This is a genomic window from Chitinibacter sp. GC72 (genome assembly GCF_009760905.1).
GTDB lineage: Bacteria > Pseudomonadota > Gammaproteobacteria > Burkholderiales > Chitinibacteraceae > Chitinibacter.
Genome location: NZ_VIRW01000020.1, coordinates 1 through 50,112, shown reverse-complemented (window position 1 = coordinate 50,112; position 50,112 = coordinate 1). Strand labels below are relative to the sequence as shown.

The following is a 50,112-nucleotide window of genomic DNA, read 5'->3' as shown; positions in this document are numbered from 1 at the left end:
ATCCGGCCGATTGCGATTGGCAAAAAGAATTGGCTATTCGCGGGCAGCGAACGCGCCGGCAAACGCGCAGCCGCCATCCAAAGTTTATTGGCGACGGCTAAACTGAATGGCATTGAGCCATCAGAATGGCTGAAGGACACGCTGGAAAAACTCCCTACCTGGCCGAATAGCAGGATTGATGAGTTGTTGCCGCTGCGCGGCTAGTTCATTTCGATGCAACTGGCGAGGTGGTCACGCCGTACGCATACACCATCACGGCTTTTTATGCCGACACAACGCTTTCGCTCTGAGCTTGACTGACTTTGCCACCCTCTCTGCTGCGATTGATCCGCAGTGGATTGCGCAGGCGCTAGCAGCAACAGGAACTGCCGGTATCCGAAAGCGTAAAATGCCAGCCGAGCAAGTCATCTGGCTGGTCATCGCTCTGGCCTTGTTTCGCCGCCAATCCATTGCAGAAGTCGTTGTTCATCTCGATTTGTTATTTCCCAATGAGCACGATCCCGACATTGCCAATAGCGCACTGACGCAAGCTCGGCAACGGTTGGGCGGCATTACTGGCCTACAATTTGGTGCGTCTGGAAATGGCTGAGGTGGTCAAAGAAGTGGGGGTAGCTGCGACCGATCTGAGTTTCCAAATGGGATTGGGCTATTTGCAATATGAATGGCGCTGGCTGGCCACCAATAGCCCCGGCAAGATTCCGAAACAATTGCATCATCTTCGTGAGCGTCTGGAGGAATTATTACTCCCCATACAACACGGGGGCGTGAATGCCCCCGTGTTGTCAAATCCCTAGCGAAGCGCTATCCAGCACGAAAAATCATGAAAACAGACCTTAAGTGAACGGGATTAGCGCAATAAGCGCCGTTTTTTTATTCATACTTATGCAGCACTCAGGCCAGATTTTTCTGGATAAATTGTCCAATCAATTGAATTTCAGGCAGGCAAACTGAATGCTGTATGGGGTAAGTCTGCCAGCTCACATCAACGCCAAGCTGGCTCACATAGTCTTTTGCTTTTTCACCTAATGTAATTCCAACAACAGGATCATGGCTGCCATGTGCGGCCAGCAGTGGCGTATTGATATTGCTGCGGATGCTGTCACGGCTAATGAGCTCTTCGGCTGGTAAATAAGTCGACAAACAAACAATACCCGCCAATCTTTCTGAATGAGTTAAACCGGCAGTATAGGCGATTGCGCCGCCTTGGGAAAAGCCCGCCAGGATGATACGGTGGGTAGGTATACCTTTTTTATTCTGGTCGGCGATTAAATCGTGCACATATTGGACACTGGTTTTTACACCTTCAATATCGGCCTGACGGCTGATCTGATCAAAATGTACGATGTCGTACCAGGCGCGCATGACATAGCCGTTATTGCAGGTAATTGGCATCTGCGGCGCGTGCGGGAAGATGAAGCGCACTGCCAGATCTGCGGGTAAGCCCAGTTCGGGTACGATGGGGGCAAAATCGTGGCCATCGGCACCCAGACCATGCAGCCAGATTACTGCTGCACTTGGATTGGTGCCGGTTTCAATTTCAACGTAAGGCAGTAGACTGCTCATCTTTGCTCTCTTTGGTTACGGATTACTGAGGGGCGCGAATAGCTGTTTTAGGGCGAAATGCCGACACGACTGCACTATGCGTTTCAACGTATGGGCCTTCCAGTAGCTGAATGCAATATGGTACCGAGGCGAAAATACCGTGGACTAATACGCTACCATCGGCGTCTTTGACGCCTTCCAGAGTTTCTTTGATCGATTTAGGTTGCCCGGGCAGGTTTAAAATCAGGCTACTGCCACGAATGACACCAATTTGGCGCGATAAAATTGCCGTCGGTACATAGTGCAGGCTAATCTGGCGCATTTGCTCGCCAAAGCCCGGCATTTCGCGCTCGGCAATGGCCAGCGTTGCGTCGGGCGTGACATCGCGTTTAGCGGGGCCAGTACCGCCGGTGGTCAGCACCAGATGGCAGTGCTGATTGTCGACCAAATCAATCAGCGTCGCTTCAATGGTGGGTTGCTCGTCCGCAATCAGGCGGCTGACGATTTCAATGGGGCTCGCTATCGCTTGGCCAAGCCATTCTTGTAGCGCAGGAATGCCTTTGTCTTCGTACACGCCGCTGCTGGCGCGATCAGAAATCGACACCAGACCAATTTTCAAAACATCATTCATGGGATTTAAAGCTCACATTGATCGAGTCAAGGCTGGCTTCAACATTGAGCTGTGCATAGTGCTCAATTTGCCACTGTGCCAAACCGCTTGCATCGTGCCCGCCTGCGCTGGTTACCAGGCAAACCGCCGCACCCGCAGCATGGGCCGAGCGTATGCCTGCGCTGGCGTCTTCAAAGGCCAAGCATTGATCTGCGGTGAGGCCCAGTTTGGCGGCGCCCATTTGAAATGGCGCAGGGTGCGGTTTGCCATCTTTTACGTCGTCCGCGCCAACGATGTGCGTTGGCAGTGGCAGGCCCGCAAAGGCCAATTTAGCCAAGGCCAAATCGCGGGGGGCTGATGTCACCACCGCCCATTGGTGAGGCGCGAGGCTGCTTAGCAATTCATGCGCGCCGGCAATTGCGACAATGCCTTCCAGCATCAGCGCTTCTTCGGCCAGCAGTAATTCAACTTCGCTTTGCGCATCCAGATGGGGTGCCACAATCTGGATGGTTTCAATGCCTCGGCGGCCGTGCATTACGGCCTGAATGTCGGTGAAGTCCAGTTTGTGCCGTAGAGCCCAGTTGCGCCATAGCAGCTCGATACATGATCGGGAATCAACCAAAGTACCATCCATGTCAAACAACAGGCCCTTTACGGCAATGCTCATTCTTCGTCTTCCTCGGTGCTGTCGCTTAAGCTGGGTAGTGCCGGCTCTTTAATGTGCGACTTGATTAGCTGGAATAATTCGCGGAACGCTTTGGGTGGCATATGTTTGCCACTTTCCTGCGCTTGACGCTCTTTGATCGCGTTGCGAATCAGCTGGCGCAAATGCTGAATATCCACGTCGGGGAAATCAGCTATAAATTGCTCAACCGCTTTGCTGTCGACCAGTAGCTTCTCGCGCAGGCGTTCCACCTGATGCAGCCATGCGGTGTGTTTATCCGAATCACCATTGAGCGCATCTAAAAATGCATAAATCGGCGCAGCATCAACGTCACGCATCAATTTACCGATGTATTGTTTATGACGAGCGGTCGCGCCATTGGCGGTAATCCGTCGGCCTTCGTTCAGGGCATCGACGAGTTTCTCGGGTAAATTGAGCGGTGCCAGTTGTTTGGCGCTGTAAGTCATCAGTGTGGCACCCAGTTCCTGCAGTGCGGTTGCTTCGCGCTTTAATTGGGATTTACTGACGCCTTCAATTTCATCGTCGTGTTGTGGTTTGGCCATATAGGGTATCTAACGCCGGTGCAAAAGCAGTATGATAACAAACTTGGGCTTAAGCTTGCTGCCCGCCGCTGCAATTAGCGTGTCAATACAAGCAATTACTTTTTCCAATTTATCCAACGGAACATAAATACGTGTCTGAATTCAGTTTTAGCGAAAGCACTTTGCGTCAATTGGCAAGTCAGGTGTTAGATATCGCCAAGCAGCAAGGCGCCACCGCCTGCGATGTGGAGGTTTCCGAAGGTTCAGGACAAAACATTTCGGTACGACTGGATGAAGTCGAAACCATTGAATACAACCGCGATAAAGGCGTCAGCGTCACCGTTTATCTCGGGAAACAAAAAGGCCACGCCAGCAGCAGCGATTTTTCGCCGCAGGCGCTCTCAGACACGGTGAAAGCTGCGCTGGCGATTGCCAAATACACGGCAGCGGATGAATTTGCCGGCCAGGCCGATCCAAAGCGCCTGTGTACCGTGTTCCCCGATCTGGATCTTTATCATCCGTGGGATTTGTCGGTGGAAAACGCGATTGAATTGGCGCGCGAATGCGAGCAGGCCGCGCTGGCTGTGGACGAGCGGATTGATAATTCGGATGGTGCAACGGTGTCAACGTCGGCCTCGCGCTGGGTGTACGGCAATTCGCAAGGTTTCATCGGTGCGGGCACCAGCACGCGCTATAGCGTATCGGCGGCAGTGATTGCCGAAGACGACAGCGGTATGCAGCGCGATTACTGGTATACCGCAGCGCGCGCAGCGTCTGACTTGGAAGCCGCCGCCGCCGTAGGGCGCAAGGCCGGTGAGCGCACCGTACGTCGCCTGGGTGCACGCCGCCTGAAAACGGGTGAATATCCGGTATTGTTTGAGGCCAGCGTCGCTAGCTCGTTGATTGGGCATTGGGTGAGCGCGGTGTCGGGCAGCAGCTTGTATCGCAAATCAAGCTTCCTCGTTGATAGTTTGGGTCAGCCGGTGTTTGCGCCGTGTGTGACGATTACCGAAGATCCATTCACGCCACGCGGTTTTGCTAGCGGTGCATTTGATGCCGAAGGCGTGGCCACTACCGCACGTACCGTGGTTGATCGAGGGGTTCAGCAGGGGTATTTCCTTGGCAGCTATTCTGCACGCAAGCTAGGGATGGATACCACCGGTAATGCGGGTGGCCCGCATAATCTGTTTGTCGCGCCAACTGATGTCGCATCGAGCTTGCTGGGCAAAATGGGCACCGGTTTGCTGGTCACCGAATTACTCGGCCACGGCATCAATATGGTGACGGGTGACTACTCGCGCGGCGCGGCTGGTTTCTGGGTGGAAAATGGCATCATTCAATATCCGGTCGAAGAAATCACCATCGCGGGTAATTTGCGCGAGATGTACCAGCGCATTGTCGCGGTGGGCGATGACGCGCTGGCGTCGAGCAGTCGCAAAGTCGGCGCGATTTTAATCGAACGCATGACCGTCGCTGGCGATTAACAGGCGCTTAATCCATGACTCCTCCACTGGATAAACCTGATTACTGGTCGCAGGCCACGCAGGAATTGGCGGCGGCCGATGCGGTGATGGCGCAACTGATCGCGCTATATCCGGATGTGAGCTTGCGCACGCGCGGCGATGCGTTTCATACGCTGGCGCGCTCGATTGTTGGTCAACAGATTTCGGTGAAAGCGGCCGATTCAATTTGGTCTCGGCTGGCTACTTGTTTGGGCGAAGTGAGCAGTGCAGCCGTTTTAGCCACCGATGTTGATGCACTGCGCGCGTGCGGCCTGACGCAACGTAAAGTCGAATACCTCAGTGATTTAGCGCGCCATCATGTTGAAGGCCGGCTTGACCCGACTGCTTGGCTTGCTTGGGACGATGAAGCGGTGATCAAAGAGCTGGTGTCGATCCGCGGCATCGGCCGTTGGACGGCCGAAATGTTCCTGATTTTTTACCTCGCCCGCCCCAATGTGCTGCCGCTCGACGATATCGGCCTGATTCGCGGCATCGCCGAGCATTATCACAATGGAGAGCGCAAACCGCGCGCCGAGCTCAAACAGCTCGCCCAGCTGTGGCAGCCATGGTGCTCGGTGGCCACGTGGTATTTGTGGCGCAGCCTCGACCCGGTGCCGGTGGAGTATTGATGGCCGGTTTAATAAAAAAAGCCGTCGCAAGCTACTGCGACGGCTTTTTTTATGTGTAGTGGGGCACCTTAAGCAATGGTTTTTAATTTGCCACGGAAGTCGGCAATTGTCTGATAGCCTTTGTCGTCCATAATCGCCGCCAATTCATCGAGGACGCGCGGGAAAATGCCGGGGCCTTCTTCATACAGACTGGTGCCAATTTGCACTAGGGTTGCACCGGCGAGCAAATGCAAAAAGGCTTCGGTGCCTGATTTAACGCCGCCGCAGCCGATGATGGTTTTCTCGGGGCAGCGACGGTAAAACGCATTCACATTGGCCAGCGCGGTAGGCAAGACATAATCGCCACCGAGACCACCAAAACCATCTTTGGGCTTGATGAGTGTGGTTTCACTGTCCAGATCAATCACCAGCGCATTGCCGATCGAGTTAATGCAGGTGACAAAGGCCACCAAGGGGTAGCGGTTGAGAATTGCGGCCGCTTCGTCAAAATGCGCCATATCAAAATACGGTGGCAGTTTGACGCCGAATGGGCGCTGATAACCGGATGACACTTCGGCCAGCAAAGTATCCATGGCGTCAAAATCGTAGCCAATTTGCGATTTACCCGGCACATTCGGGCAGGACAAATTCACTTCCAGAATTGCGGGTGTAACGGCATCTTTCAAACTGTCGACCATGGTGAGATTGTCGTCCAGCGTCAGGCCGGAAATCGATACAAACAGGGGCTTGTTTTCGTGATCGTGCCGCTGGGCATAACGCAGATAATAGGCAAACCCTTCGTTGGGCAGGCCCATTGAATTGATGCTGCAGACCTTATTTTCCTGGGGGCTGCCATTGCCAAAGACGCGATAGCGCGGTTCCGGGTTGCCATCACGCGGCTGCAGGGTGCAGCTTTTGCTCACCATTGCGCCTGCGGCGGATTCGGCAAGCGCTTCAAGTTGCGATGCAACGCTGCACCAGACCCCGGATGCATTCATCAAGGGGTTTTTGACTGGCAACTCCAGAAATTGTGTGGTCAAGTCCGCCATGACCTTCTCCTTAAACTCACGATTAGTGTCGATTGTAGGCAATCGTGTCGCACTGCAATGTGAGTCAGGTCAAACAATTGGGCAAAAGACTTCAATCAGACAGGAGGCAGATCAATCCCGATCTGGTGCGAGCAGTTACAATAGCGCCATTCACTATGAGTTGGTCGCAAATCGGTGGCGAATTGTTGGTAATTTTGTCACTCAGCGGATCAACTGTGCTACTGCCGAGGATGGATTGATGACAAGCCCGATTTCAGAATTTCCGTTTAACCTGTTAGCCGATGAGCTACAGCGCGTACGGGCAAATACCCCACTGGTGCATGTGCTCACCAACGAGGTAGTACAATGCTTCACAGCCAATACCCTGTTGGCGCTTGGCGCATCCCCCGCAATGGTGGTGGCCAAGGAAGAAGTGGCCGGTTTTGCCGCGCTGGCCGATGCGTTGCTGATAAATGTGGGTACGCTGTATGCCGAGCGCTTGGAGGCGATGAAGCTGGCGATTGCCGCTGCCAATGCCGCAGGCACGCCGTGGGTGCTCGATCCGGTGGCGGTGGGCGTGTTGAGCTATCGCACTGAGGCTGCCAAGGCGATGTCGGCATTAAAACCGGCGGCGATTCGCGGCAATGGCTCGGAAATTATGGCGATGGCCGCTGGTGTGGGCTTGGCGCAAAGCAGTCATATCGGTAAAGGTGTCGATAGCACTGCCAGCTCCAATGCGGCCCTTGGCGCAGCACAAGTGCTGGCTCAAGCTACTGGCGCGATTGTGGCGGTGACGGGCGCGATTGATTACATCACCGATGGCGAAAAAACTTGGTCGGTCGATTTAGGCCACCCGCTGATGACCAAAGTGGTGGGCACTGGTTGTGCATTGTCGGCGGTGGTGGCGGCCTTTGTGGCGGATGCGCCCAATCGGCTGGACGCGGTGGCAGCGGCTTGCGCAATTATGGCGCTGGCGGGCGAGCGTGCCGTTGAATGTGCCGACGGGCCGGGGACTTTTGTGGCGCCATTTTTGGATGCGCTGCATATTATTCACCCGAATCAATTACGGCAGGTGGGTGTATGAGAGCTGAGGTGAGCAAAGCCAACATTGATGTCAGCCTGTATCTGGTGCTCGATCCCGACTTGTGCGGCGGCATGGCGGCTATGGTGGAAACGGCCAAAATCGCCGCACAAAATGGCGCCACGGTGGTGCAGCTGCGCGCGCCCAATTGGAAAAAAGGCCAGTGGCTGCAATGTGCACAGCAGCTAAAAGCGGTACTTGCGCCATTGAATGTACCGCTGATTATCAACGACCACGTCGATATTGCGCTGGCGGTCGATGCCGATGGCGTGCACGTCGGGCAAAGTGATATTCCGGTACAAGTGGTGCGCCAATTGATTGGCCCCAATAAAATATTAGGCTTGTCGACCAATAATCTGGCCAATGTGGAGCAATTGCTCACGCCAGAAATTGCCGATTGCATCGATTACATTGGCGTTGGTCCGGTTTATCCAACCAGCACCAAAAAAGACGCCTCGCCGGTGATTAGCTCCGCTGAAATGGCCGCGATGTTTGCCAGCACCGGTACGCTACCAGCGGTGGCGATTGGTGGTATTGGTCGTGGCAAAATCGCGCCGCTGATTGCGGCTGGGGCCGATGGCGTGGCGGTGGTGTCGGCGATTTGCGGGCAGGCGGATGTGGCGCTGGCGACGCGCAATCTGGGCGCTGAACTGCAAGCTGCACGTGATCAATCAACTGCGAATTGAACTTCAGGGAATCAATAATGAGCTCAAGTAAAACCGAAACCATTCGCCACGCCTTAACGATTGCCGGCTCTGATTCGGGCGGTGGCGCCGGGGTACAGGCCGACTTGAAAACTTTCTCGGCCTTGGGGGTGTATGGCATGAGCGTGCTCACTGCGCTCACCGCGCAAAATACCCAAGGTGTTAGCGCGGTGCATCCGGTACCGCCCGATTTTATCGCCGCCCAGTGCGATGCGGTATTTAGTGATATTCGCGTTGACGCAGTCAAAATGGGCATGTTGGCCAATGCAGACATCATCTCTGCAGTGGCCGCCAGCCTGCGCAAATACCAGCCAAGGTATATCGTGCTAGATACCGTCATGATTGCCAAAGGTGGGCATACCCTGCTAGATCCAGCGGCGATCAATGCGCTGCGTGACGAATTACTGCCGCTGGCGAGTATTATTACGCCCAATTTGCCTGAAGCAGCTGCGCTGCTCAATTGCACTGAGGCCAAAACCGAGGACGAAATGCGTGTACAGGGCAGGGCGCTGCTGGCCGCGGGGGCGCAGGCGGTGTTGATGAAAGGCGGACATTTACACGCCAATGGCGGTGGCGATCAATGTCCGGATTGGCTAATGACGCCGGATGCCGAAATTCTGTTCCCCGCGACGCGGATCGCGACGCGCCACACGCATGGCACTGGCTGCACACTATCAGCCGCGCTGGCGGCTTTGCGCCCACAACGCGAGGATTGGGAATCAACAGTTGGCGACGCAAAGGCGTGGCTGCTCAAAGCCATCGCCAACGCCGAGCGGCTAGAAGTCGGCCACGGTATCGGCCCGGTGCATCATTTTCATCAATGGTGGTGATTTTTGGCAGATCTAAGCTGAGAAGAGGCGTGTCGAGAAATCAGGTCGATTCATTTTGTTTTTTTACCCGCTTCTTCATCCCACTGCTTGAGCAGGCTCATCTTCTCGGCAATCTTGATTTCTAAGCCCCTGGGTACTGGCTGGTACCAACCAGGTTCTTCTATCCCATCTGGCAAGTAAGTTTCACCTGCTGCATAGGCATTGGGTTCATTGTGAGCATATCTATAGTCATGCCCATAACCCAGCTCCTTCATTAATTTTGTTGGCGCATTCCGAAGATGAACAGGAACTTCTCGACTCTTGTCCTGTTTAACAAACGCTCTGGCCTGCTTGTAGGCCATGTAGCCTGCATTGCTTTTGGCTGCAATCGCCAAATAAATCACCGCTTGCCCGAGTGCCAATTCACCCTCTGGGCTTCCCAGTCGCTCAAAAGTTGTGGCAGCATCATTGGCTATCTGCATGGCTCTCGGGTCGGCTAAGCCTATATCCTCCCAAGCCATTCTAACGATTCTTCTGGATAGATATCTTGGATCGGCACCACCATCTAACATCCTGGTTAGCCAATACAAAGCAGCATCAGGATTGGAGCCTCTGACAGATTTATGAAGGGCTGAAATCTGGTCATAGAAATTGTCCCCACCCTTATCAAATCGTCTTGAATTCAGACTCAGTGCATTTCCAATGAATGCAGCATCAATGACTTCCACACCAGTAGCATCTGCAGCCGTTGCGGATTGTTCCAGCAGGTTCAGAAATCTTCTGGCATCACCATCGGCATACCCAATAATGGTGTCTACAGCCCGGTCTTCAAATTTCAAGTGCCCAAGAGCCTGTTCTTGAGCTCTTTTTAACAGCAACCTTAACTCATCTTCTGTCAAAGACTTCAGAACATAAACCTGAGCCCTAGACAGCAAAGCAGAATTGACTTCAAAAGATGGGTTCTCAGTCGTAGCACCTATGAACGTGACCAAACCACTTTCTGCGTAGGGAAGAAGAGCATCCTGCTGAGACTTATTGAATCTGTGAATTTCATCAACAAATAGAATCGTCTTGCGGTCTCTATCCAGATTTTGCTGAGCTTGTTCCATCGCGGCTCTGATGTCTTTTACGCCAGAGAAGACCGCAGACAGCGCAATGAACTCACAGTCAAAGTAGTTGGCAGTTAGTCGTGCCAAAGTGGTTTTCCCAACTCCTGGCGGGCCCCAGAAAATCATGGAATGGGGTTTGCCTGACTGAAAAGCCAGCCTCAGCGGTTTACCTTCATTTAGAAGGTGCGATTGGCCGATAACCTCATCTAGGGTTTTTGGCCTGAGTGCTTCAGGCAGGGGTGCAACTGGCTGCTGTGCGAATAAATCAACCATATTTCACCCTAATGGAACAGCCGGAAAGAGCAAGAAATTGCATGAAGTCTTGTAGATAAATAAGTGCGTTTTTTGTTGCGAAGACCGATTAGGTTCGGGGGAAATATCATTCACGGATAACATCAACTCCCTGCGGTGGGATAAAGTTGAAAGTCTGGGCTGAGATGGACTGATTTTGCTGCATTTTACTGAATTGAATACTTGTCGTCTGGTTAAATTGATCGTCCAGCTCCATCCGGTCCAGTTGTCCTTTAAGTAGCCCTATCCGGATTTGCGCAAAGCTGGTGTCTTTGTTTTTCGGGGTGAGAGCGACCCAGCTAATTCCGTTTTTGCTCGGCAAGGTTTGCAGATTAAAGCTCTGGCTCAGGTTGTTATTGCCAATCAGGATGGCCGCCGGGCTGGCGTCGAGTGCCTTGCTGGCCGGTTTAATGGTCACTTGTGCAAGATCGAGATCATAAAGCCAGACTTGCTGGCCATTGCTGATGATTTCTTGGTTATAGGGTTGGGCATAAGTCCATTTGAACTTGCCAGGGCGCAGCAGAAAAAACTGGCCATGGGAGTTTTCAACTTTGCCTGATTTTTGACGAACGGACTGGTTGAAATTGGCGCTGAGACTTTTAGTGTTGCCCAAGAAAAGCTGCAGCTCGTTGATGGCGGCATTGTTGGCAAAAGCAAGCTGCATCAATCCTGTGCTGGCAAGAGCGAAAATAATCTTGTGGGTGTTTAGTTTAAGCATCGGCTGTATTGCTGATCGTCATGAATGTCTTGGAGGCTAGCATGAAAAAAGCCCCGCAAGCGGGGCTTTGATAGCGGTATGCTAAAAATTACTTGGCTGGAACTGTTTCAACAACAACGCCAGTTACTTCGACTTCTACGCGACGATCCGGAGCCAGACACTCAACCAGTTTCGCACGAGTTTTCTTGCTGTCTTTGATGTTGTTGCAAGTGTCGCCAGTCACTGGATTTGCTTCTCCACGACCTTCAGCTGTAATCAATGCAGCAGCGTCAGGTGCTTGAGCAATCAGGTATTCGCGAACTGTGTTGGCGCGACGCTCTGATAGGGCTTGATTGTAAGCTTCAGAACCAATCCGGTCGGTGTAACCGATAACAACTGCCGAACCTTCAGAAGGTTTCAGTGTTTTCAACTCTACAACCAGTGCATCCAAAGCATCTTTGCCTGCAGGTTTCAGTGTTGCTTTATTGAAATCAAACAAAGCATCCGATTTCAGTGTGAATTGTTTTTTGTTAACGACAGCAGGTTTTGGCGCAACCACTACAGGTTTTGGCGCTACAACAGGTGCTACCACCGGTTCAACATAGCCTGGGCAGCCTTTTACAGCCTTATCAGCACTCCAAGAGCCAGATTGCCAGCATTCGCCGCGACCATTCTTTACGACGCCTTCTGGATTTGCTTCAGATACATTAGTGCCATTAGTCCAGTATGCAACAGTTGCCGCTTGAGCACTGAATGAGGCCATTGCTGCAACAACTACGAGGGAGGCGATAGATTGCTTGATCATTGGAGTTCTCCGTTAAATTAACTTCAAATATAAAATCAGTGGTGACGTCCCGAAACATATATATCACATCGACATCATACTTAGATTGCTCGCCCTAATTTAGCAGTACTTGCTTTCATATTCAAATTGAATAATCAATGTAAGTAGTATCAAGTATTGCCATTTACATTGCTGCAAATACATGACAGAAGCAGTTTCTAATTTACGTATATTCTAGGTGCATTGTGCTTGGGAGGGCAACCTTATTTCTGTAAACAAATGCACATTCTGCTTACACTTTGAGCTGGGATTGGTGCAAAAGCGCGGCTGTGCTAGAATCGCGAGCTGCTCTAAGTGGTATTTTTCCATCCTTGTTGGATTGTATGCGATCGCAGACTTGCCCTTTTGGGCAATGTGACTCGACAGTCTGATACAAACTTAAAGAAAACGCCAAACGCATGTCCGAACAATTTAGCTTTGCCAAAGAAACCATCCCCGTAAGTCTAGAAGAGGAAATGCGCCACTCCTATCTCGATTATGCCATGAGCGTAATTGTGGGCCGTGCGCTTCCCGATGTCCGTGACGGTCTGAAACCTGTACATCGCCGTATCCTCTTTGCGATGCACGAGAGCAGCAATGTCTGGAATCGCCCTTATGTGAAATGCGCGCGCGTGATAGGTGATGTGCTGGGTAAATACCACCCACATGGTGACTCGGCGGCTTATGAAGCTTTGGTACGGATGGCACAAGATTTTTCCTTGCGTTACACGTTGATCGACGGTCAAGGCAATTTCGGCTCGATCGACGGTGACCGCGCAGCGGCTTATCGGTATACCGAGTGTCGTTTGGAAAAAGTATCGAGCGAGCTGTTGGCTGATATCGACAAGGAAACTGTTGATTTTACGCCGAACTACGACGAGAAAGAGCTTGAGCCAACGGTTCTACCGACACGGATTCCAAACTTATTAATTAATGGTTCGTCAGGTATTGCAGTCGGTATGGCGACCAATATCCCTCCGCACAATATCACCGAGGTTATTGACGCCAGTCTGGCGCTGTTGGCCAATCCGGAACTGAGTATTGATGAACTGATTGACATTATCCCTGCTCCCGATTTTCCTACCGCCGGTATTATTTACGGTGTGCATGGTGTGCGTGAAGGCTACCGCACCGGCCGTGGCCGCGTGGTGATGCGCTCGCGCACGCACATCGAAGACTGCGGTAAAAATGGCGATCGTCAGGCGATTATCGTCGATGAGCTGCCATACCAAGTGAATAAAGCGCGCTTGCTTGAGCGTATTGCCGAGCTGGTGCGTGAGAAAACCTTGGAAGGTATTTCGGATCTGCGCGATGAATCGGATAAATCCGGCATGCGCGTGGTGATTGAGCTCAAACGCGGCGAAATGACCGACGTGGTGCTCAACAACCTGTTTAAACACACGCAATTACAGGATAGCTTTGGTATCAATATGGTGGCCTTGGTCGACGGCCAGCCACGCCTGTTGAATCTGAAACAAGTGCTTGAATGCTTCTTAAAACATCGCCGCGAAGTCGTAACGCGCCGCACGGTGTTCGAATTGCGCAAGGCGCGCGAACGCGGCCATGTACTGGAAGGCTTGGCAGTTGCCTTGTCGAACGTCGACGAGATGATTGCGCTGATTAAAGCTGCAGCAACGCCGCCAGAAGCCAAAATCGCGCTGATGAGCCGCGAATGGCGCTCTGCGCTGGTTGAAGACATGCTGTCACGCACCGATATCAACGCGTCGCGCCCTGATGGCCTTGGTGAAGAGTTTGGTCTATCGGGTACCGGCTATCGCTTGTCGGATGTGCAGGCACAAGAAATCTTGCAGATGCGTCTGCAGCGCCTCACTGGGCTGGAGCAAGACAAGATCGTCGGTGAATACAAAGAAGTCATGGATAAAATCCTCGACTTGCTCGATATCCTGGCGCGCGCCGAGCGTGTGACTGAAATCATTCAAAATGAGTTGACTGAAGTAAAAGCCAATTACGGCGACGTACGTCGCTCTGAAATCGTTGCGCATGGCGAAGATATTTGCCTGGAAGATCTGATTACACCGCAAGACATGGTCGTGACGCTGACGCATGGCGGCTATATGAAAACCACGCCGGTGGAAGAGTATCGCGCGCAAAAACGTGGCGGTCGCGGCAAGCAAGCTGCGGCAACGAAAGATGACGACTTTATCGATAGCCTGTTTATTGCCAATACCCACGACTACATTCTGTGCTTTAGCTCGCGTGGCCGCGTGTACTGGCTCAAAGTCTACGAGTTGCCACAAGGCGGCCGTACTAGCCGTGGTAAGCCGATTATTAATCTGTTGCCGCTCGAAGAAGGCGAGAAGATCAACGCCATCTTGCCGATCAAAGACTTCAGCGAAGACAAATACGTCTTTATGGCCACCGCCGATGGTACGGTGAAGAAAACCCCGCTCACTGATTTCTCTCGCCCGATGAAACGCGGCATTATCGCGATCAATCTGGACGAAGGTAATTATCTGGTTGGCGTGGCCTTAACTCGCGGTGCGGGTGGTGTGGTGCTCGAAGATGACGCAGCAGATGAAGATGTCGTTATCGATGATGAGAGCGCGGAAGAAGCTGGCGATGCCGTAGTTGGCATCGACGACGATCAGGTGATGTTGTTCTCCGATGCGGGTAAATCAGTGCGCTTTAGCCAAAGTAAAGTACGCCCAATGGGGCGGAACTCGAAAGGCGTGCGTGGCATGAAACTGGGTGAAGATCAGAAGGTGATCTCACTGCTGGTGGCTAATTCAGATGCCCAAATGGTGCTGACGGCCAGCAATGGCGGCTATGGCAAACGTACACCAGTGGGCGATTTCCGTCTGTCTGGTCGCGGCACGCAAGGTGTGATCGCCATGGACTTGACCGACAAGACTGGCTTGAAATTGGTTGCTGCGAGCTTGGTGGAAGAAACCGACGACGTCATGCTGATTACCACTGGTGGCGTACTGATCCGCACCAAAGTCTCGCAAATTCGCGAAACGGGTCGCTCGGCCCAAGGCGTACGCTTGATTAATCTGGATGACGGCGAGCAATTGTCTGGTCTGGAAAAAGTCTGCGAGCCGGAAGATGACGAAGAGAGCATTGAGGGTGAAGTGGTTGTGGATGTTACAGAAAATGACGCAGCTCCAACCGCAGATGCAGCACCTACTGGTGATGGTGCCGAGTAATTAATTAGTAGTAAATAAGATCACGAAAGAGGGATTTGCGATGAATAGCTTATGGTTACCCGTGGCAAATCCCGATTTTTTTGCCCAAGTCGGGCCGTGGTTTATGGCTTTACCGCATTGCAAAAAGCTAGGGCTGGAATTGGTTGCGGCGGAAAAGGGCAAAGTCACCATTAAATTGCCGTTCAAACCCGAACTCATCGGCAACCCCGAAACCCGCGTGCTACACGGCGGCGTGGTGACCTCTCTGATTGATACCTCCTCGGGCGTTGCGCTGTACACCTTGCTGCACGTGCCTGAAGCTGCAGCCACACTCGATTTACGCATCGATTACCTCCGCCCCGCCAAGCCTGATTTGCCGCTGTATTGCACGGCCGAATGCTATCGCTTAACCGACTCAATTGCCTTTACCCGTGCGACGGCGTATCAGGACGATCCCGCCAAGCCTGTTGCGCATTCCGTTGCGACATTTGCCCGCACGTCTCCAACCGACAAAAGTGAAGCCTAATGGAACAATCTACTTCTGAATTGTGCTCGGGTATATCGTCGTATGCCATGCTGGAAAAGGTTTTGGAGCAAATACCCTATGCCAAGCTGCTAGGCGTTCAGGTGCGCGAGCAAGATGAGCAACCGCTGTTTTACCTGCCGTACGCTGAAAAAAACATCGGCAATATCCTGTTGCCTGCCATCCATGGCGGTGTGATCGGTGGCTTTCTGGAAAATGCTGCGGTGTTGCACCTGATGTGGGCGCGCGAATCGGCTGGCATTCCGCGCATTGTCGATTTTTCGATTGATTATCTGCGTTCTGCCCGTGCGCTTGATCTGTATGGTCGCTGCGACATCGTGCGCCAAGGCAAGCGCGTTGCCAATGTGTTGATGACCGCTTGGCAAGATGATCCGGCCAAACCCGTGGCGATGGCACGCGCGCACTTTCTACTCGCATAAATGCATTGATCACCGCTAGATACTGGCGGTTGATTGGTAAGTACTCACTGTTCAAGAGATTGGCTTTATGACTCAAGTATTTAATTTTTCCTCTGGCCCAGCCGTGTTGCCCCCTGAAGTTTTGCGCCAAGTGCAGGCTGAATTGCTCGATTGGCATGGCTCGGGTATGAGCGTGATGGAAATGAGCCACCGCGGCCCTGAGTTTGGTCAGATTTTGGCCGAGGCTGAAGCTGACCTGCGCACCTTGCTGGGTATTCCTAGCAATTACAAAGTGCTGTTTTTACAAGGTGGCGCACATCTGCAATTTGCGATGCTGCCATTTAACTTTGCTGCCGCTGATAGCTCGGTGGATTTTGTGAATACCGGTCATTGGTCGAAAGTGGCGATCAAGGAAGTGAGCCGCTACGCCAAGGTCAATATCGCTGCGAGCAGTGAAGATAAAAACTTCAGCTATGTGCCGGACGAATCAAGTTGGACGCGCAGCCCAAACGCAGCGTTTTTGCACTATTGCAGCAATGAAACCATCGGCGGCGTTGAATTTAACTTCATCCCGAAATCGAATGGCGTGCCGCTGATTTGCGATATGTCGTCCAATATTTTGTCGCGCCCAGTCGACGTGAGCCAGTTCGGTATGATTTATGCTGGCGCGCAGAAAAACATGGGGCCATCGGGTGTGGCGGTGAGTATCGTGCGCGAGGACTTGCTGGGCAAGGCGCGCAGCGATACACCCACGATGCTGAACTACAAAACTTTTGCTGATAATGGCTCGATGTACAACACGCCACCGTCGTTCGGGATTTATGTCGCCGGTCTGGTGTACAAGCATGTGTTGGCGCAAGGCGGTTTGGCGGCGATGGAAGCGAAGAATATCGAGAAAGCCAATGTGCTGTATGCAGCCATTGATGCATCGAACGGTTTTTATAACTGCCCAACGGCGCTGGCTGATCGCTCGCGGATGAATATTCCATTTACTTTGGCCGACAGCCAACTGGATAGCAAATTCCTCGCAGGAGCCGAAGAGCGTCATTTATTGCAACTGAAAGGCCACCGCTCAGTAGGCGGCATGCGCGCGTCGATTTATAACGCGATGCCGCTGGCAGGCTGCCAAGCGTTGGCGGCGTATATGGCTGAGTTTGCGCAACAACACGGCTAATTAAAAGGAATCGACCATGGCTGGACAAGGTTCTGGCGGCAATGTGATCGCCGCGCTGTGCAGTTTCTTTATTCCCGGCTTGGGCCAATTGCTACAAGGTCGCTTGCTGAAAGCGGCGCTGATGTTTGTGCTGGCGGGCGTGTTGTGGGTGATCTTTATGGGTTGGATTATCCACCTGTGGTCGATTCTGGATGCAGCTAAATTTGATCCGAGTAAGAGTTAATGTCTGACGAACAATTGCAATTAATCCAACAGCATCGTGCAGCCATCGATGCGCTCGATGCGCAAATTTTGCAGCTGATCAATGAGCGTGCTCAGCACGCGCACCAGATTGGCGTGATTAAGGGTAGTGGGGTGGTGTATCGCCCCGAACGCGAAGCGCAAGTGCTGACGCGGATTAAAGAAATCAACCAAGGCCCGCTGTCGGGTGAGGCGGTGGCGCGCTTGTTCCGCGAAATCATGTCGGCCTGTCTGGCGCTGGAAAAACCGCTGACCATCGCGTATCTCGGGCCAGAGGGCACGTTCACGCAAGCAGCAGCGATCAAGCATTTTGGCCATGCCGCCAATACTTTGCCGTGCGCGTCGATTGATGAAGTGTTTCGCATCGTAGAAGCGGGTAGTGCCGATTACGCGGTGGCGCCGGTTGAAAACTCGACCGAAGGCGCGGTAGGGCGCACTTTGGATTTGATGGTCGGCAGTTCGCTAAAAATTTGCGGCGAAGTGGTGTTGCGGATTCACCATCATTTACTTCGTGCTACTGAAAGCATCGATGGGATTGGGCGCGTTTATGCCCATGCCCAGGCCTTGGCACAATGCCATGAGTGGCTCAATCAGAACTTGCCTGCGCATGTCGAGCGCATTTCGGTGTCGAGCAATGCCGAGGCGGCAAGGATGGCTAGCCTTGATCCAAGCTGCGCGGCGATTGCGGGTGACGCGGCAGCTGAAAAATATGTGCTCAATAAGCTCGCGCAAAATATCGAGGACGAGCCCAATAACACCACGCGTTTTCTGGTGCTTGGCGCGCAATCGTCGGCGCGTTCGGGCAAGGACAAAACCTCCTTGGTGATTTCTGCGCCTAACCGTGCCGGAGCGCTGCATGCTGTGGCCGAGCCTTTGGCGCGTAATGGTGTGTCGATGACTAAATTCGAGTCGCGCCCAAGTCGGACTGGGTTGTGGGAATATGTATTTTTTGCCGATGTGGAAGCCTATATCGACGATGAAAACATGCAAACGGCGTTGGCGGAATTGCAAAAAGTGGCGGCGTTTGTGAAGGTTTTAGGCTCCTATCCTCAAGCTGTCATCTGACGGTGGAAAACTACTGCGAAGCACGATGTCTGCGTTGTAAAAACACTCAAAATCCTCATGTACTTGAGTACATTCCGGTTTTTCGTCGTTTTTACGCCTTGCCCTCGCGCTTCTCGCTACGTTTTCCACTCTCCGCTTTGGTGCGGATATTGTTTGAATAAGGAAGCCTATGAAAGCCGTAACCGTATTTTGTGGTGCCCGCATGGGTGCGCGGGAGATTTATCGTGAAGCCGCGCAAACCTTGGGCAAAGAAATCGCCGAGCGCGGGATGACTTTGGTGTATGGCGGGGGTCATGTTGGTTTGATGGGCGCGGTGGCCGAAGCGGCGCTGCAGGCTGGCGGTCAAGTGATTGGCGTGATTCCGGAGTTTATGGTTGAGCGCGAATTGGGTTATGGCGCGTGTACGAGCTTGGAAGTGGTGGATTCAATGCACACGCGTAAAGCGCGGATGGCCGAGCTGACCGATGGTTTTATCGCGATGCCGGGTGGTTTTGGCACATTTGATGAGCTATTTGAAATATTGACGTGGGCGCAAATTGGCTTGCATGCCAAGCCGATTGGGCTATTGAATACCAATGATTATTTTGTGCCGCTGCGCGCCATGGTGGCGCATGCAGTGAATGAAGGTTTTGTCGGCGAGCGGGATGCGGCACGGCTGTTAATGGCCAATGACAGCACTGAATTGCTGCAAATTTTGCAGGGCGAGCCCAGCCAAAGCGCAGGTGAATGGTGGAAAACTTAGGTTTAGCAGTACCTGGCGATGCCAAACGGGCGGCGGAGTTGATTTATCAATCCGACGCCCCTTTTTACGACTACTGGTTTGCGCTGCCGCGCGAGCTAACGCTGATCAATCTGGCGCGACTGTGGCACGAGCCGAATGGCAGTTACAGTTATCGCAATGCGCAGGTGTTACGCAATGCCCAGGAAGAAATTATCGCGCTGGTTTTTCATTACCCTGCCGGGTATGGTGCACAACTTCAGATAGACGATAGCATAGAGCTACATACCCTGGCACTTGATCTGGATATCCTGCGCGCGCGCCAGCGTGACCTCGACTTTCTGTTTCCGCACGTACCCAATGATACGTGGTATTTGCGTACGATTGCGGTGCACGAAGATCACCGCAGCCAAGGTCTGGGCGCACGCATGCTCAGCCAAGTGATTTACACCGCCCGCCAAGCCGGCTTTGATCAGCTGCACGTCGACGTCGATAGTGGCAACCCCGGCGCGGTGCAGTTTTATCGCCGCCATGGCTTTGAAGTGCTGGTTGAGTCCAAAGTGCGCACTTTGACGCAATTTTCACTGCCCGCTAGTCTGCGGATGGTGAAGTCGCTGTAATAGCGAAAATTTGATTGTTTTGAACGTTTGAAAAGGAAAGTCGATGTCACTTGCTTCACTGGCCCCTGAATACATTCGCGCCATTGCGCCTTATCAACCGGGCAAACCGGTTTCCGAGTTGGCGCGTGAAATGAATCTTGATCCAGCCAAAATCGTCAAACTGGCATCGAATGAAAATCCGCTGGGCGTGGGGCCCAAAGCGCGCGCAGCCGTCGAGCGTGAACTCGCAGAATTGGCGCGCTACCCCGATGGGAACGGTTTCGATTTAAAAGCCAAAATCGCCGAGCGTTTCGCCGTAAATCTGGATCAAATCGTGCTCGGCAATGGCTCCAACGATATTTTGGAGCTGATCGCCCATGCATTTTTAAAGCAGGGCGATTCGGCGGTGTTTTCTGAATACGCTTTCGCTGTTTACCCGCTGGCAACGCAAGCGGTTGGTGCGAGCAATATCTGCGTCAAAGCTGTTGATTACGGCCACGATCTGGATGCAATGCGTGCGGCGATTCGCCCTGATACCAAAATCGTCTGGATTGCCAACCCGAATAATCCAACTGGCACGCTGGCACGCCCGGGCGATCTGATCGAGTTTCTGGAGCTATGCCCGAAAAATGTGCTGGTGGTGCTCGATGAAGCCTACACCGAGTTTTTGCCGCGCGAGAAACGCAGCGATTCAATCGGCTGGTTGAAACAGTTTGCCAATCTGATCGTCGTGCGTACCTTCAGCAAGGCTTATGGTCTGGCTGGCCTGCGCGTTGGCTTTGCACTCGCTAATCCGGAAGTCGCCGATATCTTAAATCGCATTCGCCAGCCGTTTAATGTGAACAGCCTTGCGCAAGCGGCGGCGGTAGCGGCGCTCGATGATCTGGAATTTTTAAAGCAATCGGTAGAAGTGAACGCTGCAGGCATGAAGCAGATTACCGAGGCGCTGCAAGAGCTGGGTTTGAGCTTTATTGAAAGCTATGGCAATTTTGTGACCTTCCACTGCGGTGATGCGGCGATGCTCAATCAATATATGCTTGAACGCGGCGTGATTGTGCGCCCGCTGGCTGGCTACAAAATGCCGAACAGCCTACGGGTGTCGATTGGTTTGCCTGAGGAAAATGCACGTTTTATCGAAGTGCTGCGCGAGGCGATGGAGGGCTGATGTGGTCGCTGGCGAGTGTCTCTGAGGCCGATTTTGAGGAATTACTCGCCATTCGCATTGCTGCGATGCGTGAAAGTCTGGAGCGTATCGGCCGGTATGATCCCGAGCGCGCGCGTCAGCGTCTGCGCGCCAACTTTGAGCCTACCGCGAGTCAGAAAATCGTCGTAGCCAATCAAGTGGTCGGCTTTTACGCGCTGCGTGAAGAGGAGCAGGCCTATGCTCTGGATCATTTGTATCTGCTGCCGCAGTGGCAAGGGCAGGGCATCGGTAGTGCCGTGCTAACGCACATCCGGCAGCAATGCAGTAGTAGCAGTAAGCCCATCCGGCTGGCAGCGCTGCGCGACAGCGACTCGAATCGTTTTTATCAGCGACATGGTTTTATTGCAGTTGCGGAGTCGGAGTGGGATATTGATTACGCCTGTAGGGGTATGTTGCTGTAGGCATTGACTGGCTTTGCCTTCAGGCTAATACATGGCGGTGTATTTTGCTAACCCAGATCAGCACACGATCGCTTATAATAGCGGCAATTCACCGCACTAGATGAAAAGGATATTGAGATGGTAGATCGTAATTACGTATCGGATTACACCAAATTCATGGAAAAATTCCTGCAGGAAAACCCTGAAGTGGCCAAAGGCCAGGTTGAAGGTCGTGCCCTGCTGTGGGATAAAGAGCCCATCGATCTGGATGAGCGTGCTCGCAACGAGCAGTCTGCTTTGAAAAAATAAGTTGCAACGCACCTCCAAGAAAAAACGCCATCACGATGATGGCGTTTTTTTATGGCACAACATAATCCCAGCGGCGCGTTTCAAAGTGGTAGTAGTGAAATGCATACATTTGTTTCGAATCGAGGTACCACAGCGTAGCTTGGCCGTTTTGTAGCTTATATCCGATGTGCGGCTCAGATCTGACCGCGTGTAGGCCGATTTCTTTAAGTGAGTCAGGATAGCGCTTCTGCTGCATGTTAAAGGCCGTAATTTTTGCAGCGATGGCGTTAAGTTGCTTTCGATCTTGCTGCCAGCGATATTCATGAATTGCAAAAATAAGCGCAAAGCTGACCACCCAGCAGAGTAATCGGAGGCGAACTTCATGCCAGTTACTCTGACCTGTGGCACATTTGACTAGCTCGATGAAATAAGCAATCGCCAAAAATGGCAGAATAAACCAGGCGAGCATCAAGGTTTGTCGCTGGTGGGTAAGTAAGATTAAGCTGATGCACCCAATAAAAGGGGCATATTTTCGAATCAAAGAGTCAAAACTCATTCTGCGCTCAACAGTAAAAAAAGAGGCCGAAGCCTCCTTTTTGGATCAGTCATGAATCTTATTACCTAGGTGGGTTATTTAGGTGCTACGCCGCCCACCACTTCCAGTGTTTCCCACTTGCCACCCTTAACTGTGTACAAAGCGATCGCGCCGTTTTTGATATCGCCTTTCTCATCGAAAGTGATCGCGCCAGTTGCGCCTTGGTAGTCGGTTTTAGCCAGCTCAGGAATGTATTTGGCTGGATCAGACGAGCCCGCTTTTTGCATTGCTGCCACCATCACTTTCACTGCGTCGTAGCAATAGGGTGCATAAAGCTGAACTTCAGTACCGAATTTGGCTTTGAATTTATCCAGGAAAGCCTGACCGCCGGCCATTTTGTCTTTTGGCATACCTGGAGATGAAGAAATCATACCTTCAGCGTCGCTACCTGCCAGTTTGATAAATTCTGGCGTTTGCGTACCGTCGCCGCCCATGACTTTGGCGTTGATGCCCAGTTTTTTAGCTTGTTTTTTCAGTGGCGCTGCTTGTGCATCCATGCCGCCGTAGAAAATCAGATCTGGCTTGCTGCCTTTGATGGTGGTCAGGATCGCGTTGAAGTCGGTTTCCTGATTGGTCGTAAATTCGCGACGCACCACTTCGGCGCCAGCAGCTTTCGCGGCTTTTTCGAATTCATCTGCCAGGCCTTGGCCGTAAGCAGTACGGTCGTCAATGATCGCTACTTTTTTCGCGCCCAATTTCACTGCGTATTCGCCCAGTACTTTACCTTGCTGTGCATCGTTAGCCATCACACGGAAGGCAGTTTTAAAGCCTTGTGCGGTGTAGGTGACTGCAGTGGCTGATGGAGAAATTTGCGCGATACCCGCATCAGAGTAGATTTTAGAGGCTGGGATTGTCGTGCCTGAGTTCAGGTGACCAATCACGCCCGCTACTTTTTGATCGACAAAACGTTGTGCAACCGTGGTAGCGGTTTTCGGATCGGCTTGGTCGTCTTCCGAAATCATTTCCAGTTTCATTTTTTTGCCGCCGATATCAACGCCACCCGCCTCGTTGATTTCGTCGATGGCCATTTTTACGCCATTTTCATTGTCTTTACCCAGGTGGGCGATATTGCCAGTCAGCGGGGCTGCGTGGCCGATTTTAATTACATCACCAGCGGGTGCCGCATCCACCGCGGCGGCAGGCGCAGCACTAGCTTGTTCGGTCGTGGCCGCGGGTTCTTGTTTGCCACATGCAGTCATGGCCAGAATGGCCGCAGCGATCAGGCTGTAACGAGCGATAGTCATTCGATATTTCCCCAGTGTGTATTTAAATAGTGGTGAGGCGTTTTTGTTTGAAACGGCAACTTCCAATGAGCGGCGTTCAAGCAGCTGTTTCATTAGAAGTGACAAATATCCGCTCTGCAATGTGGGCTGATGAATAAGGATTATCCTGTAGCTGCACCGCAACAGTTTTATGCTTTTTGAAGGGTGACAGTTGGCCCTGTGTGGTAATTGGCAGGCCAGAGCGCATTCTGCCTGTGTTGTTGCGCTGCAAAAAAGGGTTTGAGTGACGCTGGTCATCCTCTGGCGGGGGAGGCCTGCACCGCCGGAGAACTGTGCAAATTGCACAACACATCAGCCAAAGCAGTCAGGCCGGGCATTAAAAAAGGGAGCCTGCGGCTCCCTTTGGTAGTTCATGTTTGATCAGAATCGATCGGCTTACTTGGCGCCGCCGACCATTTCAGCCAGTTCCCACTGGCCATTCTTCACGGTGTAAACGCCTACTGCCGCGTTTTTCACATCGCCTTTTTCATCAAAACTGATCGGGCCGGTCAGGCCTTGATGTTCGATTTTAGCCAGCACGGGCAGGTATTTGGCCGGGTCAGCCGAGCCTGCCTGTTTCATGGCTGCCAGCATCAGCTTGGTGGCATCGTAGCTGTACGGTGCATAGACTTGGACTTCAACGCCGAATTTGGCTTTGAATTTGTCCTTGAATTCCTTGCCGCCTGGCATTTGATCAACAGACTGGCCCGCAGACGAACCAAAAGTGCCTTCGGCATCAGCGCCAGCTAGCTTGAGGAATTCGGGTGATTTTGTACCATCAGCGCCCATCACAATGGCAGTGAGACCGAGTTTTTTGCTTTGTTTTTTCAATGGTGCTGATTGTGCATCCATGCCGCCGTAGAAAATGAGATCGGGCTTCACGCTCTTGATATTGGTCAGGATGGCGTTGAAGTCGGTTTCCTGATTGGTGGTAAATTCGCGTTTTACGATTTGGGCGCCTGCAGCTTTGGCGGCTTTTTCAAACTCATCGGCCAAACCTTGGCCGTAGGCGGTACGGTCATCCACAATGGCGACTTTTTTCGCGTTCAATTTGCCAACGGCGTACTGCGCCAGCACCAGACCTTGCTGACCATCGTTGGCGGTTAGGCGGAATGTGGTTTTAAAGCCCTGTGCGGTGTAGGCCAGTGCGGTGGCAGAAGGAGAAATCTGCGGAATACCTGCGTCGGAGTAGATTTTTGACGCCGGAATGCTGGTGCCTGAAGTCAAATGGCCAATGACACCGGCGATTTTCTGATCCACAAAGCGCTGGGCAACCGTCGTGGCATTTTTCGGGTCGGCTTGGTCATCTTCCGATACCAGCGCTACTTTCTTTTTCGCGCCATCTACGTCCAGACCGCCTTCGGCATTGATTTCTTCAATCGCCATTTGTGCGCCGTATTCAACATCCTTGCCCAAATGCGCGATATTGCCGGTCAATGGTGCAGCCAGACCGATTTTAACCGTGTCGCCGCTGGCGCTGGCCGTTTCTGCGGCCGGAGCGCTGGCTTCAGTGCCGGCAGGAGCTTGTTGTTTACACGCAGACAGGCCAACAATAGCCGCTGCAATCAGGGTGTACGATGCCAATTTCATGATGTGCGTTTCCGAAGAATGATCAGGAGGAAAAAGCCGACAATCAGGCGCAAACCGGCACCTGACGCGTGCTTGTCATCTTGAAGCAGGGCATGCCTGATGAATACTGGGGCTATCCTGTATCGGTCGGAAAATGGGCAAACTGTACTGCTTGGCGTTCAGAGATTGAGGCGTTCAGACGCTCAGATCAAGCTGCTGTACGCTGCCCACCCGGCCATTTTCGTGCAGATAGACGCCCGAGCTGCGAATTTGGCCGTAATTCTGGTTTTGGCTATTGTTCAGGTCAAAATCGCCGCGCGCATAGCCCAGGTAAATGGCGCCGATTTTCATCTCCAGCAGCGTTTTAAGTTGATCCTGCCCGCTGGCGTCTTTTAGCCACAGTTTCAGGTCGGCGTAGACCGGGTCGGCTTCGTCTATCCAGCCGTTAGTGTCTTGATCGTACTGCGCCAGATCGGCAAAGCCATTGCCGCTTTGCGCGCCAAACAGCTCTTTGCCGTGATTGATTTTGCCATCGTGATTGTGGTCCAGTGCGAGGTAAGCGCTGCCACGGTTGAGCTGGTGGATTTGCTCGGCTTTGCCATCCGAATCAATGTCAAAGCTGAAGGTTTTGTCCGATAGCGTGACCACTGGCGCGTCATAGTTGAGCACCAGCGGGTCTTTTTTCGGGCGTGCGGCGCTGCCGGTGGCAATGCTCAGATCAACACGCTGGCTAAAACTGCGGCTGAGGCTTAATTCAGCTTCAAAGCTGATCTCGCGCCCGTCGGCTGTTTTGATGGTGCCGCTGGTGGCAAAGCGGGTTTGCTCGCTTTCATGCTCACTGGCATGGTACTCGATTTGCCAGCCATCCTCCAATTGAATGGGCTGGGTGCTTGCCTGGGTATTGCTCCGTGAAGGTTGCTCTGATTGATCTGCAGGCTTATACCCTAGCTTTATTTCGCGCCCCAGCATGGCTTCGATCAGGCTTTTGATCAGTTTGATTCTGGGGTCGTTCTCGATCGCCTCCTGCTGCTCGTCCAACATGCGGGCGGCGCTGGATATTTCTACCGATTCGTCTGCTGCTTGCGGGATCGGGCGCGGGGCTTCATAGCGCACCGACAGGCTTTCGCTCTGTTCGCGGCGAAAGCTGCGCTGGGCGCTGAGGGTTAGATCGGATTCGCTAATACGCATGATGCACCTCGGCTGGTGGGCATGCGAAGGCGGCGCTTGCGCATGCAAAGCATGCTGAACTTATCGGCGTGAATGGTCGCTTTTACAGGTGCCCCAGCTCGGCCAGCGACACGATCTGATGGGCGGCAACGATAAAATGGTCCAGCAGCTTGATGTCGAGCAACTCCAGAGCGTGCTGTAGCTGGCGGGTGAGCAGAATATCGGCGCTGGAGGGCTCGGCACTGCCGCTGGGGTGATTATGTGCCACGATAATCGCCGCGGCATTGTGCGCAATCGCATGCTTGGCCAGCTCGCGCGGGTAAACACGCGTCTCGTTCAGTGTGCCTTTAAATAAGGTTTCGGCGGCGATCAGCCGATAGCCAGTGTCAAGATAGAGAGCATGAAATTCTTCATGGCGGATGCCGCGCAAGCGCAGGCGCAAAAAATCACGTACGGCGGTGGGGTTTTCAAATGAATCGCGCGCTTTCAGTTGCTCGGCCAGCGCGCGGCGGCTCATTTCGAGCACCGCTTGCAATTGCGCATATTTGGCCGCACCAATGCCGCTAATGGCGTCAAAATCGTGCAGGCTGGCGGCAAACAGTGCTTCGAGCGAGCCGAAATGGCCGAGCAACTCACGCGCCAGATCAACCGCCGATTTGCCGGGCAAGCCAACACGTAGAAAAATCGCCAGCAATTCGGCATCCGAGAGCGAAACTGCGCCATGGGCGAGTAATTTCTCGCGCGGGCGCTCGTCGGCAGGCCAATCAGTAATCGACATAGGATTTTTTCTGTAAACTGTCGGACATTCTTTCTAGCAGAGGCGCGCAAGCTGTGAGCGCAATTAATCAGAAAAAAATCGTACTGGGTATTACCGGCGGTGTGGCGGCGTATAAATCGGCCGAATTAACCCGGCTGCTGGTCAAGGCCGGTTACGACGTGCATGTGGTGATGAGCGAGGCGGCGACACATTTTGTCGGTACGGTGACGTTTCAGGCCCTGAGCGGCAATATTGTTTACACCGATCAGTGGGATGCGCGGCGGCCCAATAATATGCCGCATATCGATTTAACGCGCGGCGCGGCCGCGGTGCTGGTGGCGCCCGCGTCGGCCGATTTTCTGGCCAAAGTGGCACACGGGCAGTGCGATGATCTGCTCTCAACCTTGGTTGCTGCGCGTGATTGCCCTTTGATGGTTGCGCCAGCGATGAATCGCCAGATGTGGGAAAACCCGCCCAATCAGCGCAATATCGCGCAATTGCAAGCCGATGGCGTGGCGATCTTTGGCCCGGGTCATGGCGAGCAGGCTTGTGGTGAAGTGGGTGACGGGCGAATGCTCGAAGCGGCAGAAATTTTCGATTACCTCGAAGCGGCTTTGCAGCCCAAAGTGCTCAAAGGCCGTCGCGTGCTGATTACTGCTGGCCCGACTTTCGAGCGCATCGACGCCGTGCGCGGCATTACCAATACCAGCAGCGGCAAAATGGGCTACGCGATTGCACGGGCTGCGTATGAGGCTGGCGCCGAAGTGGTGCTGGTGTCGGGCGAAACTGCTTTGCCGACGCCCATCGGTGCGCGGCGGATTAATGTGCAATCAGCGCAGCAAATGCTGGCCGCAGTGGAGGCCGAAGTGGCCGCGAGCGATATTTTCATCGGCGTGGCGGCAGTGGCTGATTACTATGTGCTCAATCCATCCGAGCAGAAAATCAAAAAAGACGCGCATATTCTAACGCTCGAGCTCGCGCCGAACCCCGATATTCTGGCTGGCGTATCATCGCGCCCGAATCCGCCATTCTGTGTCGGCTTTGCTGCCGAGTCGGAAAACCTACTCGAATACGCCGAAGCCAAACGCCAGCGCAAAAAGCTGCCGCTGCTGGTCGCCAATTTAGTGCAAAACGCCTTTGGCGCGGACACCAATGAAGTGGTGCTGCTTGACGATCACGGCGAAACGCGGCTGCACAGCGCGCCGAAAATCGATATTGCGCGCAAATTGATGGCGCATATTGCCCGGCTTTATCCTAGCGCGAAGAAAGATTGATTGCGTAATAGCTGATGGGTATTGCCCTGAAGGGCAATCCTGATCTTATTTGTAGCGATATACCCATAAAGGAAATGATATGAGCAAGAAAACCATGGATGTAAAAATCCTCGATGCCCGCCTGAAAGACAATCTGCCTGCCTATGCCACGCCGGGTGCTGCGGGGCTGGACTTGCGTGCATGTCTGGACGCGCCAATCGAGCTGGCACCGGGCGCAACGACGCTGGTGCCCACCGGCATGGCGATTCATCTGGAAGATCCGACACTGGCGGCGATGATCCTGCCGCGCTCGGGTCTGGGCCACAAGCATGGCATCGTGCTGGGCAATCTGGTTGGCCTGATCGATTCGGATTATCAGGGCCAGCTGTTTGTGTCGGTGTGGAACCGCGGCAACGCCAGCTTTACGATTCAGCCGCTGGAGCGGATTGCGCAGCTGGTGATCGTGCCGGTGGTGCAGGTGGCGTTTAATATCGTCGATGAATTTGCCGAGTCAGATCGTGGCGAAGGCGGTTTTGGTAGTACTGGCAAGCACTAAAGTACAGAGGCTGTTTAGCCCCTTTAAACTTAAGCTGTTCTGGGTTTCAGCCCCGGTACATGTTCGGGGTGATCGCAAATCAGCCCCGCCAGGGGCCAGCTCAGCGCGGTGGCATATTCGTCGGCGTGCTGCAGACCATACACCCAGCACGGCACTTGCTGGCGCGTCAGCTCGGCAATTTGCTCGCCCGAGGCAATCTCGTAATCAAACACCAGACCAACCCCGACCGGGCGCGGCACGGTGGCCAGCATGGTGTACAGATTGATCGTACGCACCGGTGAGTTGGCCAGTAGCAAAGCGCAGGGCAGCTGGGTTTCGCGTGCGATAGTCAAAATCAGCTGATGATGGAAGGAGCTGATCAGTCCTTTAAATGGCTGTGCTTGCGCTTCCAGTACCGCGCGGGTCGCATTCAAGCAGTCCGCCGATTTGAGTTCCAGATTCCAGAATGCAGTGGGAAAGGCCGCCAGTGCTTCGCTCAGCGTCGGAACCGGATAGCCTTGTATGTCGCATAGCTGGGCGTGCGTTAGCGATTTGACCAATTGCCCATCGGCCGCACAACGATCGTGAAACAGAATGGCCACGCCATCACGATCACAACGAATATCGGTTTCAAAGCCCGTCATCCCTGCTGCCCAGGCCTCGCCAAAAGCCGCAAGTGTGTTTTCGGGGTGATTGCGGGTCCAGCCGCGGTGTGCAATGTAATGCATGTTGGGTACACTCGAATTCGATGGCGTATTGCCAGATTAAACTTGTTATTAACTGCCTTGTGCAGGAATCAAATTGATGATCACTCGCCAATCTATGGTGTCTTTCCTATTGAGCCTGAGCGTGCTGGGCGCCAGTGTAGCATCGTCTGCCGCTGTGCAGACGTCCGCATCGTCGGCCAGTGCCACAGTGGCGGCGCGCCCGGCAGGCGATCAAGCCCGGCCACGTATCGGGCTGGTGCTGGGCGGTGGCGGGGCACGTGGCTTTGCCCATATCGGCGTGCTCAAGGTGTTGGAAGAAAACCGGATTCCTGTCGATTGCGTTGTGGGCACCAGTATTGGCTCGCTGGTGGGGGCGGCTTATGCCGCGGGGCGTAGCAGTGAAGAGATGACGCAGCGGATTCAGGCCGCCAACTGGGATGATCTGCTTTCGTCCAGCCTGCCACGCCAGATTAATTCCTACCGCAAAAAAAATGACGATGCGCTGGGCCTGATTGGTCTAGAGCTGGGCTTAAGTGATGATTTGAGTATCAAGCTGCCCAATGCGGCAATCAGCACGCAGAAAATCGAGTTTTTCCTGCGTGAGCTGACGTACGCTGGCACAGTCCGGCATTTTGACGATCTGCCGGTGCCGTATCGTGCCGTGGCGACCGATCTGGTGACGGGGCAGATGGTGGTGTTTGAAGATGGCGACATTGTAACCGCCATGCGCGCCAGTATGGCGGTGCCTGGCGTATTTCCGGCGGTAAACAGCAAGGATCACGTCCTGGTTGATGGCGGCCTGGTGCGCAATATGCCGATTGATGTGGCGCGGCAAACGTGCGCGGATGTGGTGATTGCGATTGATGTGGGCGCCGAGCCGCTCAAGCGCGAGGAGTTGAACAGTATTTTCTCGGTGGCCGACCAGTACACCCGGCTGATGATGGTGCAAAACGTCAAGCCGCAGCTCGATTCGCTGACGGCCGAGGATGTACTGATTTCGCCGCAGCTGGGCACCATGTCATCCAGTGATTTCAAAAAGTCAGCCGAAATGATCAAGGCGGGTGAGCTGGCCGCGCTGGCCGCTCTGCCGCAACTGCAGCGCTACGCGGTTTCTGCCGGGCAGTTTGCCAACTGGTCACAAAATCGGCTTGGGCGACATCTGCAAAGCCGCGCGATTGCCAGCGTAGAAGTGAAAGATCCGAATCAGGTAAATCCGGCGGTGCTTGAAAATGCGCTGGAAGTCAAAACTGGCGAGCCGCTGGATTTGCCCGAGTTTCATAAGAATCTGGCCACGGTGTATGCGCGCGGGGACTTTAGCCAGCTCGATTACGAGCTGCACCGCAAAGGAGGAGATGATGAGCTGCATATCCTGCCGATTGAGAAATCTTGGGGACCCAATTATCTGAATTTCGGCATCGGTGTCGGCACCGATTTTCGCGGCTCAACGCCATGGACGATTAGCGCAATGTACCGGCGTACTTGGATCAATTCGCTGGGCGCCGAATGGAAAACGCTGGCGCGGGTAGGGACGACCGAGGAAATCCGCAGCGAGTTTTATCAGCCCTTGCATCTGGATGGGCTGGCTTTTATTGCGCCCTATGCCAGCTACAAAACCGAGCCTTTGTCGCTGTGGCTGGACGGCAAGCAATTTGGCGATTATGAATACCGGCGGCTTACGGCGGGGGTTGATTTAGGTTCGACGCTGACCAAGTATGGTGAGGCACGTCTGGGGCCAGTGCTCAATTTGTACAAGCTCAAGGAAAATATCGGCATTCCGCTATTTGATGGTGGTTCGGCCAGAGATCTGGGCGTACATGCCAGCCTGTTTTATGACCAGCTGGATAATTATTTCTTTCCCAGCGATGGCGAGTATCTCAATCTGAATGCCTATCTGTCGGTGAAAAACGGCAGCGACATCAATCATTATTTCCGCCTCGGCGGTGAATTTAGAACAGCACGCAAGCTGGCCTCGGGGGCTGGCGTTCTCACCGTGCGTGCGCAGGAACAAGTCGGCGAGGCGCCCGATTTTGTCGATATCCGCTGGCTGGGTGGCTTTCTGAATATGTCGAGCTATCGCTATCAGGAGCTGCTGGCCAACCGTTTTTTGTATACCTCCTTGCAGTACTACCAGCCAACCAGCCTGTTGCCCAAAAGCTACTGGGGGCTGGCGCTGGAAGGCGCGCACCTGTTTGAGCAGCTCAATGCCTACGACGAAAAGCGCTGGCGCTCATCCGCCGCGGCCTATCTGGCTTACGATAGCTTTCTGGGGCCAATTTATCTGGGCATGGCCTATGGCGATAACGCGATGTGGAGCGCCTACTTTATGCTGGGTAAGCAGTTTTAAAGCGTGAGAAGATCAATGCATAGATTGCATTTTTGCCACTTGCCCCCATCTGGCAGGACATCAATGCAAAGCTGCCGCGTGATACCCTGCTGATAGGGTCGCCGCACAGTAAACGAAGTGATCAACATGAAATTATTCGACCGATTGCTGGGGCGAGCGCCTGCAGCAGCAAGCACAGGAAACGAGACCGTGAGTGAGACCCAATTGGATGCCATCCGCCAGACACTGGCTACTTTGATCGATCCGGATACGGGCAAGGATTATCTGTCGAGCAAAAACATCAAAAATTTGCGCCAGGAGCAGGGACGGGTCGAGCTTGATCTGGTGCTGGGCTATCCTGCGCAAAGCCAGTTTGCCGCCCGCGAGCAGCAGCTGGTGCAAGCGCTGCAGGTGCTTGACGGCGTTGAAGAGGTTAAGGTCAATGTCAGTAGCCAGATTGTGGCGCACTCGGTCGCCCGTGGCATGCCGCTGCAAAAGGGCATCAAGAATATTATTGCCGTTGCGTCGGGCAAGGGCGGGGTGGGTAAGTCAACCACATCGGCCAATCTGGCGCTGGCGCTGGCCGCTGAAGGTGCAAAAGTCGGTTTGCTCGATGCCGATATTTACGGCCCTAGCCAGCCAACGATGATGGGGGTGGCTGACGAGCGCCCCGAATCCATCGACAATAAATACATCAAACCGATTGAGAAATACGGCGTGCTCAATATGTCGATCGGCTTTCTGATCGACCCGGAGCAGCCCATGGTCTGGCGCGGCCCGATGGTGACGCAAGCTTTGACCCAGTTGCTGAACGATACGCTGTGGGGCGAGCTCGATTATCTGGTGATCGATCTGCCGCCGGGTACGGGCGACATCCAGCTCACCTTGTCACAAAAAGTACCCGTTACCGGCGCGGTGATTGTGACGACGCCACAGGATATTGCTTTGCTTGATGCGCGCAAGGGCTTGAAGATGTTTGAAAAGGTTGGCGTGCCGATTTTGGGTATTGTGGAAAACATGAGCATGCATGTCTGCAGCAATTGCGGCCATATCGAGCCGATTTTTGGCGAAGGTGGCGGCGAGAAAATGGGCGCTGAATATGGCACCGAGCTGATTGGCAAGCTGCCGCTGGATTTGTCCATCCGCCTGAATGCTGACGCAGGCCAGCCTAGTGTGGTTGCCGAACCCGATGGCGAAATTGCCGCCATTTATAAAGCGATAGCGCGCAAGGTGGCGGTGAAAGTGGCGGCCAAATCGCAGGATTTCAGCAATAAATTCCCGAAAATCGTCATTCAGAATACTTAATTTCTGCTCCAGTAAGGCGCTCGGTGGGCAATAAAACCTGCAAGTCTGGTATCCTTGTGGGGAGCGCCTTGGGTAGCAAGGCCGTAAAAGAACAACTCAAGCTGCATTGAGTCATAAGACGAGTAGAGATTAAACACGATGACCGACACGCAACTAGGTGCGCTAATCATCGCCGGCGCATTTGTTGGCGCGGTATTTGCCTACAACCAGTGGCAGGAATACCGGTATAAAAAACAGGCCAATAAAGCCTTCGCGAACAATCGGCGCAATCAGGACGATGTGCTGATCAATACCCCGAAAAATCTGGTTCGCAAGGGTGATCCGCAACGACTGGAGCCGGTGCTCGATACGCCAGCCCTGCCGCAGGACGAGCGTGAAGCCGAGCCGCTCCAGCCGCCAGTTCTGAGCGAGCCCGAATACGATGTGCCGAAGTACACCCCCGCACCCGTGCGCTATGACGAAGACATGCCGGACGACGTGCCGGATTTGCCACCATCATACCGTTCGACGTATGTGGCTCCAGCCCAGTCGGTAGAAGCGCCTGTGGCTTATACCCCTGAGGTGGCAGCGCCAGTGAGCGACTTTGCTGCCGCGCCAGCCAGTGTGTCTGTGCGCAGCTTTGATGATGCCGAAGAAGATGTGCTGGTCACCAGCCTGATTGACCCGGCGCTGGATTTTATTGCCGAAGTTCACGCCGGTCAGGCCATTGCTGCTGCTGATGTGCCGCCGTTTCCGGCGACCAAACGCGTGCAGATGATTGGTTTGAATCAGCTGGATCAATGGGAAACCGTTAATTCAACCAGCCGCAATCGCTATCTGGAGCTGCGGGTGGGCATGCAGCTGGCTGATCGCCAGGGCGCGCTAACGCAGGAATCGCTCAATGCCTTCTGTATGGGGGTGCAGCAATTTGCCGACGAGCACGAAGCGGTTGTTACATTCCCGCAACGCTCGGCCAAGCTGGCAGCTGCGCGCGAGCTTGATGATTTCTGTGCCTCGGTTGATGTGCTGATTGGCTTGAATATTCCGGCGGGTGCGCGGCCGATTCCGATGGAAAAAGTGCGCCTGCACGCCGAAAACGCCGGTATGGTGCGCGCCAATGATGGCACTTTCCAGTATCGCAGCGATTCGGGGAAAACCCTGTTTGTGCTGGCCAATCAGGATCAGACGCCACTGATGGCCACCTCGAAAGGCCTGACCTTGCTGTTTGACGTGCCGCGTGTGGCGGGCGGAATTGCCGTCTTTGATTATCTGACCGAGTTTGCCCAAAGCCTGTCGCAAGCGTTGGCGCTGGAGCTGGTTGATGACAATGGCAAGCCGCTGAACGCTAAAAGCCTGGCTAATATTCGCCGCCAGCTGGCTGAGCTGTATGCCAGCATGGATGATCGCGGTATTGCGCCCGGTTCGGTGGCCGCGCTGCGCTTGTTTGCCTGATTGGAGCAATGATAGTCACGGGTGTTTAACAACGCCGCTTCTTTGAAGCGGCGTTTGTATTTGTAAAAAGTTTTGGAAAAAGTGATGACCGATTTAGCCTTGCAAGCCGCCACATTGCGCGAACAACTCAATCGCTATGCGCATGAATACTATGTGCTCGATGCCCCCAGTGTGCCCGATGCCGAGTACGATCGCCTGTTTCGCGAGCTGCAGGCCATCGAGCAGGCGCATCCTGAGCTGTTAAGCCCGGATTCGCCCACCTTGCGCGTTGGCGGCAAGCCGCTGCCGCAGTTTGCACCAGTGACGCATGTGGTGCCGATGTTGTCGATTCGCACCGAAACAGATGTGAGCGAGCAGGGCGCTTTGGCATTTGATGCCAGCGTGCGCAAAGAGCTAGGTTTGTCTGCCACCGATCCGGCGATTGAATACGCCGCCGAGCTGAAATTTGATGGCTTGGCAATTAATCTGCGCTATGAAAATGGCGTGCTGGTGCAGGCCGCAACGCGCGGCGATGGTGCAACAGGCGAAGATGTAACGCAGAATATCCGCACTATTGGGCAGATTCCGTTGCGCCTACAGGTGCCGCAGCGTCAATTGCTAGCCGCCACGCCGGATTTGTTTGCAGCCGGTCAGGCAGGAGATTCCCCGTTCCCCGTTGTGCTCGAAGTACGTGGCGAAGTGTATATGCGGCGTGATGATTTCGAGGCGCTCAATGCGCGCCAGATTGGTCAAGGTGAAAAAACCTTCGTCAACCCGCGTAATACCGCAGCGGGTGCTGTGCGCCAGCTGGATCCGAGTATCGCCGCGCAGCGGCCACTGTCTTTCTATGGGTATGGCCTTGGCGAGGTTGCTGGATGGGATGTGCAGCCCGATACCCATTCGGGTATTCTCGATGCACTGGCACAATTTGGTTTTCCGGTTTGCGATGTGCGTGCGGTGGTGAAAGGCGGTGCGGGTCTGGCCGAGTTCCATGCCAAGGTGGCCGCACTGCGCGATACGCTGCCGTTTGATATTGACGGTGTGGTTTATAAAGTCAATTCGCTGGCGCTTCAGTCCGAGCTGGGGTTCAGAACGCGCGAGCCGCGCTGGGCCGTGGCGCACAAATACCCAGCGCAAGAGGCACTGACCGTGGTTGAGGCGATTGATATTCAGGTCGGGCGCACCGGCTCGCTCACGCCAGTAGCGCGACTTGCGCCGGTCTTCGTCGGCGGCGTCACGGTCACCAACGCCACGCTGCACAATCAGGATGAAATTGATCGCAAAGATGTTCGCGTCGGCGATACCGTGATTGTTCGTCGCGCAGGCGATGTGATCCCCGAAGTGGTCTCAGTGGTGCTCGAGCGCCGCCCGATGCAGGCCGTTCCCGGGGGCGATCTGTTCTCGCCAGCGCAGGCGCCGCATTATCCGGCGTACCGGATTCTGGAGTTGCACCCGGTTTGCCCGGTGTGCGGCAGCAAAACCGTGCGCGAGCCCGATGAGGCGCGTGTGCGCTGCACCGGCGGGCTGTTCTGCTCGGCTCAGCGCAAAGAAGCGCTGAAGCACTTTGCTGGCCGCCGCATGATGGACATCGACGGGCTGGGTGAGCGCTACATCGACGAGCTGGTGGAGCATGATTTTGTGCATAATCCAGCCGATCTATACCGGCTGACGCTGGCTGATTTTCTGGAAATGAAACGCCGTGCCGATGAAAGAGTTGGAACGGTGCCGGAAACGGTCAAAGCCGGGCAGGTGACGACGAAGTGGGCTGAAAACCTGCTGGCCGCGATTGAAGCGAGTCGCAAACCGCCGCTAGCGAGGCTGATCTTTGCACTGGGTATCCGCCATGTTGGCGAATCGACCGCCAAAACATTGGCCGATTATCTGGGTAGCTTGGCCAAAATCCAGCAAGCACCTGCGGCGATATTGCGGCTGTTGCCCGATATTGGGGCGACAGTTGCCGTCGCAATTGCCGACTTTTTTGCCGAAGAGCACAACCGCACGGTGGTGGCCCAATTGCTGACCAGCGGTGTCGAGCCGCAGGGCGAACATGCGCCGCAACCGGCGCTGCGCGAGCGCCTGACGCTGCCCGCCATTCTGGCGGCGCTCGACATCCCCAAGCTCACGCTGACACGAGCCACGCAGGTATGCACCGGCTTGGCGCAGCTGGCTGATCTGCATGAATTCAGCCAGGGTCGTCTGCAGGACGCTGGCTTACCGCTGGAGGTGGCGCAATCGCTACAAGGCTGGCTGGCTGCCAACCCCGGCGTGCTGGCGCAGCTTGACCAGCTGCGTCTGGATTGGCTGGCGCAAATCCCGGCTGACAGCGCCGCCGAGCAGGGCGTTTTTGCCGGTAAAACGCTGGTGTTGACTGGCACGCTGCCCACGCTGGGTCGGGACGAAGCCAAAGCACTGATCGAAGCGGCAGGAGGCAAAGTCTCCGGCAGCGTCTCGAAAAAAACCAGCTTTGTGGTTGCGGGTGAGGCCGCGGGCAGCAAGCTGGATAAAGCGCAGGAGCTGGGTGTTGCGGTGCTGGACGAGGCGCAATTGCTCGCTTTGCTGGGCTAGGGCCATTTGATTGGTGCTTGCTGTGGTCTGTGCTGTGAGCTTGGTCACGGTGATAATTTGCACGAGTAACCATGGTGGCTAGATTTATTGGGGTGGGTATAGGGCTGTAGCTGTTTTTTCATTTGCTTTACAGGGGTATACCTTGCCAAGTATGCCGGTGGTTTGTTTGTCTAGGTAAAGCTTTTGGCTTGTTTAAAATTTTAAACAAATAAATTTTATTTTCGCGATTGACTTGTGTGTCCAATTAATTGAACATGTTGGATATGCAAAAATCTGAAGCACTGCGCCTTTTTGGTAGCCAAACCCGCCTGGCCGATGCGCTCGGGCTAGGGCGTTCTGCCGTTTCCCAGTGGCCTGAGGTGCTCAATCTCAAGCAGGCCGATCAGGTAATGGGCGCAGCCTTGCGTCTCGGTTTACTCGACAATACCCTCTCTCTTCAAGGAAATACCATGCAAAAAATCCGTAAAGCCGTGTTCCCCGTAGCAGGGATGGGAACGCGTTTTCTGCCCGCGACCAAGGCTAGCCCGAAAGAAATGATGTCCGTGGTGGACAAGCCGCTGATCCAGTACGCCGTTGAAGAGGCGCTGGCGGCAGGCATTACCGAAATGATTTTTATCACAGGCCGCCATAAGCGCAGCATTGAAGATCACTTTGATAAGGCCGGCGAGCTGGAAGCCGATCTGGAAGCCAAGCAGAAAACCAAGCTGCTGGAAGTCTTGCGCGGCATTATTCCTAAATCAGTAACCTGCATTTACATCCGCCAGCCCGAAGCGCTGGGTCTGGGGCATGCGGTGCTGTGCGCCAAACCGGTGGTCGGCGACGAGCCATTTGCGGTGATTCTGGCTGATGACCTGATCGACGGTGACGGCGTGTCGGAAATGAAGCGTATGGTTGATGTCTTTGGCGATACGCACTGCTCGGTACTGGGGGTAGAAGAAGTCGCCCATGAAGAAACCGGCAGCTACGGTATTGTAGAAGTGAGTGAAAACGCGGGCCGTCTGCGCGTGGGCAATATTGTCGAGAAACCAAAGCCGGAGGAAGCCCCATCCAATCTGGCCGTGGTCGGTCGCTACATCCTGACGCCGCGCGTTTTCCATCACCTGCAAAATGTCCAGCCCGGTAAAGGTGGCGAGATTCAGCTGACCGATGGCATTTTTGCCCTGATGCAAGAACAACACATCTTGGCGCACAAACTGCAAGGCACGCGCTACGACTGCGGCAGCAAAATCGGCTTTCTGAAAGCCACAGTCGAGCTGGGTCTGAAACACCACGAAGTTGGCCCGGATTTCACCGCCTACATGAAAGAGTTCTGCAAGACATTCTGATTGAATGAAAAAAAAGACCACCGAAAGGTGGTCTTTTGTTTGGGTGTGACTTGGATTTGATCAGGCTTTGTCGTAGAGCTTTGCGCCGCCTTTGATAAATTCAATTGATTTGGTTTCCATGCCTTTGGTCAGCGCCGCTTCGGCATCGATGCCTTGCTGTTCGGCAAATTCGCGCACATCCTGTGTGATTTTCATCGAGCAGAAGTGCGGGCCGCACATTGAGCAGAAGTGCGCCACTTTAGCGCTATCTTTCGGCAAGGTTTCGTCGTGGAATTCGCGTGCACGGTCTGGATCAAGACCGATATTGAATTGATCTTCCCAGCGGAATTCAAAACGCGCTTTTGACAAGGCATTGTCACGAATCTGCGCGCCCGGATGACCTTTTGCCAAATCCGCGGCGTGGGCGGCCAATTTGTACGTAATGATGCCTTCTTTCACGTCGGCTTTGTTCGGCAGACCCAAATGCTCTTTTGGTGTTACGTAGCAAAGCATTGCGGTGCCGTACCAGCCGATTTGCGCTGCGCCAATCGCCGAAGTGATGTGGTCGTAACCGGGGGCAATGTCAGTCGTCAATGGACCAAGGGTGTAGAACGGCGCTTCATGGCACCATTCCAGTTCTTTATCCATATTTTCTTTGATCAATTGCATCGGCACGTGGCCAGGGCCTTCGATCATAACTTGTACATCGTGTTTCCACGCGATTTGCGTCAATTCACCCAGCGTTTTGAGCTCGCCCAATTGCGCTTCGTCGTTCGCATCCCACACCGAACCTGGACGCAGGCCATCGCCGAGCGAGAACGCTACGTCGTAGGCTTTCATGATCTCGCAAATTTCTTCAAAGTGCGTGTAGAGGAAGTTTTCTTTGTGGTGCGCCAAACACCATTTGGCCATGATCGAGCCGCCGCGCGACACGATACCGGTCATGCGGTTGGCCGTCATCGGCACATAACGCAGCAACACGCCGGCGTGGATGGTGAAGTAGTCAACACCTTGTTCGGCCTGCTCGATCAGCGTGTCTTTGAAAATTTCCCAAGTCAGATCTTCGGCCTTGCCGTTTACTTTTTCCAAGGCCTGATAAATAGGCACGGTGCCAATCGGTACCGGCGAATTGCGCAAAATCCATTCGCGCGTTTCGTGGATGTTTTTACCGGTCGACAGATCCATGATCGTGTCGGCGCCCCAGCGAATGCCCCAAGTCATTTTGTCGACTTCTTCGGTAATCGACGAAGTGACGGCCGAATTGCCGATGTTGCCGTTGATCTTCACCAGGAAATTGCGGCCGATGATCATCGGCTCGGATTCGGGGTGGTTGATATTGTTTGGAATGATCGCGCGACCGGCGGCGATTTCATCGCGAACGAATTCAGGTGTGATTTTCTCTGGAATATTCGCACCGTAATTTTGCCCCGGATGCTGGAACAACATCATTTTGGCGAGCTTTTTGCCTTTCTCGCCCAGCGCCAGCAGGCTTTCAGTGTATTTTTCGCGCTGCAAATTTTCGCGAATCGCCACGTATTCCATTTCCGGCGTCACGATGCCTTGGCGAGCGTAATGCATTTGCGACACGTTTTTGCCTGGTTTGGCTTTACGCGGTTTGCGTTGTAATTCAAAACGCAGATCGTCAAGGCTCTTGTCGGCTTCGCGGGCGCGGCCATATTCGCTGGTCATGCCATCCAATTGCTCGGTGTCATCGCGCTCGGCAATCCATGCCGCGCGAATCGGAGCCAAGCCCTTGCGCACGTCAATGGTTGCGTTTGGATCGGTGTACGCGCCCGAACAGTCATACACATAAATCGGCGGGTTTTGCTCGCCACCAAACATCGTTGGCGTATCGGCCTGGCTGATTTCACGCATCGGCACTTGGATGTCGGGGCGTGAGCCTTGCACATAAATTTTGCGTGAATTGGGTAAAGGCTGGATGGCGGCGGAATCAACCACGGCTTCGGTGGCTAGAAATTCAACTTTGGCGTTCATTTTAGGGTCTCCAATGATATTCACGCATTCGGTTTGCAGTGGGGATATAAGTCGATATATGCCACTGAAATATCGGATCGAAATACGAACGAGGGGAGACAGAGTGGGGGATTAAACGCACTCGCTTCCCTTCGCCGGTATTAACCGGATCAGGTTCCAAGGGTGTTTCTCATCCGGCTAAAACGACGTAGCCAGAACCCCTAGCGATATGAATGAATGTGAAATTAAAAGAGTTGTGGGATAATTGCAAGATATATTCGATTAACACAGGCCAAGAACGGCCAAGCTTTGAGGTGACGCAAACATGGATTGGGAAAAAGCACGTTATTTACTGGTAGAACAACAAATCCGCCCATGGAATGTTTTGGACTCCAAAGTTCTTGAGCGCGTCCTCAATACCCGCCGCGAAGACTTTGTGCCTGCCGACAAAAAAGAGCTCGCTTTTGTCGATGTTGAATTGCCGCTGGCTAATGGCCAACTGATGCTGGCACCGAAAGTGGAAGCCCGCTTGCTGCAGGAAGTGGCACTGAAAGAAACTGATAAAGTGTTGATCGTTGGCGCTGGCACTGCTTACCTGACTGCGCTGGCTGCTGGCCTCTGTGCGCAGGTAGTGGTCATCGAGGCAGACACCAAGCAAGCCGAGCTGACCAATGCAGCGCTCAAGGCTGCAGGGATTAAAAATGTCAGTATTGAAGTAGGGACAACCCTGACTAGCAAGCAGGGACCGTTTGATGTGATTATTGCCGCAGCTTCATTTGAAGAGGTGCCTGCAGAACTGATGCAGCAATTGTCCGTGGAAGGCCGCCTGATCGCTATTTTAGGGCAAGAGCCAATAATGCATGCTACCTTATTTGTCCAGGGTAAAACTGCAGTCAAGCCCAAGCAGGTTTTTGATTACAATTTGCCCCGCTTTCGAGTGAATACACTGCAGTTTGCCTTTTAATAGCCCGGCCTTCGGCTTTGCTCATGGCTTTATCTGGCTGACTTGATGTTTATCATCCAAAACCCGCACTTTTGCGGGTTTTTGCCTTTAATCGAGTATGAATTTGATACAGATTAGGTAGAATGTGCGGCTTGTATTTGCGATCTGTAAGCTAAATACCAAGCCGCCTTGTATTTGGGCTGTCGGGCTTGAGCATGATTTGAGAATTTGAACTGGGCTATGCAGCCCGTCTGCGGTATCGCTGCCTAAATTTAGCCGACTTTGTGCCTTGTGCTAGGGGCGGCATCATGATGAATTAATTAGAGCGGTGGATTTGCACGGCTGCACATTGATTGGATGCGTTATAAATGACAATTTTAGTTACAGGCGGCGCTGGATTTATCGGCGGTAATTTTGTGTTGGACTGGCTGGCGGGTACGGATGAAGCCGTGGTCAATGTCGATAAACTGACGTATGCCGGTAACCTCGACACCCTGCAAGGGCTGCAGGGCGATACCCGGCATGTTTTTGTGCGTGCCGATATTGGTGATCGCGACGTGATTGGCCGTTTGCTGGCCGAGCACAAACCTCGCGCGGTGATTAATTTTGCGGCTGAATCGCATGTGGATCGCTCCATTCACGGCCCTGGTGATTTCATCCAGACTAATGTGGTTGGTACTTTCAATCTGCTCGAAAGCGTGCGCGCTTATTGGAATGAGCTGCCAGCCGATGACAAAGCAACCTTCCGCTTCTTGCATGTTTCAACTGATGAAGTGTATGGCACGCTCGAGGCCAATGATCCGCCGTTTTCTGAAACCAATACCTACGAGCCCAACAGCCCGTACTCTGCTTCTAAAGCGGCTTCAGATCACCTCGTTCGGGCCTGGCACCACACCTACGGTTTGCCTGTGTTAACGACCAATTGCTCAAACAACTATGGCCCATACCATTTCCCAGAAAAATTGATTCCGCTGGTGATTTTGAATGCGCTCAATGGCAAGCCACTGCCGATTTATGGCGATGGCCAGCAAATCCGCGATTGGTTGTATGTGAAAGACCATTGCTCTGCAATCCGCCGCGTATTGGAAGCGGGTAAAGTAGGTGAAACGTATAACGTCGGCGGCTGGAACGAAAAAGCCAATCTGGATGTGGTGAAAACCATTTGCAGCCTGCTCGATCAATTGCAGCCGCGCACGGATGGCCAAGGCTACGCTGAGCAGATTACTTATGTGACCGATCGTCCGGGCCATGATCGCCGCTACGCGATTGATGCGACGAAGCTCGCACGTGAATTGGGCTGGAAACCGGCCGAAACCTTCGAATCGGGCATCCGTAAAACGGTGGAATGGTACTTGGCCAATCAAGACTGGGTGAAAAACGTCACCAGCGGTGCATACCGTGAGTGGGTATCAACCCAGTACGGAGCCTAATCATGGCTTCTCAGGCAATACCCAAGATATTGGTCACGGGCAAAAATGGCCAGGTCGGATTTGAACTGCAACGCAGCCTCGCCGTTCTCGGCGAAATTGTTGCGGTTGATCGTGAAGAATGTGATCTGAGTAATCCAGAGGCCATTCGTGAGCTGGTGCAGCGCGTTCGCCCCGACATTATTGTTAACCCTGCCGCGCATACCGCAGTCGATAAAGCTGAATCCGAAGTTGAGTTCGCCACAGCGCTGAACGCCACTGCACCCCAAGTGTTCGCCGAAGAAGCCGCCAAGCAGGGTGCATTGTTGATTCACTATTCGACCGATTACGTGTTTGACGGCAATAAAGACGGTTGGTATAGCGAAACCGATACACCCAATCCGCAGTCGGTTTACGGTAAAACCAAGCTGGCTGGCGAGCTGGCCGTAGCGGCCGCCCACCCGCGCCACTTGATCTTCCGCACCAGCTGGGTCTTTGGCGCACATGGTGGCAACTTTCTGAAAACCATGCTGCGGCTGATGCAGCAGCGTGAAGCGCTCAGCGTGGTAGCCGATCAGTTTGGCGCGCCAACTTCAGCTAGCCTGCTGGCCGATGTGACGGCGCAAATTATTGCGCAGTATCTGCGTTGTGCCGACCAAGCCGGATTTGCCTACGGCACTTACCACCTGGTTGCCGGCGGAGAAACCAGCTGGCATGGGTATGCTTCGCTAGTTAATGATATATCTGCCCTGCAGGGCTATACCCTCAAGATTGCTAGTCACGATATTAAAGCGATTCCGAGTAGCGACTACCCAGTACCCGCGCCACGCCCTGCCAATTCGCGCTTAGATACGCAAAAAATCCAGACGGCATTTGGCTTAAGCTTGCCGATGTGGCAAGCAGGCGTGCATCAGGTGATGACCTTGCTCAAGCAAGGATAAATGCGCTGCCGTAACTTCAATTTCAGGACACACACAATGGCCAATCGTAAAGGCATTATTCTCGCGGGTGGATCGGGTACACGCCTATTTCCCGCCACGATCGCAGTTTCGAAACAACTCCTGCCGATCTACGACAAACCGATGATCTACTACCCGCTGAGCACCCTGCTGCTCGCGGGGATTCGCGATATCCTGATCATCTCAACCCCGCAAGACACGCCGCGTTTCGAGCAATTGCTCGGCGACGGCAGCCAGTGGGGGCTCAAGTTGCAATATGCTGTGCAAGCTAGCCCAGATGGCTTGGCGCAGGCATTTATCATCGGCGAAGACTTCATCGGTCAGGACAATGTCGCGCTGGTGCTGGGAGATAATATTTTCTACGGGCATGAATTTGCCGGATTGCTCAAAGAAGCTGCAGCCAAAGAGCAGGGTGCCAGTGTATTTGCCTACCATGTGCATGACCCTGAGCGCTACGGCGTCGTGGATTTTGATGCAAGTGGCAAAGCTTTGTCGATTGAAGAAAAGCCACAGCAGCCAAAGTCCAATTACGCAGTGACCGGCCTGTATTTCTACGACAATCAGGTCGTTGAAATTGCCAAAAATATCAAACCCTCGCCGCGTGGCGAGCTGGAAATCACCGATGTCAACGGTGTGTATCTCGCCCAAGGCCAGTTGGACGTGCAAACCATGGGCCGTGGCTATGCCTGGCTCGATACCGGCACCCATGAATCCATGCTGGAAGCCAGCCAGTTTATTCAGACGATTGAAGCGCGCCAGGGGCTGAAAGTCTGCTGTCCGGAAGAAATCGCCTATCGCCAGGGCTGGATTGACGCAGCGCAAGTTGAGCAATTGGCGCAGCCGCTGAAGAAAAATGCCTACGGCCAATATTTGCTGCGCATGATTCTGGAAAAGGTATTTTAAATATGAATGTCATTGACACCGCTATTCCCGACGTCAAGATTATCGAGCCCAAAGTATTTGGTGATGACCGTGGTTTCTTTTACGAGAGTTTTAATCACGCCAGATTTGAAGAAGCGATTGGTCGTAAAGTTGAATTTGTACAAGACAACCACAGCAAATCGGTCAAAGGTGTTTTGCGCGGCCTGCATTATCAGATCCAGCACCCGCAAGGAAAACTGGTGCGTTGTACACGCGGCGAAGTCTTCGATGTAGCGGTGGATTTGCGCAAGTCTTCAGCCACATTTGGCCAGTGGGTGGGGGTGACGCTCAGTGAGGAAAACAAACGCCAGCTCTGGGTTCCGGAAGGGTTTGCTCATGGCTTTGTTGTGGTGAGCGAAGTGGCCGAATTTCTGTATAAAACGACAGATTACTGGTTTCCAGAGCATGAACGCAGCTTGCTGTGGAATGATCAAGATCTGGCTATTACATGGCCTGAGCTGGCAGCGGCACCAAGTTTGTCAGCCAAAGATCAGGTCGGCATCGTATTCAAATCGGCTGATTCGTTTGAGTAAAGTGATGACCATGCTGCCCTGCGTGCCGATTGATCATCTAGGTAAGACATATGCATTTTGCTGATGATGGCGCAGGGAGCTGGACTTGAAGACGCGGCGTGTCGCGGTGTTAATGGCCACCTGCAATGGCATGGCATATGTCAAAGCCCAGATCGAATCGATTTTGCAGCAAGAGAATCTGGCCGTAACGCTATTCATCAGTGATGATGGTTCGACTGATGGCACCTGGGAATATTTGCAGTCCTGCAGCCATGACCAGATTGTTCTTCTCCCCCGCGACGATAGATTTGGCAGCGCTGCAGGCAATTTCTTCCGCCTGATTCGAGATGTCTCTTTTTCCTGTTTTGACTATATCGCGCTGGCTGATCAGGACGATCTTTGGTTTCCTGGGAAGCTCAAGCGCGCCGCAGACACACTTGAGCGCCTTAAAGCCGATATTTATTCAGGTAATGTGTTGGCATTTTGGCCTGATGGGCGAAAAATGCTGATCAACAAAGCGCAAGCTCAAAGACAATGGGATTACCTGTTCGAGGCTGCCGGGCCCGGTTGCACTTATGTGATGCAGATTAACGCGGCATGTCAGTTGCAGCAGTTTTTGCGCGCCAAGCAAGCCGCATCCGCAGATATTGTTTTGCATGACTGGCTGATTTACGCTTGGGCTCGCAATCTGGGTTTATTGTGGTATATCGACCGGGTACCCATGATGCACTATCGTCAGCATGCCAATAATGTGGTCGGGATCAACCAGGGCGTACGGGCCGCGTTCAAGCGCATAGGCAAGCTGCGTGATGGCTGGTATCTCCGACAAATTCGGTGCATCGCAGAGATGTTGGAGTTAGCTAGCGCGCCCCCGATTCATTGGTTGAATCAAATGGGCTGTTTCAATCGATTGCGTCTAATCATGGCTGCTGCCAATTGCCGACGGCGCTTTCGGGATAGGCTCGGCTTTATTTTATTTATCGCGCTACTTCGCTGATATGTCGGACAAATTTCTAGTGACCGGAGCGACCGGATTTGTCGGTCAGGGTTTCATTGCCATGCTCAAACGCCAGGGGGTGCAATATTGTGCCGTTGCAAGGCGAGCGGTTGGCGATTCTGTCATCATGCCTGCCATGGATGGGCAAACCGACTGGCAAGCATTGCTGCCAGGGGTTGGGGTTGTTGTCCACACGGCTGCACGTGTTCATCTGCTTGCTGATGATGCAATCAATCCACTGGCTGAATATAGAAAAGTGAATGTGGAAGGCACTATCAATCTAGCCCGTCAAGCGGCTCAGGCCGGGGTCAGGCGCTTTATCTTTATCAGCTCGATCAAGGTACATGGCGAAAAAAATCGTGATGGCTTGCCGTTTAGCGCCGATGATCAGCCTAAACCGGAAGATGCTTATGCCATCTCAAAATATGAAGCTGAGCAAGGTTTGCTTGAGTTGGCCAGAACGGCCGGTATGCAGGTGGTGATCATTCGCCCGCCGCTCGTCTATGGTGCCGGGGTTAAGGCCAATTTTGATCTGTTAGTCAGGGCGATTATGCGTGGTATACCGCTACCGCTCGGTGCGATCAGCAACCGGCGTAGCTTGGTCGCTCTGGAAAATCTGCTCGATTTAATCTGGACCTGCGCACACCATCCTGCGGCATCCAATCAGGTTTTTCTGGTCAGTGACGGCGAAGATGTTTCGACGCCAGAATTGATCAGGCGTCTGGCATTTGCTTTGAAAGTGCCTGCCCGATTATTTTATGTGCCGGTGAGTTTATTCAGGGGTTTGGCATTTTTGCTGGGGAGAAAAAATATCGCCAGCCGTTTATGTGATTCCCTGTTGCTTGATATCGAAAAAACTTGCCGGACATTGCAGTGGCGTCCACCGCTTACGATGATGCAGGCGCTGGAAGACACAGCTAGATTCTATCGATCACAGCGCTGAGCGGCTGTATGAAAACCATGCGGATTACATAATGAAACGTTTACTGGACATTGCATTTGCAATGGTTTTGCTCACCCTGTTTTTTTTACCGATAGTGGTGATTGCCATCTGGGTCAAAGCTACCTCTTGCGGTCCGGTATTGTATTGGTCAGATCGAGTTGGTCTGAACAATCAACTCTTCCGGATGCCCAAATTTCGCACCATGCGTACCAACACCCCTGAGTTGGCTACTCATCTACTTGATAATCCTGATCGATACTTGACGCCGATTGGACACTTCTTGCGTAAATCCAGTTTGGATGAATTGCCGCAATTATGGTGCATATTAACTGGGCAAATGAGTTTTGTCGGCCCAAGGCCTGCCTTATTCAATCAAACCGATCTGATTGCGTTACGAACTTCATCAGGGGTTCACCAGCTTTTACCGGGGCTAACTGGATGGGCGCAAATTAATGGGCGTGACGAGTTGCCAATCCCTAAGAAAGTCCAATTCGATGTAGAATACCTGCAAAGAAAATCGCTCTGGTTTGATATTAAAATTATTTTTTTAACACTGTTTAAAGTGCTCCGGCGAGAAGGCGTTTCACACTGATTATGATATCACGCGCAGAAAAGACACCCCTCGCTTAATCTGAGCGCTTAAACAGATGTACGATATTGTTATTAAAAGGTTTTTTGTCAATTTGCCCTGTGTAATTGCCGGACTAATACTGGATTAACGTGTTTGATATGTTAATGAAAGCAGTAGCATTGCCCCGCATCATCAAAAGCCTGATTATTCTGGCTGCAGACTTTGTACTTTTACCCTTGGCATTATGGGCCGCCATCTCCTTGCGCTTGGACAACTGGACTTATCCACTGCAATATGACTGGTGGGTATTCTTACTTCCCTCTATTATTGCTGCGCCGCTTTTTATCCGCTTTGGTCTGTATCGCGCAGTGATCCGCTACATTGAAGACCGGGCGGTAATCACCATCCTGACCGCAGTAACCTTGGCCACACTTTTTTTTGTTGCCGCTCTACAGCTATTCCAGATTACCGGCGTGCCACGTGGCTCATTGCTGATTTACTGGCTGCTGGCTCTAATTATTATCATTTCTAGCCGCTTTGCCGCCCGCTCCATTTTGCGCAAATTCGCTCCTTTTGCTGCCGAGCGAAAGCGGGTTTTGATTTATGGTGCAGGCAATGCAGGCCGCCAGCTTGCCGTGGCTTTGCGCGCAGGCCATGAATACGAGCCGATAGGCTTTGTTGATGATGCAGTCGAGCAGCAAGGTTTGCAGATTGGCGGCTTGAAGGTGTTCAGCAATGAGCAGATGCTGCAACAAATCGAGTATCAGGAAGTATCGCAGGTATTACTGGCGATTCCATCAGCTTCGCGTTCGCGCCAGATCGAGCTGGTCAATCAGCTTGAGCCACTTGCGGTAGAAGTGCGGATATTGCCAAGCATGGCCGATCTGGTGAATACCGAAATCCGGCCAATCGAAGCCAGACAGGTGGGGGTGGACGAACTCTTGGGCAGAGAGCCGGTACCTCCCAATAAAGAGCTGCTGCGCAGAAATATCAGCGGCAAAGTGGTGATGGTCACAGGTGCAGGTGGCTCGATTGGCGCCGAATTATGCCGGCAGATCATTAAAAATCAGCCTAGCGCGCTGGTATTGTATGAATTATCCGAGTTCGCCCTGTATTCAATTGAGCAGGAGTTAATCCATAGCATTCGTGATCAGGGCTTGGAAATTTCACTGCATCCGGTACTGGGGTCGGTACAGAATGCGATGCGTTTGGCGGCGATTATGTCGCGCTATGAGGTGAACTCGGTCTATCACGCAGCAGCCTACAAGCATGTCCCGCTGGTTGAGTTTAATGTCACTGAAGGAATTTTGAATAACACCTTTGGTACTCACGCTGCGGCCTCTGCTGCCATTGAGGCTGGCGTTGAACTGTTTGTGCTTATTTCCACCGACAAGGCTGTGCGCCCGACCAATGTCATGGGGGCGAGTAAGCGGATGTCAGAGCTGATTTTGCAGGCATTTGCCTTAAGCAAGCAGTCTTCAACCCGCTTCTGCATGGTTAGATTTGGCAATGTGCTCGGTTCGAGTGGCTCGGTGGTGCCGGTATTTCGCAAGCAGATTGCTGCGGGTGGCCCGGTGAAAGTGACTCATCCGGAAATCAACCGCTTCTTTATGACCATTCCGGAAGCTTCGCAGCTGGTGATTCAGGCCGGGGCGATGGGTGGGAATGGCGAGGTGTTTGTGCTGGATATGGGCAAGCCGGTGCGGATTGTCGATTTGGCACGCCGCATGATTCACCTGAGTGGCTTTAAGGTCAAAGATGATACGACGCCGCACGGCGATATTGCCATCGAGTTTTCCGGCCTGCGTCCCGGCGAGAAGCTGTATGAAGAATTGCTGATTGGTGATAATGTCAGCGGTACCGAGCACCCGCGAATTATGAAGGCCAATGAAGGTTGTTTAAGCCCGGATGAATTGTCACTGGTGATGGCTGATCTGGGAGCGGCCTGTGCGGCGAATGACTCGCGGCGGATTATCGAAATTCTGCAAGAATGCGTCGCGGGCTTTAAGCCTGATCAGGATGTGCGCGATCATTTGTATGAATTTATGGATTAGCGCCTGATGGGTATTGCTCTGTCGGGCAATTGTAGTCTGCGCTACAGAGTAATACCCTTGTGCTGTATGTGTCGCATCCCGGACGATTGCCTGAGTAAACGCATCTGGAAACTTGCCCTAGCTCGCGAGAGTTTAGGTAAGCTTCTGGCAACGCTCAAGGCCCAGACAACATGATCGTCCAATTACACAAAAACGCCCGCACCACGCCTGCCATTCGCAGGGAAATTCAGCAAGCGACCGGCACTCAGGCCGAACTGGCTGCACGCTATAACGTCTCCGTCGATACCATTCACAAGTGGCAGAACCGGGACAGT

The 50,112-nt window shown here is 53.4% G+C and carries 50 protein-coding genes and 1 riboswitch; of the genes, 35 read left to right on the top strand and 15 right to left on the bottom strand.

Going from position 1 to position 50,112, the window contains the following annotated elements:
* The 3 genes from FLS37_RS13920 to FLS37_RS13910 all read left to right on the top strand — a co-directional run.
* Positions 1 to 204 (top strand): transposase domain-containing protein (locus FLS37_RS13920; protein WP_198314632.1); only part of this gene is annotated, 204 nt, incomplete at its 5' end.
* Positions 205 to 292: 88 nt separating this feature from the next.
* Positions 293 to 589 (top strand): transposase domain-containing protein, encoded by a 297-nt coding sequence (locus FLS37_RS13915; protein WP_157670578.1) that lies wholly within the window; start codon positions 293 to 295, stop codon positions 587 to 589.
* Positions 582 to 794: a hypothetical protein gene (locus FLS37_RS13910; protein ID WP_157670577.1), complete on the top strand. Its 213-nt coding sequence runs from the start codon at positions 582 to 584 to the stop codon at positions 792 to 794. The genes FLS37_RS13915 and FLS37_RS13910 overlap by 8 nt, the downstream gene beginning before the upstream one ends.
* A 97-nt stretch (positions 795 to 891) precedes the next feature.
* Here the strand turns inward: FLS37_RS13910 and FLS37_RS13905 are convergent, their stop codons facing one another.
* From FLS37_RS13905 to yjgA, 4 genes are read right to left on the bottom strand one after another with little or no spacing between them, the layout of a single operon-like run.
* Positions 892 to 1,563 carry an alpha/beta hydrolase gene (locus FLS37_RS13905; RefSeq protein WP_157670576.1) on the bottom strand — a complete coding sequence of 224 codons (672 nt, stop codon included), beginning with the start codon at positions 1,561 to 1,563 and terminating at the stop codon, positions 892 to 894.
* 22 nt (positions 1,564 to 1,585) lie between these two features.
* Positions 1,586 to 2,173 carry a molybdopterin adenylyltransferase gene (gene mog / locus FLS37_RS13900; protein WP_157670575.1) on the bottom strand — a complete coding sequence of 196 codons (588 nt, stop codon included), beginning with the start codon at positions 2,171 to 2,173 and terminating at the stop codon, positions 1,586 to 1,588.
* Positions 2,166 to 2,819, bottom strand: a complete 654-nt coding sequence (locus FLS37_RS13895) for an HAD-IA family hydrolase (protein ID WP_157670574.1) — start codon at positions 2,817 to 2,819, stop codon at positions 2,166 to 2,168. The genes mog and FLS37_RS13895 overlap by 8 nt, the downstream gene beginning before the upstream one ends.
* Complete coding sequence (gene yjgA / locus FLS37_RS13890) at positions 2,816 to 3,379, bottom strand: ribosome biogenesis factor YjgA (protein ID WP_157670573.1); 564 nt, start codon at positions 3,377 to 3,379, stop codon at positions 2,816 to 2,818. The genes FLS37_RS13895 and yjgA overlap by 4 nt, the downstream gene beginning before the upstream one ends.
* Before the next feature lie 131 nt (positions 3,380 to 3,510).
* Between yjgA and pmbA the strand changes: the two genes are divergently transcribed.
* Together pmbA and FLS37_RS13880 are read left to right on the top strand one after the other, a co-directional pair.
* Positions 3,511 to 4,842, top strand: a complete 1,332-nt coding sequence (gene pmbA / locus FLS37_RS13885; RefSeq protein WP_157670572.1) for a metalloprotease PmbA — start codon at positions 3,511 to 3,513, stop codon at positions 4,840 to 4,842.
* A 14-nt stretch (positions 4,843 to 4,856) separates the two neighbouring features.
* Positions 4,857 to 5,489, top strand: a complete 633-nt coding sequence (locus FLS37_RS13880) for a DNA-3-methyladenine glycosylase (protein ID WP_157670571.1) — start codon at positions 4,857 to 4,859, stop codon at positions 5,487 to 5,489.
* Between the two features lie 68 nt (positions 5,490 to 5,557).
* Here FLS37_RS13880 and FLS37_RS13875 read toward each other — a convergent pair whose 3' ends face one another.
* Entirely contained in the window at positions 5,558 to 6,517 is a 960-nt protein-coding gene (locus tag FLS37_RS13875) for a dihydroorotate oxidase (RefSeq protein ID WP_157670570.1), read from the bottom strand.
* A 238-nt stretch (positions 6,518 to 6,755) separates the two neighbouring features.
* Here FLS37_RS13875 and thiM point away from each other — a divergent pair, with 238 nt between their 5' ends.
* From thiM to thiD, 3 genes are read left to right on the top strand one after another with little or no spacing between them, the layout of a single operon-like run.
* Positions 6,756 to 7,580 carry a hydroxyethylthiazole kinase gene (gene thiM, locus FLS37_RS13870; protein WP_157670569.1) on the top strand — a complete coding sequence of 275 codons (825 nt, stop codon included), beginning with the start codon at positions 6,756 to 6,758 and terminating at the stop codon, positions 7,578 to 7,580.
* An 8-nt stretch (positions 7,581 to 7,588) separates the two neighbouring features.
* Positions 7,589 to 8,263 carry a thiamine phosphate synthase gene (gene thiE, locus FLS37_RS13865; RefSeq protein ID WP_232522612.1) on the top strand — a complete coding sequence of 225 codons (675 nt, stop codon included), beginning with the start codon at positions 7,589 to 7,591 and terminating at the stop codon, positions 8,261 to 8,263.
* A gap of 17 nt (positions 8,264 to 8,280) precedes the next feature.
* A complete protein-coding gene (gene thiD / locus FLS37_RS13860) occupies positions 8,281 to 9,111 on the top strand; it encodes a bifunctional hydroxymethylpyrimidine kinase/phosphomethylpyrimidine kinase (protein ID WP_157670567.1) in 831 nt (276 codons plus the stop codon).
* A 50-nt stretch (positions 9,112 to 9,161) separates the two neighbouring features.
* Here thiD and FLS37_RS13855 read toward each other — a convergent pair whose 3' ends face one another.
* The 3 genes from FLS37_RS13855 to FLS37_RS13845 all read right to left on the bottom strand — a co-directional run bounded on the left by FLS37_RS13855 (position 9,162) and on the right by FLS37_RS13845 (position 11,992).
* Positions 9,162 to 10,472, bottom strand: coding sequence for a replication-associated recombination protein A (locus FLS37_RS13855; protein WP_157670566.1), 1,311 nt, complete (start codon positions 10,470 to 10,472; stop codon positions 9,162 to 9,164).
* Between the two features lie 106 nt (positions 10,473 to 10,578).
* Positions 10,579 to 11,208: an outer membrane lipoprotein chaperone LolA gene (lolA, locus tag FLS37_RS13850; RefSeq protein WP_157670565.1), complete on the bottom strand. Its 630-nt coding sequence runs from the start codon at positions 11,206 to 11,208 to the stop codon at positions 10,579 to 10,581.
* Between the two features lie 88 nt (positions 11,209 to 11,296).
* Positions 11,297 to 11,992: an OmpA family protein gene (locus tag FLS37_RS13845; protein ID WP_157670564.1), complete on the bottom strand. Its 696-nt coding sequence runs from the start codon at positions 11,990 to 11,992 to the stop codon at positions 11,297 to 11,299.
* A gap of 437 nt (positions 11,993 to 12,429) precedes the next feature.
* On the opposite strand from FLS37_RS13845, the gene gyrA reads away from it, so the two are divergent.
* The 11 genes from gyrA (at position 12,430) to FLS37_RS13790 (ending at position 21,787) form a co-directional block, all read left to right on the top strand.
* Positions 12,430 to 15,177, top strand: a complete 2,748-nt coding sequence (gene gyrA, locus FLS37_RS13840; RefSeq protein WP_157670563.1) for a DNA gyrase subunit A — start codon at positions 12,430 to 12,432, stop codon at positions 15,175 to 15,177.
* 40 nt (positions 15,178 to 15,217) lie between these two features.
* The gene (locus FLS37_RS13835; protein WP_157670562.1) at positions 15,218 to 15,682 is read left to right on the top strand and encodes a PaaI family thioesterase; all 465 of its coding nucleotides are present in this window, start codon (positions 15,218 to 15,220) and stop codon (positions 15,680 to 15,682) included.
* A complete protein-coding gene (locus FLS37_RS13830) occupies positions 15,682 to 16,119 on the top strand; it encodes a PaaI family thioesterase (RefSeq protein ID WP_157670561.1) in 438 nt (145 codons plus the stop codon). The genes FLS37_RS13835 and FLS37_RS13830 overlap by 1 nt, the downstream gene beginning before the upstream one ends.
* Positions 16,120 to 16,186: 67 nt before the next feature.
* The gene (gene serC, locus FLS37_RS13825; RefSeq protein WP_157670560.1) at positions 16,187 to 17,272 is read left to right on the top strand and encodes a 3-phosphoserine/phosphohydroxythreonine transaminase; all 1,086 of its coding nucleotides are present in this window, start codon (positions 16,187 to 16,189) and stop codon (positions 17,270 to 17,272) included.
* Positions 17,273 to 17,288: 16 nt separating this feature from the next.
* On the top strand, positions 17,289 to 17,495 hold the full coding sequence (locus FLS37_RS13820; protein ID WP_157670559.1) for a hypothetical protein: 207 nt from the start codon (positions 17,289 to 17,291) through the stop codon (positions 17,493 to 17,495).
* Positions 17,495 to 18,577, top strand: coding sequence for a prephenate dehydratase (pheA, locus tag FLS37_RS13815; protein ID WP_157670558.1), 1,083 nt, complete (start codon positions 17,495 to 17,497; stop codon positions 18,575 to 18,577). Before FLS37_RS13820 ends, pheA begins: the two co-directional genes overlap by 1 nt.
* 169 nt (positions 18,578 to 18,746) lie before the next feature.
* Positions 18,747 to 19,319, top strand: a complete 573-nt coding sequence (locus FLS37_RS13810; protein ID WP_157670557.1) for a TIGR00730 family Rossman fold protein — start codon at positions 18,747 to 18,749, stop codon at positions 19,317 to 19,319.
* Positions 19,304 to 19,915 (top strand): N-acetyltransferase, encoded by a 612-nt coding sequence (locus FLS37_RS13805; RefSeq protein ID WP_157670556.1) that lies wholly within the window; start codon positions 19,304 to 19,306, stop codon positions 19,913 to 19,915. Before FLS37_RS13810 ends, FLS37_RS13805 begins: the two co-directional genes overlap by 16 nt.
* A gap of 43 nt (positions 19,916 to 19,958) precedes the next feature.
* The gene (gene hisC / locus FLS37_RS13800) at positions 19,959 to 21,059 is read left to right on the top strand and encodes a histidinol-phosphate transaminase (protein WP_157670555.1); all 1,101 of its coding nucleotides are present in this window, start codon (positions 19,959 to 19,961) and stop codon (positions 21,057 to 21,059) included.
* Complete coding sequence (locus tag FLS37_RS13795; protein WP_157670554.1) at positions 21,059 to 21,499, top strand: GNAT family N-acetyltransferase; 441 nt, start codon at positions 21,059 to 21,061, stop codon at positions 21,497 to 21,499. The genes hisC and FLS37_RS13795 overlap by 1 nt, the downstream gene beginning before the upstream one ends.
* A 117-nt stretch (positions 21,500 to 21,616) precedes the next feature.
* Positions 21,617 to 21,787: a DUF3460 family protein gene (locus FLS37_RS13790; RefSeq protein WP_157670553.1), complete on the top strand. Its 171-nt coding sequence runs from the start codon at positions 21,617 to 21,619 to the stop codon at positions 21,785 to 21,787.
* 49 nt (positions 21,788 to 21,836) lie between these two features.
* On the opposite strand, the gene FLS37_RS13785 is transcribed toward FLS37_RS13790, so the two are convergent.
* The 5 genes from FLS37_RS13785 to radC all read right to left on the bottom strand — a co-directional run bounded on the left by FLS37_RS13785 (position 21,837) and on the right by radC (position 27,137).
* Positions 21,837 to 22,322 carry a hypothetical protein gene (locus FLS37_RS13785; protein ID WP_157670552.1) on the bottom strand — a complete coding sequence of 162 codons (486 nt, stop codon included), beginning with the start codon at positions 22,320 to 22,322 and terminating at the stop codon, positions 21,837 to 21,839.
* Positions 22,323 to 22,396: 74 nt separating this feature from the next.
* Complete coding sequence (locus FLS37_RS13780; protein WP_157670551.1) at positions 22,397 to 23,605, bottom strand: branched-chain amino acid ABC transporter substrate-binding protein; 1,209 nt, start codon at positions 23,603 to 23,605, stop codon at positions 22,397 to 22,399.
* 414 nt (positions 23,606 to 24,019) lie between these two features.
* Positions 24,020 to 25,213: a branched-chain amino acid ABC transporter substrate-binding protein gene (locus FLS37_RS13775; RefSeq protein WP_157670550.1), complete on the bottom strand. Its 1,194-nt coding sequence runs from the start codon at positions 25,211 to 25,213 to the stop codon at positions 24,020 to 24,022.
* A 174-nt stretch (positions 25,214 to 25,387) separates the two neighbouring features.
* Complete coding sequence (locus FLS37_RS13770) at positions 25,388 to 26,380, bottom strand: VCBS repeat-containing protein (RefSeq protein WP_157670549.1); 993 nt, start codon at positions 26,378 to 26,380, stop codon at positions 25,388 to 25,390.
* A gap of 82 nt (positions 26,381 to 26,462) precedes the next feature.
* Positions 26,463 to 27,137 (bottom strand): DNA repair protein RadC, encoded by a 675-nt coding sequence (gene radC, locus FLS37_RS13765; RefSeq protein ID WP_157670548.1) that lies wholly within the window; start codon positions 27,135 to 27,137, stop codon positions 26,463 to 26,465.
* Positions 27,138 to 27,199: 62 nt separating this feature from the next.
* Between radC and coaBC the strand changes: the two genes are divergently transcribed.
* Complete coding sequence (gene coaBC / locus FLS37_RS13760) at positions 27,200 to 28,390, top strand: bifunctional phosphopantothenoylcysteine decarboxylase/phosphopantothenate--cysteine ligase CoaBC (RefSeq protein WP_157670581.1); 1,191 nt, start codon at positions 27,200 to 27,202, stop codon at positions 28,388 to 28,390.
* A 79-nt stretch (positions 28,391 to 28,469) separates the two neighbouring features.
* Positions 28,470 to 28,925, top strand: coding sequence for a dUTP diphosphatase (gene dut, locus FLS37_RS13755; RefSeq protein ID WP_198314638.1), 456 nt, complete (start codon positions 28,470 to 28,472; stop codon positions 28,923 to 28,925).
* A 29-nt stretch (positions 28,926 to 28,954) separates the two neighbouring features.
* On the opposite strand, the gene FLS37_RS13750 is transcribed toward dut, so the two are convergent.
* Positions 28,955 to 29,632, bottom strand: coding sequence for a glycerophosphodiester phosphodiesterase (locus FLS37_RS13750; protein ID WP_157670547.1), 678 nt, complete (start codon positions 29,630 to 29,632; stop codon positions 28,955 to 28,957).
* 76 nt (positions 29,633 to 29,708) lie between these two features.
* On the opposite strand from FLS37_RS13750, the gene FLS37_RS13745 reads away from it, so the two are divergent.
* The 5 genes from FLS37_RS13745 to galU all read left to right on the top strand — a co-directional run bounded on the left by FLS37_RS13745 (position 29,709) and on the right by galU (position 38,539).
* Positions 29,709 to 31,955, top strand: a complete 2,247-nt coding sequence (locus tag FLS37_RS13745; RefSeq protein ID WP_157670546.1) for a patatin-like phospholipase family protein — start codon at positions 29,709 to 29,711, stop codon at positions 31,953 to 31,955.
* Positions 31,956 to 32,144: 189 nt separating this feature from the next.
* Positions 32,145 to 33,239 carry an iron-sulfur cluster carrier protein ApbC gene (gene apbC / locus FLS37_RS13740; protein ID WP_232522610.1) on the top strand — a complete coding sequence of 365 codons (1,095 nt, stop codon included), beginning with the start codon at positions 32,145 to 32,147 and terminating at the stop codon, positions 33,237 to 33,239.
* Positions 33,240 to 33,377: 138 nt separating this feature from the next.
* Positions 33,378 to 34,670, top strand: a complete 1,293-nt coding sequence (locus FLS37_RS13735) for a cell division protein ZipA C-terminal FtsZ-binding domain-containing protein (RefSeq protein WP_157670544.1) — start codon at positions 33,378 to 33,380, stop codon at positions 34,668 to 34,670.
* An 84-nt stretch (positions 34,671 to 34,754) separates the two neighbouring features.
* A complete protein-coding gene (ligA, locus tag FLS37_RS13730; protein WP_157670543.1) occupies positions 34,755 to 37,214 on the top strand; it encodes an NAD-dependent DNA ligase LigA in 2,460 nt (819 codons plus the stop codon).
* A 449-nt stretch (positions 37,215 to 37,663) separates the two neighbouring features.
* Positions 37,664 to 38,539, top strand: a complete 876-nt coding sequence (gene galU, locus FLS37_RS13725) for a UTP--glucose-1-phosphate uridylyltransferase GalU (RefSeq protein ID WP_157670579.1) — start codon at positions 37,664 to 37,666, stop codon at positions 38,537 to 38,539.
* A gap of 60 nt (positions 38,540 to 38,599) precedes the next feature.
* Here galU and thiC read toward each other — a convergent pair whose 3' ends face one another.
* Entirely contained in the window at positions 38,600 to 40,513 is a 1,914-nt protein-coding gene (gene thiC, locus FLS37_RS13720) for a phosphomethylpyrimidine synthase ThiC (RefSeq protein ID WP_157670542.1), read from the bottom strand.
* Positions 40,514 to 40,622: 109 nt separating this feature from the next.
* A riboswitch (TPP riboswitch) is annotated at positions 40,623 to 40,725 on the bottom strand.
* A 92-nt stretch (positions 40,726 to 40,817) separates the two neighbouring features.
* Between thiC and FLS37_RS13715 the strand changes: the two genes are divergently transcribed.
* From FLS37_RS13715 to FLS37_RS13675, 9 genes are all read left to right on the top strand, one after another.
* Positions 40,818 to 41,456 (top strand): protein-L-isoaspartate O-methyltransferase, encoded by a 639-nt coding sequence (locus FLS37_RS13715; RefSeq protein ID WP_157670541.1) that lies wholly within the window; start codon positions 40,818 to 40,820, stop codon positions 41,454 to 41,456.
* 347 nt (positions 41,457 to 41,803) lie between these two features.
* Positions 41,804 to 42,865 (top strand): dTDP-glucose 4,6-dehydratase, encoded by a 1,062-nt coding sequence (gene rfbB, locus FLS37_RS13710; RefSeq protein ID WP_157670540.1) that lies wholly within the window; start codon positions 41,804 to 41,806, stop codon positions 42,863 to 42,865.
* A 2-nt stretch (positions 42,866 to 42,867) separates the two neighbouring features.
* On the top strand, positions 42,868 to 43,782 hold the full coding sequence (rfbD, locus tag FLS37_RS13705; RefSeq protein WP_157670539.1) for a dTDP-4-dehydrorhamnose reductase: 915 nt from the start codon (positions 42,868 to 42,870) through the stop codon (positions 43,780 to 43,782).
* A gap of 36 nt (positions 43,783 to 43,818) precedes the next feature.
* The gene (gene rfbA / locus FLS37_RS13700) at positions 43,819 to 44,703 is read left to right on the top strand and encodes a glucose-1-phosphate thymidylyltransferase RfbA (RefSeq protein WP_157670538.1); all 885 of its coding nucleotides are present in this window, start codon (positions 43,819 to 43,821) and stop codon (positions 44,701 to 44,703) included.
* Between the two features lie 2 nt (positions 44,704 to 44,705).
* Entirely contained in the window at positions 44,706 to 45,254 is a 549-nt protein-coding gene (gene rfbC / locus FLS37_RS13695; RefSeq protein ID WP_157670537.1) for a dTDP-4-dehydrorhamnose 3,5-epimerase, read from the top strand.
* A gap of 85 nt (positions 45,255 to 45,339) precedes the next feature.
* Positions 45,340 to 46,230, top strand: a complete 891-nt coding sequence (locus FLS37_RS13690; RefSeq protein WP_198314637.1) for a glycosyltransferase — start codon at positions 45,340 to 45,342, stop codon at positions 46,228 to 46,230.
* Position 46,231: 1 nt separating this feature from the next.
* Entirely contained in the window at positions 46,232 to 47,173 is a 942-nt protein-coding gene (locus FLS37_RS13685; RefSeq protein WP_157670535.1) for an SDR family oxidoreductase, read from the top strand.
* Positions 47,174 to 47,204: 31 nt separating this feature from the next.
* Positions 47,205 to 47,765 carry a sugar transferase gene (locus tag FLS37_RS13680; protein WP_157670534.1) on the top strand — a complete coding sequence of 187 codons (561 nt, stop codon included), beginning with the start codon at positions 47,205 to 47,207 and terminating at the stop codon, positions 47,763 to 47,765.
* Between the two features lie 143 nt (positions 47,766 to 47,908).
* Complete coding sequence (locus tag FLS37_RS13675) at positions 47,909 to 49,798, top strand: nucleoside-diphosphate sugar epimerase/dehydratase (protein ID WP_232522609.1); 1,890 nt, start codon at positions 47,909 to 47,911, stop codon at positions 49,796 to 49,798.
* Positions 49,799 to 50,112: the final 314 nt, after the last annotated feature.

What these genes read in the sequence shown, in the direction of transcription:
- FLS37_RS13910 (WP_157670577.1), top strand. Translation starts at nt 582, where the DNA reads ATGGCTGAGGTGGTCAAAGAAGTGGGGGTAGCTGCGACCGATCTGAGT.
- FLS37_RS13905 (WP_157670576.1), bottom strand. Translation starts at nt 1,563, where the DNA reads ATGAGCAGTCTACTGCCTTACGTTGAAATTGAAACCGGCACCAATCCA.
- mog (WP_157670575.1), bottom strand. Translation starts at nt 2,173, where the DNA reads ATGAATGATGTTTTGAAAATTGGTCTGGTGTCGATTTCTGATCGCGCC.
- FLS37_RS13895 (WP_157670574.1), bottom strand. Translation starts at nt 2,819, where the DNA reads ATGAGCATTGCCGTAAAGGGCCTGTTGTTTGACATGGATGGTACTTTG.
- yjgA (WP_157670573.1), bottom strand. Translation starts at nt 3,379, where the DNA reads ATGGCCAAACCACAACACGACGATGAAATTGAAGGCGTCAGTAAATCC.
- FLS37_RS13880 (WP_157670571.1), top strand. Translation starts at nt 4,857, where the DNA reads ATGACTCCTCCACTGGATAAACCTGATTACTGGTCGCAGGCCACGCAG.
- FLS37_RS13875 (WP_157670570.1), bottom strand. Translation starts at nt 6,517, where the DNA reads ATGGCGGACTTGACCACACAATTTCTGGAGTTGCCAGTCAAAAACCCC.
- thiM (WP_157670569.1), top strand. Translation starts at nt 6,756, where the DNA reads ATGACAAGCCCGATTTCAGAATTTCCGTTTAACCTGTTAGCCGATGAG.
- thiD (WP_157670567.1), top strand. Translation starts at nt 8,281, where the DNA reads ATGAGCTCAAGTAAAACCGAAACCATTCGCCACGCCTTAACGATTGCC.
- FLS37_RS13855 (WP_157670566.1), bottom strand. Translation starts at nt 10,472, where the DNA reads ATGGTTGATTTATTCGCACAGCAGCCAGTTGCACCCCTGCCTGAAGCA.
- lolA (WP_157670565.1), bottom strand. Translation starts at nt 11,208, where the DNA reads ATGCTTAAACTAAACACCCACAAGATTATTTTCGCTCTTGCCAGCACA.
- FLS37_RS13845 (WP_157670564.1), bottom strand. Translation starts at nt 11,992, where the DNA reads ATGATCAAGCAATCTATCGCCTCCCTCGTAGTTGTTGCAGCAATGGCC.
- gyrA (WP_157670563.1), top strand. Translation starts at nt 12,430, where the DNA reads ATGTCCGAACAATTTAGCTTTGCCAAAGAAACCATCCCCGTAAGTCTA.
- FLS37_RS13835 (WP_157670562.1), top strand. Translation starts at nt 15,218, where the DNA reads ATGAATAGCTTATGGTTACCCGTGGCAAATCCCGATTTTTTTGCCCAA.
- FLS37_RS13830 (WP_157670561.1), top strand. Translation starts at nt 15,682, where the DNA reads ATGGAACAATCTACTTCTGAATTGTGCTCGGGTATATCGTCGTATGCC.
- serC (WP_157670560.1), top strand. Translation starts at nt 16,187, where the DNA reads ATGACTCAAGTATTTAATTTTTCCTCTGGCCCAGCCGTGTTGCCCCCT.
- FLS37_RS13820 (WP_157670559.1), top strand. Translation starts at nt 17,289, where the DNA reads ATGGCTGGACAAGGTTCTGGCGGCAATGTGATCGCCGCGCTGTGCAGT.
- pheA (WP_157670558.1), top strand. Translation starts at nt 17,495, where the DNA reads ATGTCTGACGAACAATTGCAATTAATCCAACAGCATCGTGCAGCCATC.
- FLS37_RS13810 (WP_157670557.1), top strand. Translation starts at nt 18,747, where the DNA reads ATGAAAGCCGTAACCGTATTTTGTGGTGCCCGCATGGGTGCGCGGGAG.
- FLS37_RS13805 (WP_157670556.1), top strand. Translation starts at nt 19,304, where the DNA reads ATGGTGGAAAACTTAGGTTTAGCAGTACCTGGCGATGCCAAACGGGCG.
- hisC (WP_157670555.1), top strand. Translation starts at nt 19,959, where the DNA reads ATGTCACTTGCTTCACTGGCCCCTGAATACATTCGCGCCATTGCGCCT.
- FLS37_RS13795 (WP_157670554.1), top strand. Translation starts at nt 21,059, where the DNA reads ATGTGGTCGCTGGCGAGTGTCTCTGAGGCCGATTTTGAGGAATTACTC.
- FLS37_RS13790 (WP_157670553.1), top strand. Translation starts at nt 21,617, where the DNA reads ATGGTAGATCGTAATTACGTATCGGATTACACCAAATTCATGGAAAAA.
- FLS37_RS13785 (WP_157670552.1), bottom strand. Translation starts at nt 22,322, where the DNA reads ATGAGTTTTGACTCTTTGATTCGAAAATATGCCCCTTTTATTGGGTGC.
- FLS37_RS13780 (WP_157670551.1), bottom strand. Translation starts at nt 23,605, where the DNA reads ATGACTATCGCTCGTTACAGCCTGATCGCTGCGGCCATTCTGGCCATG.
- FLS37_RS13775 (WP_157670550.1), bottom strand. Translation starts at nt 25,213, where the DNA reads ATGAAATTGGCATCGTACACCCTGATTGCAGCGGCTATTGTTGGCCTG.
- FLS37_RS13770 (WP_157670549.1), bottom strand. Translation starts at nt 26,380, where the DNA reads ATGCGTATTAGCGAATCCGATCTAACCCTCAGCGCCCAGCGCAGCTTT.
- radC (WP_157670548.1), bottom strand. Translation starts at nt 27,137, where the DNA reads ATGTCGATTACTGATTGGCCTGCCGACGAGCGCCCGCGCGAGAAATTA.
- dut (WP_198314638.1), top strand. Translation starts at nt 28,470, where the DNA reads ATGAGCAAGAAAACCATGGATGTAAAAATCCTCGATGCCCGCCTGAAA.
- FLS37_RS13750 (WP_157670547.1), bottom strand. Translation starts at nt 29,632, where the DNA reads ATGCATTACATTGCACACCGCGGCTGGACCCGCAATCACCCCGAAAAC.
- FLS37_RS13745 (WP_157670546.1), top strand. Translation starts at nt 29,709, where the DNA reads ATGATCACTCGCCAATCTATGGTGTCTTTCCTATTGAGCCTGAGCGTG.
- FLS37_RS13735 (WP_157670544.1), top strand. Translation starts at nt 33,378, where the DNA reads ATGACCGACACGCAACTAGGTGCGCTAATCATCGCCGGCGCATTTGTT.
- ligA (WP_157670543.1), top strand. Translation starts at nt 34,755, where the DNA reads ATGACCGATTTAGCCTTGCAAGCCGCCACATTGCGCGAACAACTCAAT.
- galU (WP_157670579.1), top strand. Translation starts at nt 37,664, where the DNA reads ATGCAAAAAATCCGTAAAGCCGTGTTCCCCGTAGCAGGGATGGGAACG.
- thiC (WP_157670542.1), bottom strand. Translation starts at nt 40,513, where the DNA reads ATGAACGCCAAAGTTGAATTTCTAGCCACCGAAGCCGTGGTTGATTCC.
- FLS37_RS13715 (WP_157670541.1), top strand. Translation starts at nt 40,818, where the DNA reads ATGGATTGGGAAAAAGCACGTTATTTACTGGTAGAACAACAAATCCGC.
- rfbB (WP_157670540.1), top strand. Translation starts at nt 41,804, where the DNA reads ATGACAATTTTAGTTACAGGCGGCGCTGGATTTATCGGCGGTAATTTT.
- rfbD (WP_157670539.1), top strand. Translation starts at nt 42,868, where the DNA reads ATGGCTTCTCAGGCAATACCCAAGATATTGGTCACGGGCAAAAATGGC.
- rfbA (WP_157670538.1), top strand. Translation starts at nt 43,819, where the DNA reads ATGGCCAATCGTAAAGGCATTATTCTCGCGGGTGGATCGGGTACACGC.
- rfbC (WP_157670537.1), top strand. Translation starts at nt 44,706, where the DNA reads ATGAATGTCATTGACACCGCTATTCCCGACGTCAAGATTATCGAGCCC.
- FLS37_RS13685 (WP_157670535.1), top strand. Translation starts at nt 46,232, where the DNA reads ATGTCGGACAAATTTCTAGTGACCGGAGCGACCGGATTTGTCGGTCAG.
- FLS37_RS13680 (WP_157670534.1), top strand. Translation starts at nt 47,205, where the DNA reads ATGAAACGTTTACTGGACATTGCATTTGCAATGGTTTTGCTCACCCTG.
- FLS37_RS13675 (WP_232522609.1), top strand. Translation starts at nt 47,909, where the DNA reads ATGAAAGCAGTAGCATTGCCCCGCATCATCAAAAGCCTGATTATTCTG.